The organism is Qipengyuania xiamenensis (assembly GCF_019711495.1).
GTDB classification, from domain to species: Bacteria; Pseudomonadota; Alphaproteobacteria; order Sphingomonadales; family Sphingomonadaceae; genus Qipengyuania; species Qipengyuania xiamenensis.
This window is the reverse complement of sequence record NZ_JAIGNM010000001.1, coordinates 1-54,742: the sequence shown is the minus strand read 5'-3', so window position 1 is coordinate 54,742 and position 54,742 is coordinate 1. Positions and strand designations below refer to the sequence as shown.

The 54,742-nt window shown below is 62.8% G+C and carries 60 protein-coding genes and 1 tRNA gene (1 of these 61 cut by a window edge); 31 read left to right on the top strand and 30 right to left on the bottom strand.

What is annotated here, in order from left to right:
• The 3 genes from rpsA to K3165_RS00295 all read left to right on the top strand — a co-directional run.
• A protein-coding gene (rpsA, locus tag K3165_RS00305) for a 30S ribosomal protein S1 (RefSeq protein WP_221430953.1) crosses the window boundary here: on the top strand, positions 1 to 1,189 show its 3' portion. It extends 515 nt beyond the left edge of the window; 1,189 of the gene's 1,704 nt are visible here — the last part of the coding sequence; the start codon falls outside the window, past its left edge; it ends in the stop codon at positions 1,187 to 1,189.
• Between the two features lie 133 nt (positions 1,190 to 1,322).
• Positions 1,323 to 2,078, top strand: a complete 756-nt coding sequence (gene gloB / locus K3165_RS00300; RefSeq protein ID WP_221546898.1) for a hydroxyacylglutathione hydrolase — start codon at positions 1,323 to 1,325, stop codon at positions 2,076 to 2,078.
• Between the two features lie 2 nt (positions 2,079 to 2,080).
• Positions 2,081 to 3,055, top strand: coding sequence for an NADPH:quinone oxidoreductase family protein (locus K3165_RS00295; RefSeq protein ID WP_221546897.1), 975 nt, complete (start codon positions 2,081 to 2,083; stop codon positions 3,053 to 3,055).
• Positions 3,056 to 3,121: 66 nt separating this feature from the next.
• Here K3165_RS00295 and K3165_RS00290 read toward each other — a convergent pair whose 3' ends face one another.
• From K3165_RS00290 to K3165_RS00255, 8 genes are all read right to left on the bottom strand, one after another.
• A complete protein-coding gene (locus K3165_RS00290; RefSeq protein WP_221546896.1) occupies positions 3,122 to 3,706 on the bottom strand; it encodes a F0F1 ATP synthase subunit B in 585 nt (194 codons plus the stop codon).
• Complete coding sequence (locus K3165_RS00285) at positions 3,699 to 4,193, bottom strand: F0F1 ATP synthase subunit B family protein (RefSeq protein WP_221546895.1); 495 nt, start codon at positions 4,191 to 4,193, stop codon at positions 3,699 to 3,701. Before K3165_RS00285 ends, K3165_RS00290 begins: the two co-directional genes overlap by 8 nt.
• 82 nt (positions 4,194 to 4,275) lie before the next feature.
• On the bottom strand, positions 4,276 to 4,503 hold the full coding sequence (locus tag K3165_RS00280; RefSeq protein ID WP_006832363.1) for a F0F1 ATP synthase subunit C: 228 nt from the start codon (positions 4,501 to 4,503) through the stop codon (positions 4,276 to 4,278).
• Positions 4,504 to 4,539: 36 nt separating this feature from the next.
• Complete coding sequence (locus K3165_RS00275; protein WP_345720120.1) at positions 4,540 to 5,328, bottom strand: F0F1 ATP synthase subunit A; 789 nt, start codon at positions 5,326 to 5,328, stop codon at positions 4,540 to 4,542.
• Between the two features lie 53 nt (positions 5,329 to 5,381).
• Positions 5,382 to 5,702, bottom strand: a complete 321-nt coding sequence (locus K3165_RS00270; RefSeq protein WP_221546894.1) for an AtpZ/AtpI family protein — start codon at positions 5,700 to 5,702, stop codon at positions 5,382 to 5,384.
• Positions 5,703 to 5,891: 189 nt separating this feature from the next.
• On the bottom strand, positions 5,892 to 6,284 hold the full coding sequence (locus K3165_RS00265; RefSeq protein ID WP_221546893.1) for a YdbL family probable chaperone protein: 393 nt from the start codon (positions 6,282 to 6,284) through the stop codon (positions 5,892 to 5,894).
• Between the two features lie 11 nt (positions 6,285 to 6,295).
• A complete protein-coding gene (locus K3165_RS00260; RefSeq protein WP_247713839.1) occupies positions 6,296 to 6,481 on the bottom strand; it encodes a YnbE family lipoprotein in 186 nt (61 codons plus the stop codon).
• A gap of 65 nt (positions 6,482 to 6,546) precedes the next feature.
• Positions 6,547 to 9,768 (bottom strand): intermembrane phospholipid transport protein YdbH family protein, encoded by a 3,222-nt coding sequence (locus K3165_RS00255; protein ID WP_221546891.1) that lies wholly within the window; start codon positions 9,766 to 9,768, stop codon positions 6,547 to 6,549.
• Positions 9,769 to 9,805: 37 nt separating this feature from the next.
• Between K3165_RS00255 and radC the strand changes: the two genes are divergently transcribed.
• Positions 9,806 to 10,540, top strand: a complete 735-nt coding sequence (radC, locus tag K3165_RS00250; protein WP_221546890.1) for a RadC family protein — start codon at positions 9,806 to 9,808, stop codon at positions 10,538 to 10,540.
• 12 nt (positions 10,541 to 10,552) lie between these two features.
• On the opposite strand, the gene K3165_RS00245 is transcribed toward radC, so the two are convergent.
• Positions 10,553 to 13,363, bottom strand: a complete 2,811-nt coding sequence (locus tag K3165_RS00245; protein WP_221546889.1) for a DUF3857 domain-containing protein — start codon at positions 13,361 to 13,363, stop codon at positions 10,553 to 10,555.
• Positions 13,364 to 13,408: 45 nt separating this feature from the next.
• Here K3165_RS00245 and K3165_RS00240 point away from each other — a divergent pair, with 45 nt between their 5' ends.
• The 6 genes from K3165_RS00240 to K3165_RS00215 all read left to right on the top strand — a co-directional run bounded on the left by K3165_RS00240 (position 13,409) and on the right by K3165_RS00215 (position 17,362).
• The gene (locus K3165_RS00240; protein ID WP_221546887.1) at positions 13,409 to 13,657 is read left to right on the top strand and encodes a hypothetical protein; all 249 of its coding nucleotides are present in this window, start codon (positions 13,409 to 13,411) and stop codon (positions 13,655 to 13,657) included.
• A 146-nt stretch (positions 13,658 to 13,803) separates the two neighbouring features.
• Complete coding sequence (purB, locus tag K3165_RS00235) at positions 13,804 to 15,114, top strand: adenylosuccinate lyase (protein WP_221546886.1); 1,311 nt, start codon at positions 13,804 to 13,806, stop codon at positions 15,112 to 15,114.
• Between the two features lie 58 nt (positions 15,115 to 15,172).
• On the top strand, positions 15,173 to 15,532 hold the full coding sequence (locus K3165_RS00230; RefSeq protein WP_221546885.1) for a hypothetical protein: 360 nt from the start codon (positions 15,173 to 15,175) through the stop codon (positions 15,530 to 15,532).
• The gene (gene pyrF, locus K3165_RS00225; protein ID WP_221546884.1) at positions 15,529 to 16,203 is read left to right on the top strand and encodes an orotidine-5'-phosphate decarboxylase; all 675 of its coding nucleotides are present in this window, start codon (positions 15,529 to 15,531) and stop codon (positions 16,201 to 16,203) included. The genes K3165_RS00230 and pyrF overlap by 4 nt, the downstream gene beginning before the upstream one ends.
• The gene (locus K3165_RS00220; RefSeq protein ID WP_247713837.1) at positions 16,200 to 16,709 is read left to right on the top strand and encodes a GNAT family N-acetyltransferase; all 510 of its coding nucleotides are present in this window, start codon (positions 16,200 to 16,202) and stop codon (positions 16,707 to 16,709) included. Before pyrF ends, K3165_RS00220 begins: the two co-directional genes overlap by 4 nt.
• An 11-nt stretch (positions 16,710 to 16,720) precedes the next feature.
• Positions 16,721 to 17,362, top strand: coding sequence for a phosphoribosylanthranilate isomerase (locus tag K3165_RS00215; RefSeq protein WP_221546882.1), 642 nt, complete (start codon positions 16,721 to 16,723; stop codon positions 17,360 to 17,362).
• 66 nt (positions 17,363 to 17,428) lie between these two features.
• On the opposite strand, the gene K3165_RS00210 is transcribed toward K3165_RS00215, so the two are convergent.
• Complete coding sequence (locus tag K3165_RS00210; protein ID WP_221546881.1) at positions 17,429 to 17,899, bottom strand: outer membrane protein; 471 nt, start codon at positions 17,897 to 17,899, stop codon at positions 17,429 to 17,431.
• Positions 17,900 to 18,271: 372 nt separating this feature from the next.
• On the opposite strand from K3165_RS00210, the gene rpsD reads away from it, so the two are divergent.
• Complete coding sequence (rpsD, locus tag K3165_RS00205; protein WP_221430937.1) at positions 18,272 to 18,886, top strand: 30S ribosomal protein S4; 615 nt, start codon at positions 18,272 to 18,274, stop codon at positions 18,884 to 18,886.
• 81 nt (positions 18,887 to 18,967) lie between these two features.
• Here the strand turns inward: rpsD and K3165_RS00200 are convergent, their stop codons facing one another.
• The 12 genes from K3165_RS00200 to K3165_RS00145 all read right to left on the bottom strand — a co-directional run bounded on the left by K3165_RS00200 (position 18,968) and on the right by K3165_RS00145 (position 29,821).
• Positions 18,968 to 19,720 (bottom strand): M50 family metallopeptidase, encoded by a 753-nt coding sequence (locus K3165_RS00200; protein ID WP_221546880.1) that lies wholly within the window; start codon positions 19,718 to 19,720, stop codon positions 18,968 to 18,970.
• Positions 19,721 to 19,746: 26 nt separating this feature from the next.
• Positions 19,747 to 21,723, bottom strand: coding sequence for an alpha/beta hydrolase family protein (locus K3165_RS00195; protein ID WP_221546877.1), 1,977 nt, complete (start codon positions 21,721 to 21,723; stop codon positions 19,747 to 19,749).
• A gap of 73 nt (positions 21,724 to 21,796) precedes the next feature.
• Complete coding sequence (locus K3165_RS00190) at positions 21,797 to 22,492, bottom strand: SDR family NAD(P)-dependent oxidoreductase (protein WP_221546876.1); 696 nt, start codon at positions 22,490 to 22,492, stop codon at positions 21,797 to 21,799.
• Positions 22,492 to 23,625 carry a tRNA guanosine(34) transglycosylase Tgt gene (tgt, locus tag K3165_RS00185; RefSeq protein WP_221546875.1) on the bottom strand — a complete coding sequence of 378 codons (1,134 nt, stop codon included), beginning with the start codon at positions 23,623 to 23,625 and terminating at the stop codon, positions 22,492 to 22,494. Before tgt ends, K3165_RS00190 begins: the two co-directional genes overlap by 1 nt.
• A gap of 5 nt (positions 23,626 to 23,630) precedes the next feature.
• Positions 23,631 to 24,584: a DUF481 domain-containing protein gene (locus tag K3165_RS00180; protein ID WP_221546873.1), complete on the bottom strand. Its 954-nt coding sequence runs from the start codon at positions 24,582 to 24,584 to the stop codon at positions 23,631 to 23,633.
• An 18-nt stretch (positions 24,585 to 24,602) separates the two neighbouring features.
• Positions 24,603 to 25,367, bottom strand: a complete 765-nt coding sequence (locus K3165_RS00175) for an ABC transporter permease (protein WP_221546872.1) — start codon at positions 25,365 to 25,367, stop codon at positions 24,603 to 24,605.
• Positions 25,364 to 26,305, bottom strand: coding sequence for an ABC transporter ATP-binding protein (locus tag K3165_RS00170; RefSeq protein ID WP_221546870.1), 942 nt, complete (start codon positions 26,303 to 26,305; stop codon positions 25,364 to 25,366). The genes K3165_RS00175 and K3165_RS00170 overlap by 4 nt, the downstream gene beginning before the upstream one ends.
• 9 nt (positions 26,306 to 26,314) lie before the next feature.
• Entirely contained in the window at positions 26,315 to 27,343 is a 1,029-nt protein-coding gene (gene queA, locus K3165_RS00165; RefSeq protein WP_221546869.1) for a tRNA preQ1(34) S-adenosylmethionine ribosyltransferase-isomerase QueA, read from the bottom strand.
• Between the two features lie 38 nt (positions 27,344 to 27,381).
• Entirely contained in the window at positions 27,382 to 28,056 is a 675-nt protein-coding gene (locus K3165_RS00160; RefSeq protein WP_221548269.1) for a peptidylprolyl isomerase, read from the bottom strand.
• Between the two features lie 86 nt (positions 28,057 to 28,142).
• Positions 28,143 to 28,655 carry a pantetheine-phosphate adenylyltransferase gene (coaD, locus tag K3165_RS00155; RefSeq protein ID WP_221546867.1) on the bottom strand — a complete coding sequence of 171 codons (513 nt, stop codon included), beginning with the start codon at positions 28,653 to 28,655 and terminating at the stop codon, positions 28,143 to 28,145.
• Complete coding sequence (locus K3165_RS00150) at positions 28,655 to 29,545, bottom strand: polyprenyl synthetase family protein (protein WP_221546865.1); 891 nt, start codon at positions 29,543 to 29,545, stop codon at positions 28,655 to 28,657. Before K3165_RS00150 ends, coaD begins: the two co-directional genes overlap by 1 nt.
• Positions 29,546 to 29,566: 21 nt before the next feature.
• The gene (locus tag K3165_RS00145) at positions 29,567 to 29,821 is read right to left on the bottom strand and encodes an exodeoxyribonuclease VII small subunit (protein WP_221546864.1); all 255 of its coding nucleotides are present in this window, start codon (positions 29,819 to 29,821) and stop codon (positions 29,567 to 29,569) included.
• A gap of 63 nt (positions 29,822 to 29,884) precedes the next feature.
• On the opposite strand from K3165_RS00145, the gene K3165_RS00140 reads away from it, so the two are divergent.
• The 5 genes from K3165_RS00140 to K3165_RS00120 are packed head-to-tail and all read left to right on the top strand — an operon-like array spanning position 29,885 to position 34,003.
• A complete protein-coding gene (locus tag K3165_RS00140; RefSeq protein WP_221546859.1) occupies positions 29,885 to 30,280 on the top strand; it encodes a DUF2177 family protein in 396 nt (131 codons plus the stop codon).
• 15 nt (positions 30,281 to 30,295) lie between these two features.
• On the top strand, positions 30,296 to 30,976 hold the full coding sequence (locus K3165_RS00135; protein WP_221546858.1) for a hypothetical protein: 681 nt from the start codon (positions 30,296 to 30,298) through the stop codon (positions 30,974 to 30,976).
• Between the two features lie 40 nt (positions 30,977 to 31,016).
• Complete coding sequence (gene purL / locus K3165_RS00130; RefSeq protein WP_221546856.1) at positions 31,017 to 33,251, top strand: phosphoribosylformylglycinamidine synthase subunit PurL; 2,235 nt, start codon at positions 31,017 to 31,019, stop codon at positions 33,249 to 33,251.
• Between the two features lie 10 nt (positions 33,252 to 33,261).
• A complete protein-coding gene (locus K3165_RS00125; RefSeq protein ID WP_221546855.1) occupies positions 33,262 to 33,591 on the top strand; it encodes a DUF6122 family protein in 330 nt (109 codons plus the stop codon).
• 4 nt (positions 33,592 to 33,595) lie between these two features.
• Entirely contained in the window at positions 33,596 to 34,003 is a 408-nt protein-coding gene (locus tag K3165_RS00120) for a DUF3052 family protein (RefSeq protein ID WP_221546854.1), read from the top strand.
• 4 nt (positions 34,004 to 34,007) lie between these two features.
• Here the strand turns inward: K3165_RS00120 and K3165_RS00115 are convergent, their stop codons facing one another.
• Positions 34,008 to 34,799 carry a Coq4 family protein gene (locus tag K3165_RS00115; protein ID WP_221546853.1) on the bottom strand — a complete coding sequence of 264 codons (792 nt, stop codon included), beginning with the start codon at positions 34,797 to 34,799 and terminating at the stop codon, positions 34,008 to 34,010.
• Between the two features lie 90 nt (positions 34,800 to 34,889).
• Between K3165_RS00115 and K3165_RS00110 the strand changes: the two genes are divergently transcribed.
• The gene (locus K3165_RS00110) at positions 34,890 to 35,561 is read left to right on the top strand and encodes a nitroreductase family protein (protein WP_221546852.1); all 672 of its coding nucleotides are present in this window, start codon (positions 34,890 to 34,892) and stop codon (positions 35,559 to 35,561) included.
• A 1-nt stretch (position 35,562) separates the two neighbouring features.
• Here the strand turns inward: K3165_RS00110 and K3165_RS00105 are convergent, their stop codons facing one another.
• Together K3165_RS00105 and serB are read right to left on the bottom strand one after the other, a co-directional pair.
• Positions 35,563 to 36,378, bottom strand: coding sequence for a ubiquinone biosynthesis protein COQ4 (locus K3165_RS00105; protein ID WP_221546851.1), 816 nt, complete (start codon positions 36,376 to 36,378; stop codon positions 35,563 to 35,565).
• 88 nt (positions 36,379 to 36,466) lie between these two features.
• Positions 36,467 to 37,351, bottom strand: a complete 885-nt coding sequence (gene serB / locus K3165_RS00100; RefSeq protein ID WP_221546850.1) for a phosphoserine phosphatase SerB — start codon at positions 37,349 to 37,351, stop codon at positions 36,467 to 36,469.
• Here serB and miaA point away from each other — a divergent pair.
• The 10 genes from miaA to K3165_RS00050 all read left to right on the top strand — a co-directional run bounded on the left by miaA (position 37,344) and on the right by K3165_RS00050 (position 47,248).
• Positions 37,344 to 38,297: a tRNA (adenosine(37)-N6)-dimethylallyltransferase MiaA gene (gene miaA / locus K3165_RS00095; RefSeq protein WP_221546849.1), complete on the top strand. Its 954-nt coding sequence runs from the start codon at positions 37,344 to 37,346 to the stop codon at positions 38,295 to 38,297. The genes serB and miaA overlap by 8 nt on opposite strands.
• A gap of 82 nt (positions 38,298 to 38,379) precedes the next feature.
• Positions 38,380 to 40,140: a biosynthetic-type acetolactate synthase large subunit gene (gene ilvB, locus K3165_RS00090; RefSeq protein WP_247713836.1), complete on the top strand. Its 1,761-nt coding sequence runs from the start codon at positions 38,380 to 38,382 to the stop codon at positions 40,138 to 40,140.
• A complete protein-coding gene (locus K3165_RS00085) occupies positions 40,140 to 40,436 on the top strand; it encodes a hypothetical protein (protein ID WP_221546848.1) in 297 nt (98 codons plus the stop codon). Before ilvB ends, K3165_RS00085 begins: the two co-directional genes overlap by 1 nt.
• On the top strand, positions 40,436 to 40,951 hold the full coding sequence (ilvN, locus tag K3165_RS00080; protein WP_221546847.1) for an acetolactate synthase small subunit: 516 nt from the start codon (positions 40,436 to 40,438) through the stop codon (positions 40,949 to 40,951). Before K3165_RS00085 ends, ilvN begins: the two co-directional genes overlap by 1 nt.
• A 12-nt stretch (positions 40,952 to 40,963) precedes the next feature.
• Complete coding sequence (gene ilvC / locus K3165_RS00075; RefSeq protein ID WP_221425311.1) at positions 40,964 to 41,998, top strand: ketol-acid reductoisomerase; 1,035 nt, start codon at positions 40,964 to 40,966, stop codon at positions 41,996 to 41,998.
• A gap of 29 nt (positions 41,999 to 42,027) precedes the next feature.
• Positions 42,028 to 42,630, top strand: a complete 603-nt coding sequence (locus tag K3165_RS00070) for a DUF6151 family protein (protein ID WP_221546846.1) — start codon at positions 42,028 to 42,030, stop codon at positions 42,628 to 42,630.
• Positions 42,631 to 42,679: 49 nt separating this feature from the next.
• Positions 42,680 to 43,288, top strand: a complete 609-nt coding sequence (locus K3165_RS00065; protein WP_221546845.1) for a DUF4329 domain-containing protein — start codon at positions 42,680 to 42,682, stop codon at positions 43,286 to 43,288.
• Entirely contained in the window at positions 43,285 to 44,433 is a 1,149-nt protein-coding gene (locus K3165_RS00060) for an alpha-hydroxy acid oxidase (RefSeq protein ID WP_221546844.1), read from the top strand. Before K3165_RS00065 ends, K3165_RS00060 begins: the two co-directional genes overlap by 4 nt.
• Positions 44,434 to 44,613: 180 nt before the next feature.
• Positions 44,614 to 46,290 carry a 2-isopropylmalate synthase gene (gene leuA, locus K3165_RS00055; RefSeq protein ID WP_221546843.1) on the top strand — a complete coding sequence of 559 codons (1,677 nt, stop codon included), beginning with the start codon at positions 44,614 to 44,616 and terminating at the stop codon, positions 46,288 to 46,290.
• A 142-nt stretch (positions 46,291 to 46,432) separates the two neighbouring features.
• Entirely contained in the window at positions 46,433 to 47,248 is an 816-nt protein-coding gene (locus K3165_RS00050) for a hypothetical protein (RefSeq protein ID WP_221546842.1), read from the top strand.
• On the opposite strand, the gene K3165_RS00045 is transcribed toward K3165_RS00050, so the two are convergent.
• Together K3165_RS00045 and K3165_RS00040 are read right to left on the bottom strand one after the other, a co-directional pair.
• Positions 47,237 to 47,617, bottom strand: a complete 381-nt coding sequence (locus tag K3165_RS00045; protein WP_221546841.1) for a hypothetical protein — start codon at positions 47,615 to 47,617, stop codon at positions 47,237 to 47,239. The two genes, K3165_RS00050 and K3165_RS00045, sit on opposite strands and share 12 nt — an antisense overlap.
• A complete protein-coding gene (locus K3165_RS00040) occupies positions 47,614 to 48,477 on the bottom strand; it encodes a M28 family metallopeptidase (RefSeq protein ID WP_221546840.1) in 864 nt (287 codons plus the stop codon). The genes K3165_RS00045 and K3165_RS00040 overlap by 4 nt, the downstream gene beginning before the upstream one ends.
• 196 nt (positions 48,478 to 48,673) lie before the next feature.
• On the opposite strand from K3165_RS00040, the gene K3165_RS00035 reads away from it, so the two are divergent.
• Complete coding sequence (locus tag K3165_RS00035; RefSeq protein ID WP_221546839.1) at positions 48,674 to 49,735, top strand: amidohydrolase family protein; 1,062 nt, start codon at positions 48,674 to 48,676, stop codon at positions 49,733 to 49,735.
• Positions 49,736 to 49,814: 79 nt separating this feature from the next.
• Positions 49,815 to 50,783 (top strand): NAD(P)H-dependent flavin oxidoreductase, encoded by a 969-nt coding sequence (locus K3165_RS00030; protein ID WP_221546838.1) that lies wholly within the window; start codon positions 49,815 to 49,817, stop codon positions 50,781 to 50,783.
• On the opposite strand, the gene K3165_RS00025 is transcribed toward K3165_RS00030, so the two are convergent.
• The 3 genes from K3165_RS00025 to K3165_RS00015 form a co-directional block, all read right to left on the bottom strand.
• Positions 50,780 to 51,250 (bottom strand): AHH domain-containing protein, encoded by a 471-nt coding sequence (locus K3165_RS00025; RefSeq protein ID WP_345720091.1) that lies wholly within the window; start codon positions 51,248 to 51,250, stop codon positions 50,780 to 50,782. The genes K3165_RS00030 and K3165_RS00025 overlap by 4 nt on opposite strands.
• Before the next feature lie 63 nt (positions 51,251 to 51,313).
• On the bottom strand, positions 51,314 to 52,135 hold the full coding sequence (locus K3165_RS00020; protein ID WP_221546837.1) for a hypothetical protein: 822 nt from the start codon (positions 52,133 to 52,135) through the stop codon (positions 51,314 to 51,316).
• 92 nt (positions 52,136 to 52,227) lie between these two features.
• Positions 52,228 to 52,713, bottom strand: a complete 486-nt coding sequence (locus K3165_RS00015; RefSeq protein WP_221546836.1) for a flavodoxin family protein — start codon at positions 52,711 to 52,713, stop codon at positions 52,228 to 52,230.
• Positions 52,714 to 52,797: 84 nt separating this feature from the next.
• On the opposite strand from K3165_RS00015, the gene recJ reads away from it, so the two are divergent.
• Together recJ and K3165_RS00005 are read left to right on the top strand one after the other, a co-directional pair.
• The gene (gene recJ, locus K3165_RS00010) at positions 52,798 to 54,582 is read left to right on the top strand and encodes a single-stranded-DNA-specific exonuclease RecJ (protein WP_221546835.1); all 1,785 of its coding nucleotides are present in this window, start codon (positions 52,798 to 52,800) and stop codon (positions 54,580 to 54,582) included.
• 85 nt (positions 54,583 to 54,667) lie between these two features.
• Positions 54,668 to 54,742 (top strand) — tRNA-Glu (locus tag K3165_RS00005).

The window sequence follows — 54,742 nt, the reverse complement described above, 5'->3', positions numbered from 1 at the left end:
CGGTAACATCGTCGTTTCGCGTCGCGCGGTCCTCGAAGAGACCCGTGCAGAACAGCGCAGCGAACTGATCGACAAGCTGGCCGAAGGCCAGGTGATCGACGGCGTCGTCAAGAACATCACCGACTACGGCGCATTCGTCGACCTCGGCGGTATCGACGGCCTGCTCCACGTCACCGACATGAGCTACAAGCGCGTCAACCACCCCAGCGAAATGATCGAGATCGGCCAGACCGTGACCGTCCAGATCATCCGCATCAACGAAGACACCCAGCGCATCAGCCTCGGCATGAAGCAGCTGGAATCGGATCCGTGGGATGGCGTTTCGGCCAAGTACCCGGTCGGCATGAAGCTGACGGGCACCGTCACCAACATCACCGAATACGGCGCATTCGTCGAAATCGAGCCGGGCATCGAAGGCCTGGTCCACGTTTCGGAAATGAGCTGGACCAAGAAGAACGTCCACCCGGGCAAGATCGTCTCGACCTCGCAGGAAGTCGAAGTCATGGTCCTCGAAGTGGACAGCGAGAAGCGCCGCATTTCGCTCGGCCTCAAGCAGGCCCAGCGCAATCCGTGGGAAGAGTTCGCCGAGAAGCATCCGGTGGGCACCAAGGTCGAAGGCGAAGTCAAGAACGCCACCGAATTCGGCCTCTTCATCGGCCTCGATGGCGACGTCGACGGCATGGTCCACATGTCGGACATCGCATGGGGCATCTCGGGTGAAGACGCCCTCGCACTGCACCGCAAGGGCGAGCAGGTCGAAGCCGTCGTTCTCGACGTCGATACCGACAAGGAGCGCATCAGCCTCGGCATGAAGCAGCTCGAAAAGGGTGCTCCGACCGAAGCCGGCGCACAGAGCGACCTGCGCAAGAACCAGGTTGTCACCGTCACCGTCCTCGAAGTCCGCGATGGCGGCCTCGAAGTTCAGGTTGGCGAAGATGGCGCAACCGGCTTCATCAAGCGTTCGGACCTCGGCCGTGACCGTGACGAGCAGCGCTCGGATCGTTTCCAGCCGGGTGCCAAGGTCGACGCCATGGTCACCGGTTTCGACCGTTCGAAGAAGCCCACCTTCTCGATCAAGGCGCGTCAGATCGCCGAAGAGAAGGAAGCAGTTGCACAGTTCGGTTCGTCGGACTCGGGTGCATCGCTCGGCGACATCCTCGGCGAAGCGCTGAAGAAGAAGGAAGACTAAGCTCTTCCACCCTTCTCAAGGGTAATCAGGAAGGCCCGCTTGCTCACAGGAGCAGGCGGGCCTTTCCCTTTGGCGCTGGCAGGACTAGCCTTGCCGTCCTCAAGTAGCGAAGCGGTAGGACAGACTAAAACCCATGCTAGAAGTTCACCAGTTCCCCTGCCTGTCCGACAATTACGGATTTCTCCTCCACGATCCCGACAGCGGAGAGACTGCCGCGATCGATACGCCCGACGGCGCGGAATACCTCCGCCAGGCGGAGGCCAAGGGCTGGACGATCACGCAAATCTGGAACACGCACTGGCATCCTGACCATGCGGGCGGGAATAAGGCCATTGTCGAGGCGACGGGGGCCAAGGTCATTGCCCCGCACGAGGTGGAAAAGATCAGCCCGATCGACCGCGTCGTCGGCAATGGCGACAAGGTCGAACTTGGCGACTGGACCGCGCGCGTGATCGACGTGTCGGGCCACACCAACGGCCACATCGCCTACCACATCTCAGAGGCCGACACGGCATTCGTGGGCGACAGTGTCTTCGCACTGGGTTGCGGCCGGATGTTCGAAGGCGAACCGGAGCAATTCTGGCACAGCCTCGAGCGTATCCGGCAAATGCCCGAGAACACGCAGCTCTACTGCGCGCACGAATATACGGAGGCCAACGCCAAATTCGCGCTGCACGCCGATCCCGACAATGCTGCGCTCCAGCTTTATGCGGCACGGGTCGAGGAAAAGCGGGCCAAGGGGCAGCCGACCGTCCCCACCCTGCTCTCCCGCGAGCTCGAGACGAACCCGTTCCTGCGCGCCGACAATGCCGATTTGCGGGATCGCTGGGGCGGCACCAATCCGGCAGAAACCTTCGCAGCGCTAAGAGCTGCAAAGGACAATTTCTGACGATGAAGGCGCTTCAGGTTCGGAGCCTTAGCCCAGATTTGTCGGGTACCGGACTGGTCGACATCCCCTGCCCTGCAAGGTGTACTGGCGAGGTCTTGGTCCGCGTGCGCGCCGCCTCGCTCAACTATCCCGACTTGCTGATGACGCGCGGGGACTACCAGTTTAAACCGGAGCTCCCCTTCATTTCCGGACTGGAAATGGCAGGCGAAGTGATTGCCGCCGATCCCGACAGCGGATTTGCCGAAGGCGACCGCGTGATGGGTGGAGCCAAGACGGGCGCTTTTGCCGAGCAGGTCGCGCTACCCGCCAAGTCGCTTCGCGCGATTCCCGAGGACCTGGGCTTTGCGCAGGCGGCCGCAATGGGCGCGGCCTATCACACGGCCTATGTCGCACTGGTGGAACTGGGAGGCTTGGTGCCGGGTCAGACCGTCCTCGTCCATGGCGCGAGTGGCGGCGTGGGGCTCGCCGCCTGCGATCTCGCCAAGGCTCTCGGTGCCACAGTCATTGCCGCGACGCACCGCGAGGACAAACTCGATCATTTGCGGGATATTGCCCGGCCCAGTGCCGCAATCCTCAACACCGGTCGTTTCCGAGAGGAGGTTTCCGACCTGACCCATGGCCGGCTGTGCGGTCTCGTCTTCGATCCAGTCGGCGGCGACGTCTTCGACGAGAGCACGCGCTGCGTGACCTTCGGCGGAAAGCTGCTCGTGGTGGGCTTTGTGGCTGGAAGAATTCCCGAGATCGCGGTCAACATCCCGCTCATCAAGGGTTTCTCTGTCGTCGGCGTACGCGCTGGCGAATATGCGAGGCGATTCCCCGACCGTGGGAGGCGTATTTCCGCTGCATTGGACAAGCTCGCCTGCGAGGGGAAGATTACCCCTCACATCGACCGTACCCTGCCCCTTGCCGACTGGCGCGAGGCTTTCGAGGCGATGGACCGGGGCGAGATCATCGGGAAGATCGTGCTCACGCCCTGAACTGGAAGGCGCAACGAAAAAGGGCGACCCGAAGGCCGCCCTTTCAAATTCGCTTGTGTCCGGAAATCAGATCCCGGCGATCAGCTTGTCGGCCAGTGCCTTGTCGGCTTCGGCATCGTGCTTCTCGGCGATCAGCTTGCGGCTTGCGCCGGTGGCAGCGGCGACCGCGCGGTTGCGCACGTCTTCGACGGCTTCGCGCTCTGCAGCAGCGATCTTGTCTTCGGCCATGCGCTTGCGGCGCTCGACCATTGCCTTGCTGTCGGCTTCTGCCTTCTCGAGGATCGCGTCAGCTTCGTGCTGAGCGTTTTCGAGCATCGCTTCGGCGTCCTTTTCGGCGCCGGCAATCTTGTCGGCATATTCCTTGCGCAGCACTTCGGCTTCAGCGCGAAGCTGCTTGGCTTCTTCGAGCTGTTCCTTGATCGCAGCGATCTTGCTGTCGAGGCCGCCGGCGATGGTCTTGTGGACCTTGGCGCCGAAGAAAGCGAACACCAGCAGGACCAGCATCGAGATCGAAACGATCTGGAACGGCGCGAGGCCGAACAGTTCGGGCTCGTTATGCGTCGGAGCGCCGCCGTGACCGACTTCGGTATTCACCTCGGCCGCATCGGTTGCGATCACTTCGGGCAGGTCGGAAGTGGTCTGATTAGCCATGAGCCATCTGCTCCTTCACTGCCTTGGTCGCCACAGGCTTCGTCACCTTCACGCCAGCCAGCGTCTTGACGATGTCCTGCGCCGCTTCGACCGCAACGCTTTCCACTTCGGCAAGTGCAGCCATACGGGCTTCCTCGATGCGTGCTTCGGCATCGGCAAGCTTCTTGTCGATGCGCGTCTGCGCGGCCTTGAGCTTCTTTTCGGACTTGGCAGCAGCCTCGTCCTTGGCCTTGGTAACGATCGCCTGCGCAGCAGCGCGGTTTTCGTTCTCACGGACCCGCCAGGCTTCTTCCTGATCGTCGGCAGCGTCGCGCGCAGCCTTGGCAGCGGCGAGGTCGGCAGCGATCTGGCCGTCACGCTGGGCAACGGTTTCCATCACCTTGGGCACCATGCCCTTGCCGATGACGAAGAAGGTAATGCCGAAGAAGACCAGCAGCCAGAAGACCTGGCTGGACCATGTATCGGCAAGCTGTGCTATCTGGGGCATTGCAGCTCTCGAAAAGCGGGTGGCAGAAAAATTGCGGGCCGGTCAGGCGAACCCGACCGGCTCCGGAACATGATTTCGTCGATTAGGCGACGAAGATCAGGATCATGGCAACGACGAACGCCAGCAGGCCGAGAAGTTCGGCAGCGGCGAAGCCGATGAACAGGCGACCCTGCTGGCCGTCAGCGGCACCCGGGTTGCGCAGAGCGCTTTCGAGGAACGAACCGAAGACGTTACCAACGCCGATCGCAGCCATACCGGCACCGATTGCAGCGAGACCAGCGCCGATGAGCTTTGCAGCTTCCATTTCCATGACAAACTCCTTTGGAAAAACTTTTGAATTGAAGACTTAGTGAAGGTTCTCGGCGTCGTTGATGTACAGCGACGTCAGAAGAGCGAAAACGTAGGCCTGGATGCCGGCCACCAGCAGCTCGAGAGCGCAGATGCCGATCATCAGGATGAAGCTGGGCAGACCGACCAGGAGGCCGAAACCGGCGCCAGCATTCGTACCGTCGATCACGAAGCTCGACAGGACTTCCAGCAGCACGTGCCCGGCCATCATGGCCACGAACAGTCGCAGGCCGAGGCTGAAGGGGCGCACCATGAAGGAGATGAATTCGATCGGCGCGATCACGGGCACCATCGGCAGCGGCGTGCCGTGCGGCACGAAGAGGCTGAAGAAGTGCAGGCCGTGGCGCCAGAAGCCGACGATCAGGACGATCGAGAAGCTGATGATCGCGAGCACACCGGTCACGGTGAAGTGGCTGGTGAAGGTGAACGGGTGAATCCCGGCGATACCCAGCGGCAGCAGGCCGAGGAGGTTCGCGAACAGGATGAACATGAAGAGGCTGAAGACATAGGGCACATACTTGCGCCCGGCCTTGCCGATGTTCGCTTCCAGCATGTTGTCGATGAAGCCGGTGAAGGTCTCCACCATCATCTGCCAGCGACCGGGCACCAGCTCACGCTTCATGCCACCAAGCACGAAGAGGAAGAGCACCACGGTGGTGATCAGCATCCACATCGCGGAATTGGTGAAGGCGATATTGTATCCGGCCAGTTCCCAATTATCCGAGCCGCCAAGGGCCTGGATGGTGAACTGGTACATCGGATCGACTTTGGCCTGTTCGGCTGCCACGTCTGGAATTCCCTAAATCCTGTAACGAAAGCCCTGCAATGCCCCCTAGGGGGTCACTCGCCGGGCTTCTGATTTGCCGCGCGGATAATGTTCCTGAAGGCCACGACTATTCCGAGGAACAGACCGACCAGCAGACCCCATGGGTTGGTATCGGTAAAGTAGCCGATGGCGTAACCGATGACCGTACCACCAAGAAGCCCCCCGAGCAGGTCAGCCAGAACACGGTTGCCGCTGCGATAGTTCGCATCGGCCCCGGAACCGGTCTTGCGGTTGCGTTGATCTTCGCGCTGCTGGGCGGCACTGAGCCGCTTCTCCAGCGCGTCAATCCGCGCATCCTCCTCGATGGGTTTCCGTGCGGGTTCGTCGTCGCTCATGCCTTACTCCTTAAAGGGGGTTGCGCGGCACGCGCAGGGACTTGCCCGCCAAGGGCGCCGCCCCCTTAGAAGGGGGGCATTGGGGAGTCAACATGGAGAGCCGCCCAAATACCCCTCTCCCGTTGCAAAAAAGCCTCCCCCCGGCTCGAAGCAGGGGAGAGGCTCCTAATTCGGTCGGTCCGGACCGCGTCAGGGACAGCGCGAATCGCGCATCGGCGGAGCGTCGGTGCGGGTCTGCCAGCTGCCGTCGGGGGCCTGGTATTTCTCGCCCGGTACGGTCTTTGCAATCGCGATGCATCCGGCGGTCAGCGCGTATTCCTCGAGCGTAGCGTTCGATTCCTGCGCCTTTTCCGAATAAACGGCCCGTCGCTTGATGTTGATGTCGTTTACTATCCGACGCAGTTCCGGCGTTTCCGCCACCACGATGCCGAGGTAGCCGTCCATCTTCTCGCCAACTTCGCCCGCTGCGCGTGCAGCGGCATAGGCAGGGTCGCGCTGGGCGTAAGCCGGTGCGGCGATACCGCCGAGCGCCGTCGCAATCGCGGCGCCTGTCAGGATAGCCTTGGTAACTCGCTTGGTCATAAAATCACCCATCAGAAAATATCCGCATTTTCCTCGATCGTATTGCCCGCATCTTCCGCGAGCCGGTAGATCACTTCCTGGCGAATGTTCACATTCAGCTCGATCACGATCGGCTTGTCCGGTGCTTCCACCGTGATGCAGCCCGCCAGCGTGAGCGAGGCCAATGCGGCCACCGCCATCTTCTTTATTCCGCGCATGCCCTGTTTTCCCTGCATTATGCCGGTTGTCGCAAGGCCTCCGCGGTCCGTCAATTCATCGCTTGTCATAGGCCTTGCTCGCTTTCCTCGTCCTGAATGGTGGGTTCATCCGGAATCACGTCTTCCGGATCGATATCGGGTTCCACTTCCTCGCCGGTGATCGATCGGCGCAGCAGCCGCTTGCCATCGTCGCTGAGCAGGCCCAGCTCGCGCGGATCGCGCACGGAGGCGGGGTCGTACATCGACTTGATGGACGTAAGCAGCTGGTAGAACTGCGCACGGATATTGATGCGGAACTGGATCGGCAGGTCCGCAATCTGGCGGGTTATGAAATTGGTTTCGGCATCTTCGCCCTGCCGCACGCCGTCGAAACGCACCTGCGTCACGATCTCGCCGGTGAGCGGTCCGTTCATGATCACGCGCATCTGCGAATAATCGAGGCTGCGCAGCGCATCGAAGGCGAAGTTGGCGATGGTGGACAAGTCTTCGTAAGTCAGCTCGCCGACATAGGAGATATTGCCCCCGGGCGGCCGCGAGATAAGGATGCTGTCCTCGATCCGGCCATTGCCGTCGGTGTCGAAGATGATCGGGACAGTGCCGTCGAAAATGCCGGTCGCCGAGATATTCTCGAGCTCCATCTGGGCGACGAATTGCGCCGCATCCAGCCCGACGATCTCAAAGATATAGGCCCGCTCCTCGCTGACACCAAGATTGAGGTCGACCTCGCGCAGGATCAACTGGCCGCCCATGAAGGGCCAGCTGCCGCCGCTCACGGCCAGCAATTCGCCATTTTCGAGGCGGAACTCCACCTCTCCGTCGAAAACCTCGATACCCGGATTGACCGAGCCGACGCGGATCTTCTGGTCTGGCGCAGTCGTGAGATTGAGCAGGTCGGTAAACTCAACCGTGCCGCTGGCTCCCTTCACCGGTCCGAAAGCCGCGGCGAAATCGAGATTGTCGGACGAGAAGGACCCGGTGCTGGTCACCTCGCCATCGGAAGCCCAGTAAATCCGGCCCTCCCCCGTAATCACGCCTTCCGCATTGGCGATGACGCCCAATGCAAGTTGGCTCAGGTCTTCGGGCTGCAACTGATCGTCGAACCGCAGGCCGTCGATGTCGAGTTCGGCATATCCGCTGCTGGTTGCGAGGTTGTGGCGGATATCGACATCGGTAACGACCCGGTCTGAGCCGGGATTGCGGAGGGTCGCTTCGGCATTGATGATATTGTCGAACAGCGTAAGCGACGCGCCCCTCGCGACCAGTGGCTCGAACCTCTCCTCTTCACTGCGGTCAATCAGACGGAAGCTGGCATCCGCGATCGCCAGCCTGCCATCGGTATAATCCCAATTACCTGCCGTGTTGACGAGGGTCATCGGTACCGCGGCAAGCGCGATTTCTGCATCTGCAAAAGTACCCGAGATGTTTTCACCGATCTCGGCGTCCAGATCGGAAATCACGAAACGGCTGGCGCTTTCCGCAGGGCCCAGAGAGATATCGAGACCACGCGCGCGGACCGTGCCGGGATAGGCGAATCCGACCGGCCCGCTCGCGATGCGGATCGGCGTATCGCCGAGGCTTCCGGCGAGTTCGAGCGACGGCGCTCCGGCGGCAAACGTCAGCCCGCCCGCACCATTGGTCACAATGGCTCCGCCAGTAGGCGGGCACAGTGTGAGACCCGGGCCTTCGATCGCGAGATCGGCAAGGGCCAGGCGGTCGAACGATACGCGGGTACACTCGCGCCACATGGCGAGCGTTCCATTCGGCTCCCACCGTCCCTTCACGGGAAGCGAAAGCCCTTCCACCGCGCCGCCGGGCAGCGGTCCGCTCGCCTCGACATTGCCTGCAAAGCCGAGTGCCCCGCTCGAAGATTGTGCAATGGTTATGCCGGGAATTGCAATGCGCGACGGTCCGGCCTCGTACGGGGCCATCGACAGGCGGAAAACCGCGTCGTCTGCACCTGTACGCTCCATCCGGCCAATGATGCGGGGAATGCCCGGACCGCCTGTGGCGATATTTCCGGAGAAGCGTGCAGCCTCGTCACCAGCCGCGCTCATTTCGAAGCGCGACAGGGACAGAATTCGGGCCCCGCTGCCGCCGGTCATATCGACCCGCGGAATCAGGAGAAGCGTATCGTCCGCGTCGGAACGGTATGTCACCTGACCCGAGAGCGAGCTTCCCCGGGCTTCGGCCTGCAACGCGGCGCCGATACGCCGCGCTATCGGCTCGAGCAGCGTCCCCTCACCCGAAGACGCAAGGGTCTGGATTGCGGACGCTGCATCGTTTCCGAGCCTGAGGCCGTTGCCCTCGATATCGCTTTCGATTTCCATGCGGGCGAAGTTCTCTCGCACACGCATGACGCCCTCGGCAGTGACGACGGCTGCGAGCACCTGCGGGCTTTCCGCACCGCGTAGCGCAAGCGTATATCGCGCATTGGCGTCCTCACCGCGCAGCTGGGCGCGGATGGTGCCTGTCAGCGATTGTGCTGAGAAATCGGCATAGCGCGCATCGCCCGCCTCGATCCGCGCCGTAAGCGAAGGATCGCTGAGTTCGGAATTCATCCCCACTTCGATATCGGCAACCATGTCGGCAAGGGCGAGCTCCATCCCCGGACAACTCGCGCCCGACGACCGCAGCGGTCCCGAGAAGGAAGGCTCGCCGGCGGAAGTTTCGAGCTGTCCGTAAATCGTCGTGCCTTCCGCTTCGCATCCCTCGAATGCCAGTTCGGGTGCCGTGGCCGCGAAGATGCCTGCAAACCCGTTGTATAGCCCGCCATTGCCTTCCAGCTTCAGCCCGACCGGACCGTAATCGGTCTCGATCAACCCGCGCCCGTCGACGATCTTCAGGTCTATCTGAGGCAGGCCCGGCGGCGCTTCGCTGTCCCCGAAGATAAGCGGATCGAGCGAACCGAAACTCAATTCGCCGTCGACATAGCGTCCGTAGAGCCGCGGGTTGAACAGCCTTACTTCGCCGATTTCGGGCAGGCCGATTTTGTGCTGGAGCCTTATGACGACACGTTCGGCCGTGAAATCCGGCTGGTCGGGATCGCCCAGCACAAGATTGGAGATGATCTGGGTCCGGCCTCCGACACGCGCGATATCGTAAGTTGCCGGAATATTGTTGGCTGCCAGCTGGTCGCGGATGAGATCATTAACGATCCGCTCACGGCTCGCCCAGGCCACCAGTGCGACGGCTATCAGGACGAGAATCGACAGGCCGGGAATGGCCCAGCGCTTCTTGCGCCAGCGCGGCCTTCCTGTTTTCAAATCAAGATCTTCGGACCCGTCCATTCAACCCCACACTTGCGCGCATCGCGGCAGGAAGGCAATGCAAGGCATTGAAACGCTTGGGGGGAGAAAAAGGTTGCCGGAAGCGGCGAATAACGCGTCGGCACATGCCGGCACCGGCCATCGCGAGCGTTTGCGGCAACGCCTTTTGAAGGGCGGCGCCGACGCATTGGCCGATTACGAGCTGCTGGAATTCCTCCTGTTCTCGGCCATTCGCCAAGGCGACACCAAGCCTCTGGCGAAGCGCCTCATCGAACGGTTCGGAAGTTTTGCGAGCGTGCTCGATGCCGACCCGGGCGCACTCGCGCAGGTCAAGGGCATGGGAACCGCCAGCGCCGCCGCCCTGCATGCCGTTTCCCTTGCCGCGCGGCGCAAGGCGCGCGGAACGGTCGAGCAGAAGCCGGTGCTCGGCAGCTGGCAGGCGCTGCTCGACTATCTCGCAATCGACATGGGCGACCTGAAGCACGAACGCGTGCGCGTCCTCTATCTCGATACCCGCAACCGCCTGATCGACGACCATCTCGCCGCCGAAGGATCAATTGACGAGGCGGCCATCCATCCGCGCGAGGTGATCCGCCGCGCGTTTGACAAGGGCGCTAGCGCGCTGATCCTTGTCCACAACCACCCCAGCGGCGATCCCGAACCGAGCCGAGCGGACATCAAGATCACCAGCCGCATCGCAGAGGCCGGACGCCTGCTGGGTATCACCGTCCACGATCACGTGATCGTAGGGCGCGGCACCCATGTATCGCTCAGGGCCAAGGGCCTGATCTAATCCAAGGCAGGTCTAGTCGACCTTGATCTGGTGCAGGTCGTACCGCGCCTTGAGTTCGGGCGAAATACGCAGGGCGATTTCGATATCTTCGCGGCCACCCTTGTCGCCCATCGCAAGGCGAACCGCTCCGCGAAGGTAATGCGATGCCGACAGGCCCGGGCTGAGTTCCAGCGCGCTGTCGAGATCGGCCAGCGCGGCATCGTAATTGCCCATGCGATAGTGGACCATCGCCCGGCTATCGAGCATCGGTGCGCTGTTGTTCGCCCGCTCGATCGCGCGGGTGCAGACGTCGAGTGCGCCTTCGAGCCCGGTATTGAAGAGCCCGCGGAACCAGCAGTCGGCATTGAGACCGTCTGCATTCTGGGGCTTGTCGGCGGTTTCCTCTGCCAGCGCGGCGAGCGCGGCGGCCTTATCGCCCTTCAGGCCCATGACGGTCGCATAGGTGCCGGCATATCCGGAACTGTCGTCATCGGAGATCGGCAGGCTTTCGAGCAGTTCGAGCGCGTCATCGTAGCGGCCTTCGTAAGCCATCATCTCGGCGAGCTGCATCGCGGTCCAGTTTTCCGGTTCGATGTCATAGGCGCTCTGGAGATCGGCAATCGCGTCTTCTGCGCGGCCCAGCGAATAGAGGATGCCCGCGCGCCACTGCAGCACGTTTGCGGAGGTGTTCTTCTCCACCAGCACGTCGACATCGGCCAGCGCGTCCTCGAACCGGTAGATATCGTTGAAGAAGCCTGCCCGCGCAGTGAGCGGGGTGTAATCGTCCTCTTCGGCGAACTCGATCGCCTTGCCGTATTCGGCTATGATCGGCGCGACACGCTTGTCGAGTTCCCTGCGGTCGAGTTCCCAGCGCCACACGACATCTTCGGGTGCGACCAGGCGGCTTTCCTCGCTGGCATAGCGCCGCACTGCCCGCTTCACTTCGGGAAGCTGATCCGGCGCAATCTCGCCGAGGTTCTGGATGATCTCCACCTCGCCAGAGAAACGGTTACCCTGGAGGCCAGAAAGCCCGGAAATTCGCGTATTGGCGTAGTTCGCCTCAAGCTTCTCGGTGCCTTCGTAAACGAAGCCGGTCATGTCATCCGGCAGGATCAGTTCGCCGATGATGCGATTGCGCATCGGCCCGTTCGTCGCGACGGGAATCTCCCGCCATTCCGGCTTGGCACGGTTCGCATTGAAGGCAGCGTTGGGTGCCATATCGGATTCGACGACAAGGCGGCCCTGCTTCCACTGGAATTCGGAATTCGCGATACCGGTGACGGTCAGCGTACCGACCGCCTGCTCGTCATCATATTCAAGCGCAACGGAACTCACCGCACCGCCGCCGTTGCTGTTTGCAAAGCTCTTCCCGACCTGACGCAGCGAGTCCTCGTCGGCTTCGTCCGCCATCTTGCGGAAGCCCGCGCCTTGCGCGCCGTAGAACTGCATTTCGAGCGTAAAGAGCGCCGGCAGGTCGATGCCCGCCGAATAATCCGACACGACCGACATCACCATGGTCGGAGAAGGCTGGTCGCGCTGCGTCATCTCCACCAGATCGTTGCCTTCGGCGGTCAGCGGCAGCGCGTAATAGAAAGGCGGAACAGCAGCCATGTTCGAAAGGCGGGTCGCTGCGCTCGTGCCGTCCAGCCAGTAGTCCTTGCCGTCGATCGTCGCGCGCACGATCATGTGGTCGAAATTTCCCGGCACCGGCAGCAGTTCGGGGATCGCGTCACCGCCGCGTGTTTTCACCAGCACGGTCTGCGACTGGATGCCCATTTCGCTGAGCAGCGCATGGAGCAGGACCGACTTTGCCTTGCAGTCACCATACCGCTTTTCCCACGTCAGATCGGCGTCCTGCGGCAGGTAGTTCCCGCCATCGAGGCCGTTGAGAAGGTAGCTGACCTCGTCCTGGACCAGCTGGGTAGCCAGCGCGGCGCGATGAAGCGAATCTTCGGTTTTGGCCATGATGGCGCGGGCCTGCGCAGCGATTTCGCTGCCGGGTTCGACCTGCGCGGCCTTGGTGAAGTGCGGCTCCATGGTGCGCGAGAGTTCCTGCCAATCGGCATAGGTGCCGACCCGCAGGACCGGAGCGCGCTTGAAACGCGACGGCGCATCGTAGGGCATCTCCGGCATTTCAGCGAGCGGAAGAGTGACCTCGATCCGCTTCTGGCCGTCCTTCGAAATCGGATCGCCCAATTCTGCGTGATCCTCGGCGCGCCAGTAGATCTGCTCGTCCTCGGGCCAGCTGACGATCGTGCGGGCGAAACCGACCTGCCACGGCTCGGTCCACAGATATTGGAGAACCTGCATCTCATCGCCCAGCGCCTGGTCATCGATCGTGACCGAATGCGTTACGCGCAGGATATCGCCAACCTGAAGGCCCGGCACCGCGAGCGTTGCGGTGAGCTGCCCGTCGAGCAAGCGCTGCTCGAGGCCCTGCTCGCGCCGGATGACATCGAATTCGGCGCCCTGCCCGATCACGTCGATGCTTTCACCGGCACGCTGGATTTCCACGCGGTGGATGGTCAAGTCGCCCTTGTCCGGCAGCCAGCTGAGCGAGATAGTGCCGTGCTCCATCAGCGCCTGCGGATTGTCGATCCGGGTCGCGGTATCGCTGTAGCTGGTGACGATGCCGTCTTCGAGGCGATGTTGCCAATCCATGATGAGCGCAGCCGGACCTTCCGACGCGGCCTCTGCCTCAAGCGAAGCGGGTTCGACCCATTCCGATGCCTCTCCGTAGAGGACCTCCTCACCAGCAAAGGCTGGCGCGGCAATGGCATAAAGACAGACACTGCTGGCCAGGGCAGCAAGGCGGAGTTTCGAAGCGCTCAATTTATCGATCATGAAGCACAGTCTACCGCAGACTGGAACAGGATCAACGGCAATCCGATGAAAAGCGACGAACCGTTTCAGTCGTTATGCACGCCCGAGTGCTCGATGTTCGCCTTTATCGCCAAATTGCGGGAGTGCATCTTGAATAATTCTTGTCATCTTTTGCCGGTCTGCAAAGCAAAAATGGCATATTTCAAGATCGGGTATTCGCGCATAGCCTGTTTGATAAGCAACATTGCGATGAAAAACATCGGTCGCGCACGAGCCATGATTGCGTCGGCTATCGCGCCACTCGATCCGGAATAGCAATTCGATGCGCCCCAGTCTTGAAGTGGTACGCGAATAGGGCTGTGAATTGGCTCAATTGCACCGGTTTGCGGGCTTGAATTTCCGGCCTTCCCGCTCTAGCCGCGCAGGCAAATCCCAGCTCTCTTCCCATCCCGGAGTCTCCCATGGTCCCCCGCTACGCCCGCCCCGCAATGACTGCCATCTGGGAGCCGGAGGCACGCTACCGCATCTGGTTCGAAATCGAGGCGCATGCGACCGAGAAGCTGGGCGAGCTGGGCGTGGTCCCCAAGAGCGCCGCCAAGGCACTGTGGGACTGGTGGGCCACCGACCCGGTCATCGACGTACCCGCTATCGATGCGATCGAGGCGGTCACCAAGCACGACGTCATCGCCTTCCTCACCTGGGTGGCGGAGAATGTCGGCGAGGAAGCGCGTTTCATGCACCAGGGCATGACCAGCTCCGACGTGCTCGACACGACGCTGGCCGTGCAGCTGGCGCGCTCGACCGACCTGCTGCTCGAAGACCTCGATGACCTGCTCGCTGCCATCAAGCGCCGCGCGGAAGAGCACAAGTACACGCCGACCATCGGCCGCAGCCACGGCATCCATGCAGAGCCGGTCACCTTTGGCCTCAAGCTCGCGCAGGCCTATGCCGAATTCGACCGCTGCAAGAAGCGCCTGATCGCCGCGCGCGAGGAAATCGCCACCTGCGCGATCTCCGGCGCGGTCGGCACCTTCGCCAATATCGATCCGAGCGTGGAAGCCTATGTCGCCGAGAAGATGGGCCTCACGGTCGAGCCTGTCTCCACGCAGGTCATTCCGCGCGACCGCCACGCCATGTATTTCGCGACGCTGGCCGTGATCGCGGGCAGCATCGAGCGCCTTGCCGTCGAAGTCCGCCACCTCCAGCGCACCGAAGTGCTGGAAGCGGAAGAGTTCTTCTCCAAAGGCCAGAAGGGCTCGAGCGCGATGCCGCACAAGCGCAACCCGATCCTGACCGAAAACCTCACCGGCCAGGCGCGCATGATCCGCGCCTACGCCCTGCCCGCGCTCGAAAACGTGGCGCTGTGGCACGAGCGCGATATCTCGCACTCCTCGGTCGAGCGTTTCATCGGCCCTGACGCGACCATCACGCTCGATTTCGCCCTCGCCCGCCTCACCGGCGTGGTCGACAAGCTGCTCGTCTACCCCGAGCGCATGCAGGCGAACATGGATCGGATGGGCGGACTCATCCACTCGCAGCGTGTCCTGCTCGCCCTCACCCAGAACGGCGTGAGCCGCGAAGATGCCTATCGCCTCGTCCAGCGCAACGCGATGAAGGTGTGGGAATCCGACGGCAAGCTGATGCTCCTCGACCTGCTCAAGGCCGACGAGGAAGTGACCGCTGCGCTGACCGAAGAGCAGCTCGAGGAACGCTTCGACCTCGACTACCACTTCAAACAGGTGGACACGATCTTCGACCGGGTCTTCGGCTAGACGCGCGCAGCTTGTCGGCCTAGCATCGCGCTACAAGACAACCGGGGAGGCACGCACAATGCAAATCGTAAGGACGATCCTGTGGATCCTGCTGCTGGTGGGCGTGATCGCCTTTTCCTTCGGCAACTGGGATCGCCAGATCGACGTGCGCATCTGGCCCGGCATCGTCTGGGACACGCGTGTTCCGGCATTGGTTATCGTGTCGTTCCTGCTCGGTCTGCTGCCGATGTGGATCTATCACCGCGGCGTGCGCTGGCGTCAGGGGCGCCGGATTACCGCGCTCGAAACCGCGACCCAGAAGATGGCTTCACCCAAGCCAGACGCCAATATCGAACCTGCACGTCCCTATCCCCCCAAGAAGGACGTGCCGCCCGAACCCGCCAATCCCGTCGATCCGGAACCCAGCGAGAATTCATGAGCAACCCCGTCTACCTTGCCCTCGACGTACCGCGCCTGCGCGATGCGGTCGCGCTTGCCGAGCAGGTCAAGGCGCATGTGGGCGGGATCAAGCTGGGGCTGGAATTCTTCTGCGCTCACGGCGCCCATGGCGTGCACATGATCGCGCAGTTGGGTCTGCCGATCTTCCTCGACCTGAAGCTTTACGACATTCCCAATACGGTCGCAGGCGCAATGCATGCGATCCACAATCTCGAACCTGCGATCATTACCATCCACGCAAGCGGCGGACGCGCAATGATGGAGGACGCCAAGGCAGCTGCAGGCGAGAATACCAAGGTTGTGGGCGTGACCATGCTCACCAGCATGGATGACCGCGACCTCGAGCGGACCGGGATCAAGGGCAATGCCCATGACCAGGTCATGCGTCTTGCCGACCTTGCGCAGGAAAGCGGCCTCGATGGCATCGTGTGTTCGGGCCACGAGGTGAAGTCGGTCCACGATCGCTGGAAAGATGGCTATTTCGTCGTCCCCGGCCTGCGTCCGGCGGGAAGCGCCGTTGGCGACCAGAAGCGCGTGGTTACTCCGCGTCAGGCGCGCGACGACGGTGCCAGCGTCCTCGTGATCGGGCGTCCGATCAGCCGCGCCGAAGATCCGGCAGAGGCCGCCCGCACGATCGAGGCGACGCTTTGACGGCAATCCGGGCGGCGTCGCAGGACGACGCCAGAGAGCTCAAGCAGCTGCTCGAAAGCGCCTATCGCGGCGACAGCGCACGCCAGGGCTGGAATCACGAGGCCGACCTGCTCGGCGACGAACGCGTGTCGCTCGAAGAGATCGAGCGGATACTTGCCGATCCCGATGTCGCCATGCTGGCCGCTCGCAATGATGCGGGCGAGATCATCGGCTGCGTCGCGGTGACACGGCGCGACGAGCGGCTCGGTTACCTCGGCATGCTGTGTGTGTCGCCCACCCTGCAATCCGGCGGAATGGGCGGCCAGCTGCTCGCTGCGGCGGAGCACCAGGCGCGAGAAACGGGCCTTGGCGCGATGGAGATGACCGTCATCTCGCAGCGCGACACGCTGATCGCCTGGTACGAGCGCCGCGGATACCTGCGAACTGGCGAAAGACGCCCCTTCCCCGTCCTGCGCGATCCGCCGCTCGAATTCGTCGTGCTGGAAAAGCCGCTCGGCGCTTCCTAGAAAGCATCACGATGGCAAGCCGGATCAAGATCTGCGGGATATCGACACCCGAAACTCTCGACGCGGTTCTTGCCGCGCGCGCCGAATATGTTGGCTTCAACTTCTTCCCGCCCAGCCCGCGTCATGTCTCGTTCGACCAGGTGGCAGCTCTTGCCTCGCGCGCGAGCGACCGGATCTCGAAGGTCGGCGTATTCGTCGATGCCGATGATGCCCTGATCGGCGCCGCCGTTGAAGCGGGCAGGCTCGATGTCATCCAGCTTCACGGAGAGGAAACGCCGAAGAGGGCCAGCGAACTGGGCGCGCGTTTCGGCAAGCCCGTCTGGAAGGTCATCCCGGTCTCTTCCGCCGCGGACATCGCGCGGGGTGGAGACTATCGCGGCGCAGCGGAATTCATCCTCTACGATGCGAAGACACCCAAGGACGCAGCCCTTCCGGGCGGGATGGGCCTGCGCTTCGATTGGTCGCTGCTGAAGCAGGAGAGAAGCGGGCTTCCCTGGGGGCTGGCCGGAGGTCTTTCGGCCTCGAACGTCGCCGATGCGATTGCGCAGACCGGCGCACCGATGGTCGATACCTCCTCGGGCGTCGAAACGGCCCCCGGCGCCAAGGACGCCGATGCAATAGCGGCCTTCTGTTCGGCCGTACGCAAAGCCTGACACGCAAAGAAAAAGGGGCGGAACCGCATCTGCGGCCCGCCCCTCGCAATCATCTTGCGGCAGACCTTAGAAGGTCAGGCCGACAACTGCGTTGACTGCGTCTGCATCGACGAAATCGTCGAAGTAGTGACGGTATTCAGCGCCGAGGTAGAGGCTGTCACCAAGCTTGTGGTGGTAGCCTGCGCCCAGGTGCCATGCGTCGCCGCCGTCGTCGGTCAGCGTGAAGTCGTAGCCGCCGGTTGCGAACAGCTTGCCTTCGTCACCGACCTTGAGGCCGAGGCGGGCGGTCGTGCCGACGAGGACTTCCGCGCCTTCGACGAGGATCTTGTCGCCCGACAGTTCGACGCCTGCGAAAGCGGTCTCGCCGAGGTCGAAATCGTAGCCGACAGCAGCGCCGAGGGTGGCTTCGCTGAAGTCTTCGACCCAGATCACGCCGCCGCGAACTTCGGCGCGGAATTCGCCGCTTTCGTCTTCGGCTGCTGCCGGGGTGGCAACAGCGGCTGCGGCCACTGCGGCGAGGAGTGCGAACTTACGCATGGTCAGTATTCCCTTTTTTGGTTTTATGATCCCGCATTGGCGGGGGGCGCGGCCTATTGCCGCCCGCACTGATTGGTTCAAGCAATAGTAACGACAGGTGAACCGGTTGAACTAACCTGTTGCCATTGCGCCACTTATTTCGCTTTGAGCATGTCATTTGTTATACGAGGTGGAAAGGAAACTTCTGCGCCCGCCGACCCCTTGCGCCGACTCCGCTTGACGCATGGCAATATCCTGCTATTCGCGCGCTTCGCTAATTGGCCCCGCACCCCGGTGAAGCGGTGGCCGCGTAGAAATCCTCGGATTTCTGCGGTGCGATGCCGGGTTGGATGGCTGCCGATGGGGTAGCTCAGCAAATTGAAGGAAAGACTTATGTCGAAGCGCAAGAGCGCCAAGTACAAACTCGACCGCCGGATGGGTGAAAACATCTGGGGTCGTCCGAATTCCCCGGTCAACAAGCGTTCGTATGGCCCCGGCCAGCACGGTCAGCGCCGCAAGGGCAAGATGTCCGACTTCGGCCTGCAGCTCCGCGCCAAGCAGAAGCTCAAGGGTTACTACGGCGACGTGACCGAGAAGCAGTTCAAGCGCACCTACAAGGAAGCGTCGGCCATGAAGGGCGACACCGGTCAGAACCTGATCGGCCTGCTCGAGCAGCGTCTCGACATGGTCGTGTACCGCGCCAAGTTCGCACCGACCATCTTCGCCGCCCGTCAGATCGTGAGCCACGGCCACATCTACCTCAACGGCGTGAAGACCAACATCGCATCGGCCCGCGTCAAGGTCGGCGACGTCGTCAGCCTCGGCAGCAAGGCCAAGGAAATGGCTCTCGTCATCGAAGCGCAGAGCCTGCCCGAGCGTGAAATCCCCGATTACGTCGCGCCCGATGGCAACGACAAGATCACCTTCACCCGCGTGCCGAAGCTCGACGAAGTGCCCTACCCGGTCACCATGGAACCGAACCTCGTGGTCGAGTTCTACTCGCGCTAAGAGTTCCGGTTACTCGGAAAACAGAAACGGGGCGGTCCTTCGGGGCCGCCCTTTTCTTTTGTACTCCAGCTACGCGCGCTGTCAGCGCCGGTGCGCGATCTTCAGCGAATAGAAGACCATTGCCAGGATTATCGCGGTGATGAGGCCGCCCCAGAACCAGTAGGGCAGCAGCAGGGCCTGCTCGATATGGCCGGTATCGGATACCTGCATCTGGCCGTCCATGTAGCCGCCTTCGCTAAACAGGTAGCCGAAGTCGCTATAGATCGAGATGCAGCCCTGCACGCCTAGGAACTGGACCGCGAACCGCCGGTGAGCTTCGCGGCCATAATAGGCGATGGCGAGGCTCGCAGCGCCGAGTGCGGGCAGCACCGCCCAGCCTGTCGTCGACCGGACCCAGATCAGAGTGGAGCCGACAAGCGCAATGCCGAGCAGGATCAGTGCAGTCTTGGTTGCCCGGTGGGTGCGCGAGGCAAGGATGAGAGTGCAGCCGGCAATGGTCGGGCCGAGCAGGCCGGCACCGGCAATGACCGCACGCGACACGCGTGAAGGCTGCCCTTCCGAGACATGCAGCGCGTAGCCGGACCCGTTGGGGAAGATCACCAGCCGTTCGAAATCGTGCCCGAAGGCGATCGCTGCCAGCCCGTGTCCCATCTCGTGGAACCAGGTGGCGAGGATGCTGAAAGGATAGAGCACGTATCCGCCATAGGGCGAATGCCACAGCAGGATCGAGATCACGCCGAGCAGGACGAGCAGCGTGATCTCGCGATTGTCAGCTTGCCTGCTGGGAGAAGCGGGCCGGTTACGCCATGCGCGGGTATTGTCCTTCCAGCCCACTGATGCTCCCTTACGTGCTCCGGCAGTTACTTCGCCAGCTCGGTATCGAGGAACTCGCCGATACGCTTGAGCATGATCCGGCGAGCCTGGCTGTGGTCGAGGTAGTGGTCGAGACCGTCGAATTCCAGAAGGTCGACCGATTTACCCGCACCCTGGAGCCGGTCGCGCATCAGCTTGGAATGCGCTTCGCTCACGTTCACGTCGCGCGATCCATGCACCAGCAATACAGGCGCCTTGAACTGGTCCGCGTGACGTGCGGGCGAACCGGCAGCCACGTGAGGCCCCTCGCCGATCTGGCGGCGACGCGCTTCGTATCCCGTGTAACCACGCGAATCCTCGAGCAGCAGGTTGAGGTCCGTCACCGGCGCGATCGCCACGACTGCGCCGAAGAGTTCGGGATCGACGACCTGCGAAAGCAGGGCCGCATAACCACCGTAGGACCAGCCGACGATGCCCATCTTCGACGGGTCGGCAATTCCTTCACTGACGAGCCAGCGACCTGCGTCGTTCACATCGCCCACGGCAACGTCCCATTGCTGGTAGCCATTGCGGCCGAACCACTGGTCACCATAGCCTGCCGAACCACGGAAGTTCGGCTGAAGCACGGCATAGCCGCGGGCAGCGAAGAACTGTGCGAGCCAGTCGAAACCCCATTCGTCGCGCGCAGCGGGGCCGCCGTGCGGCATGACGATCGTGGGCAGGTTCTTGCCGTCGCTCCCGACCGGAAGAGTCAGGTAGCCGGGGATCTGCGTTCCGTCAGCCGCCGAGTAGGTCACCGCCTTCATCTCGGCGAGCTGGTATCCTTCGAGCTGGTCACGGATCGGGAGCAGTTCGGAAAGCTGGCCGCTCGCCTTCTCATAGAGGTAGAGCATGCCCGGATTGTCGTCGCTCGACGCTTGGATCAGCAGCACGCTTTCATCGTCACTGGCATCGACGATGCGGATTTGCGGCGAGCCGGGCAGTGCCTTGTTCAGGCCCTTCGCGAGGCGATCGATCTCGGGATCGAAGTATTCGGCATAGCGCGCGTCGGTCACGTAGCTGACACCGATCACGCGGTTGCTGCGCCCGATACGGATGAGGCCGCTGACGTCCACGCCATCGACCTTCTTGAGCAGCGTCTTGCTGCCCGAACCGTCGAGCGGCATCGAATAGAGGTTGTAAAAGCCGTTCTGGCGCTCGAAGCCGTAAACCACGTTCTTTGCGCTATCGACAGCGGTCGGAACGAAACCGCCAAGGCGGCTGCCTTCCACTTCGACTTCCGACAGCGGCTGCCATTCGTCCGATCCCTGCGGACGGTAAAGATATCGGATATCCGAACCCTCGAACCCGCCGCTGCGGTCGCTGACCGACATGACGCGCACCCGGCCGTGTTCGTCGGCAATGTAGCGGTCCGCCATCTTGTTCGGCTTTTCGACCGCACGGCTTCGACCGCTTGCGACATCGACCAGGTCGACCCCCAGGCCTTCCTTGTTGTTGGCAAGGCGGGTGTTGGCCTTGTCTTCCTTCACATAGTCGCGGGTCATCAGGATGCGGCCGTCTTCACCCTCGATATCGAGCGCGAGCACCGTGCCGCCGTCCTGCATCAATCCCCGTGCATTATGGGTATCGGCAGACAGACGGGTCACATCGGTGCCGTCCGACTTCATGCCGATCACGCGGCTGAAGGGCAGGATGTAGGTGCCTACCTTCTGCATGCCGAAGATGTCGCACACGATGCGCTCTTCATTGGCCCACTGGCAGTCGGTGATGCGCGCCATCGCCTCGTTCGAGGTGGTGATCGGCTCTGGAGCAGCGCCGCCCGAAAGGTCGACCACGTAGATGGTCTGGTCCGCGCCGTCGCCCGGCGACACATAAAGAAGCTTCGTGCCCGAAGGCGAAAGCGCCGAAATCTCGACCGATTCCAGCGCGCCGAAGCGGGCGGCGGTTTCAGCCAGTTCCTCTGCAGAGAGCGCAACGGGAGAAAGCGCCGCGCACATGGCGGCGAGCGAAGTCAGAATACGCATTTGAGCAACCCCTCAAAATCCAAGAACCCAAGTCTAGAGTATTGATAAAGAGTAGCAAGGACAGTCTGTGCACTCAGGGAAGGATCTCTTCACCATCCCACGCGAATTGCCTGCCACTTTGTTCGGGGCCGAGATTTTCCAGAACTGCCAAGAGGCGCTCGGCAGAATACTCGGGGGTGAACAGTTTGCCTTCAGGGACATTGCGCTGGAAGGGCTTGCTGAGCGCCGTATCGACGGTGCCGGGATGAAGCGCCGCACAAAAGGCGTCGGGCTTCTTGCGAGCCAATTCGACCGACAATGTCCGGATCAGCATAACCAGCGCGGCCTTGCTCGCGCGGTAGGAATACCAGCCACCAAGGCGATTATCGCCGATGCTGCCCACCCGCGCGGCAAGTGCGGCAAAGCCCGCCCTTCCCTCGTCCGGAAGGAGCGGCAGGAAATGCTTGGCGACAAGTGCGGGCCCGGTGGCGTTGATCGCGAAGTTGCGGGCCAGCATTGCGGGATCGATCTGACGCCAGTCCTTCTCCGGACCGGATTTGCCTTCGTGCAGAAAACCGGTCGCAACGAGGACGAGGTCGACATCACCGGCCGCCCCGATCCTTGTCGCAGCGTCAGCAATGCTTTGCTCGTCTTCGAGATCGAGATGCGCCTCACCCAAGACACTGCGCGAGAGGCGGTGGACCTCCGCGCCGCCCTGTTCGAGCAGGTCGGCAAGCGTGGCACCGATACCTCCGGAGGCACCGACAACGACCGCTCGCCGCCAGCCCATCAGTCGCCCTGCCCGAGGTAATCGCGCCGGAAGTCGGCGGCGAAAGCGGCGAAACGGCCCTCGCCGATCGCATCGCGCATTGCCTGCATGAGCTGCTGGTAGAAGGCGATATTGTGCTCGGTCATCAGCATGGCGCCGAGGATTTCCTGCGACTTCACGAGATGGTGCAGATAGGCACGGCTGTAGGTGCCGCAGGTGTCGCATTTGCACCGGCTGTCGAGCGGCTCCTGATCTTCGGCAAAGCGCGCATTGCGCAGGTTGATCGGACCATTCCAGGTAAAGGCCTGCCCGTTGCGACCCGACCGGCTCGGCAGGACGCAGTCGAACATGTCGACCCCGCGTTCGACCGCGCCGACGAGATCGTCCGGCTTGCCGACGCCCATCAAGTAGCGCGGGCGATCCTCGGGCAATTGTCCCGGCGCGAAATCGAGGGTGGCGAACATCGCCTCCTGTCCCTCACCCACGGCCAGCCCGCCGATAGCATAACCGTCGAAACCGATGTCGGTGAGCTTATCGGCGCTGATCTTGCGCAGTTCCTCGTCGAGGGCACCCTGCTGGATACCGAACAGCGCGGACCGCTCAGCGTGCTCGCCGCCGGCATCGAAACCGTCGCGGCTGCGCTTGGCCCAGCGCATCGACATTTCCATGCTCGCGGCGATCTCGTCACGGGGACGGTCGGCGCGCGGGCATTCGTCGAAGGCCATCACGATATCGCTGCCGAGGAGGCGCTGGATCTCCATGCTGCGCTCGGGCGTGAGCATGTGCTTCGAGCCGTCGATATGGCTGCGGAACTCGACGCCTTTTTCGGTCAGCTTCCTGAGGTCGGACAGGCTCATCACCTGGTATCCGCCGCTGTCGGTCAGGATCGGGCGATGCCAGTTCATGAACTTGTGCAGCCCGCCCAGCTTCGCCACACGCTCCGCACCCGGGCGCAGCATCAGGTGGTAGGTATTGCCGAGGATGATGTCCGCGCCTGTCTTGCGCACGGTTTCCGGCTTCATTGCCTTGACCGTGGCAGCAGTGCCGACCGGCATGAAAGCCGGCGTGCGGATGTCCCCGCGCATCATCGAAATGGTGCCGGTGCGCGCAGCTCCGTCGCGGGCATGAATGTCGAAAGCGAAACGTGTCGTCATGTGTATTAGAAGCCGTAAATCACGGTGAAGCGGGTGAGCGTATCGGTCGATACTGCTCCAGCAGGCGGGTTGCTGTCATATTCGACAGCATAGGAGAGGCGCGACTTCAGCTTTTCGGAGATCGCGAAATCTAGACCGCTGACGAGGTTGAGGCTGGTATTGGAGCCATCGACGATGATCTGCACCTCGCCACCTGTTTCGGCCAGCGCATTGGCATCTTGCGTAAAGGTCAGCCCGTCGAAGATCTCCCAGTCGAAATCGGCGCCGAACAGCCCGGCGACGCGGCTGGCGCTGGTTCCGTCGGCGAATTCGGTGATCCGGTAGGCCGGACCGGCCTTCACGGACAGCTTGAGGCCTTCTCGGTCGAAGACCTTGTAGCCGAGACCGCCGGAAACCGAATACCGCGCATCGAAGCCCTGCAATTCGTCGCGCTCGAACTGGGCAAGGCCGTAGACGAAGAGGTTCTCGTCGAACTGCCAGCGCGGCTCGTAGGCGGCGAGGAACTGCTCACGGCTCGTCTCGCCGTTCTGGCGCTGGTAATCGACACGTCCGCGGATGAGGTGGGTCCAGTCGATGCCTTCACGCTTCAGCTTGATGCCCGCCGCGACACCGACGGAATCGGTGTTGCCGGAGGACTGGAAGGCGCCGATCTCGCCCTCGCCGCTCCACAATTCGAAGATACCCGCCTCGCGAATGGTCTGTTCTTTCGCGGCAGCGGCTTCGGCAGCGGCGGCGGTCTGGGCGGCAGTCCACTCAGCCTCGATGGCGTCTAGCGTTTCGACCTCGTCGGGATTGGTCGCGCGCGCGAGTTCGAGCACCGTGGCGACCTTCGTCGGATCGCCCGTGGCGATGGCGGCATCGATCATGTCCTGTATGCCTTCGGGCAGCTCTGCAGCTGCAGGCACGGCGCAAGTTAACGCCAGCGCGGGGACGAGCAAACGGATGGGGCGAATAGTCATGACGCGCCGCCTAGCGTGTCATGCGCGCAGTCGCCACCCTGTCTTGAAGATGTAGGCGATCACGCCGACACAAGCCGCGAGGAATGCGAGCGTGATTCCGAAGCTGATCCAGATGTTCACATCGCTCGAACCGTAGAAGGTCCAGCGCAATCCGCTGACTAGGTAGACGATGGGATTGGCCAGCGCGATCGTGTCCCAGGGCGCGGGCAGCATGTCGATCGAATAGAAGGTCCCGCCAAGGAAGGTCAGCGGAGTGAGGAACAGCATCGGGATGATCCCGAGTTTCTCGAAATTGTCCGCCCAGATGCCGAGGATGAAACCGAACAGGCTGAAAGCCGCCGCCACCAGCATGATGTAGAGCACCGCAAGCAGCGGATGCGCGATGGTGTAATCGACGAACAGTCGGGCGGTCAGCAGGATGATCGCGGCAAGGATGAGGCTCTTGGTCATCGCCGCGCCGACGAAGCCGATCAGCGTCTCGGCCACGCCCACCGGCGCGCTCAGCAATTCGTATATCGTGCCCGTGAAGCGCGGCATGTAGATGCCGAAACTCGAATTGCTGGTGGTCTCGCCCAGAAGCGTGAGCATCAGCAGGCCGGGAATGATGAAGGCACCGTAGTCGACGCCGCCAAGGTCGGGCATGCGCCCGCCGATCGCTGCTCCGAAGACGATGAAATAAAGCGAGGTCGTCAGCACGGGCGCGAGCACCGATTGGAAGGCCGTGCGCAGAAAACGCATCAGCTCGCGCGTGTAGATCGACCATGTGGAACGCCAGCCGATCATGCCGCCTGCTCCTCTCCGAGAAGCGACACGAAGATGTCTTCGAGGCTGCTCTCGCGCACGTCGATCCCGGTGTAGTCGATACCCGATGCCAGCAGCGCCTTGGTGATCTCCGCGACCTCTTCCTTGCCGCGCCCGGTGCCGTCGCCGCCGCGGTAGCAAAGCGATGTCCCGCCTTCCTCGATCTCGACCGGGAAGCGCGCAATGGACACGGGCAGCTCGGAGATCGGGTTTGCGAGTGCGATATGCGCCTCAGTCCGGCCCAGCCGCGCCATCATCGCCTCTTTCTCGTCGACCATCAGCAGCTTACCGCCATTTATGATGCCGACGCGGTCAGCCATCAGCTCGGCCTCTTCGATGTAGTGGGTCGTGAGGATGATCGTCACGCCGCGAGCCCGCATTTCGTCGACGATCGACCACATGCCCTTGCGCAGTTCGACGTCGACGCCCGCCGTCGGCTCGTCCAGGAACAGCAGGTCTGGTTCGTGCGCCAGCGCCTTGGCGATCAGCACGCGCCGTTTCATGCCGCCCGAAAGCGCCATGATACGCTCGTCTCGCTTGTCCCACAGGCTGAGCGAGCGCAGGATTTCCTCGATCCGCTTGGGGTCGGGAGCCAGCCCGAACAGGCCGCGCGAATAGGATACCCCGCGGTGCACCGGCTCGAACATGTCGGTGGAAAGCTCCTGCGGCACCAGCCCGATCCGCGCCCGTGCCTTGCGCCAATCGGTCGCAAGATCGTGCCCGAAGGCAGTGATCGTGCCGCTGCTGGGCCGCACGAGACCGCATACCGCACCGATCAGCGTGGTCTTGCCTGCCCCGTTCGGCCCCAGAAGCGCGAAAATCTCGCCCTTTCGGATCTTCAGGTCGACATTGTCGAGCGCCTTGAGCCCGCCGGGATAGACCTTGGTCAGGCCGTCAAGCTCGAGGATGGTTTCGCTCATTTCACCGGCCTAAGGCAGGAGCAGCGAGGAGTCACCATAGGAATAGAAGCGGTACTCATTCGCGATGGCATGCGCGTAGGCTTCCTGCATCCGCTCGCGCCCCATCAGCGCGCTCACCAGCATGAAGAGCGTCGACTTGGGCAGGTGGAAATTGGTCATCAACCCGTCGATCGCGCGGAAGGAATAGCCGGGGGTGATGAAGATGTCCGTATCGCCCGCGAAGGGCCGGATCACCTTGTCCTCGCCCGTTGCGCTTTCGAGCAAGCGCAGGCTCGTTGTGCCAACGGAGATGACGCGATTGCCGCGAGCGCGGGCCTCGTTGAGGCGGTCGGCAACGTCCTGTTCGATGCGCCCCCATTCGGAGTGCATCTTGTGGTTCTCAGTGTCCTCGGCCTTCACGGGAAGGAAGGTGCCGGCTCCGACATGCAGCGTGAGCGTTTCCGTCGCGATCCCACGCTCGGCAATTTTCGCCATCAGCCGGTCGGTAAAGTGGAGCGCGGCCGTGGGAGCGGCGACAGCGCCGTCCTCCCTCGCGAACATGGTCTGGTAGTCTTCGCGGTCCTGTTCGTCGGTCGCGCGCTTGCCCGCGATATATGGCGGAAGCGGCATCGTGCCCGCACGGTCGAGTAGCACCTCAACCGGTTCGTCGCCCTCAAAGAACAGGACGAAGCTGCCGTCTTCGAGCCGCTCTTCGGCGATCGCGGTAACGCCGCCACCGAAGGTCGCGACATCGCCGACGCGCAGGCGCTTGGCGTTGCGGATGAAGGCCTGCCAGCGGCGCAGGTCGACGCGCTTGTGCAGTGTCGCGCCGATCTTGGCCTCGCCGCGCCTGCCCTCCAGCTGGGCCGGGATGACCCGCGTATCGTTGAAGACCAGCACATCGCCCGGCTCGAGCAGGTCGGGCAGGTCCAGCACGGTCTTGTCGGCGAGTTCGTCCTGCCCGCGTACGAGCAGCATGCGCGCAGCATCGCGCGGGCGCGCCGGACGCAGGGCGATACGCTCGTTGGGAAGCTCGAAATCGAAAAGGTCTACACGCATGGCGGCGCCTTTAGACGCAGCGACGCCGCGTGGAAATCCTAGTTTTCGATCGGGGCGCTCAGCTCGTCGAGGCCGATGACAGGCTCTGCTTCGATGCGCGGCGCTGCGGGAACCGGCTTGTTATCCGCGGCGATCGATGCCTGCAGGATACGCGTCGGGTTCGCGGGCGGTTCGCCGCGATTGATCGCATCGACGGCAGCCATGTTCGAAATGACGCGACCGAAGTTGGTGTAGCGCTTGTCGAGGCTGAAACGCGGGTAGAACACGATGAAGAACTGGCTGTTCGCGCTGTCCTCGCTCTGCGCGCGGGCCATCGACACAGTGCCGCGAACGTGGGGCATCGGGTTGAACTCTTCCTCGAGGTCGGGAAGCGGAGAGCCGCCCTGCCCGGTACCCGTCGGGTCACCGGTCTGCGCCATGAAGCCGTCGATCACGCGGTGGAAAATGACACCATCGTAAAAGCCCTGGCGGGTCAGCGTCTTCACACGCTCCACGTGATCCGGCGCCCATTCGGGCATCATGCGGATCGAAACGCGTTCACCGTTCGACAGGTCGAGGACGAGGATGTTCTCGGGATCTTCGTTCGCATCGTAATTGATCGGCACGAAGGTGCGGCGCGGCTCTGCAGGAGCCTCTGCATCCTGCGCGCTGGCAGCAATCGGGGCAATCGCGATGAGGGCCGCGGCAGCAAGGGCAAGCGAAGACTTGAGCATCATATTTCCGTCGAATTGTCCTGTATCAGCCACGCCCTAGCGAGGCGGCGCTGTCGGTTCAATGAATGGTTCGATTTAGTCGACGGTTAGTAGTCGCCGAGGCGACCCTTATCTTCGACCCGCGCAATCACTTCCTCGCAGACTTCCTTGCTGACGAATGGCGAGATATCGCCGCCGAACAGGGCGATTTCCTTCACCAGACGCGACGCGATCGGCTGGAGCGAGACATCGGCCATGAGGAACACCGTTTCGATATCATCGTCGAGCTGCTGGTTCATGCCCGCCATCTGGTACTCGTATTCGAAGTCGGCCACGGCGCGCAGGCCGCGGATCAGCACCGAAGCACCCATCTTCTGCGCGAACTTCACCAGCAGGGCATTGAAGCCGACCACCTCGACATTTTCGAGCCCAATGGCCGCAATCTCGCGCTCGACCATGGCAAAACGCTCTTCGGTCGAGAACATGGGGTTCTTCGATGGATTGGTGGTCACGCCGATAATCAGCTTGTCGACCAGCTTGCTGCCTCGCCGGATGATATCGGCATGGCCCAGCGTGATGGGATCGAATGTCCCGGGGTAAATTCCGATGCGTTCAGCCATCAATGATCCCTCTTCACCACGAAATGCGCCAGTTCGACCAGAACCTGTGCGTCATTCCCGTAGCTGGCAAGGTGTTCTCCGGCCTGGTCGACCAGCATCTTTGCCTGCGCACGGGCCTTGTCGCGGCCCATCAGCGTGACGAAGGTCTGCTTTCCCTGCCCTTCGTCCTTGCGCAGCGCCTTGCCTGCCTTTGCCTCGTCGCCTTCCACGTCGAGCAGGTCGTCGGCGATCTGGAAGGCGAGGCCGATGTCGCGGGCATAGGCGCGCAGGTGGGTGCGACCTTCGGGCGGGACCTTGCCCAGAACCGCACCCATTTCGACACTGGCGGCCAGAAGCGCGCCGGTCTTGAGCTGCTGGAGGCGTGTCACCTGCCGCAGGTCGTATTCTTCTTCGTCCGAAACGATGTCCATCATCTGGCCGCCAGCCATGCCTTCGTGACCGCTGGCCTTGGCAAGCGTCGCCACGAGTTCGGCGCGCACGAAGGGATCGCTGCTGGTGCCGGGCATCGTCAGGATATCGAAGGCGAGCGCGTGGAGGCAGTCTCCCGCGAGCACGGCAGTCGCCTCGTCATACGCCTTGTGGAGCGTCGGCTTGCCGTGGCGCAGGTCGTCGTCGTCCATGCAGGGCAGGTCATCATGGATCAGCGAATAGGCATGGATAGCCTCGACCGCGCAACCAGCGGCAACGGCCGCATCGCGGTCCACCCCGAAGAGCTTCGCGGTCGCGCAGACCAGCAACGGTCGCACGCGCTTGCCGCCGCCGATGGCCGCATAGCGCATCGCCTCGACCAGCCGGGCGCGCGTATCTTGCGGAACGGGAAGATAGGCGTCGAAAGCAGCATCGACGTCGCGTTGGACCTGCTCGAAAGCGTCGGAGAGCAAATCGGGCATGCCGGTCATCGCGTTCACGCCTCAGCCCTGCGCATCGAAAGGCTCGGTGCCCTGCGGCTTGCCGTCGGCGCCCGACACGATCTTCTCGATCTTGGCCTGCGCCGCATCGAGACGCGCCTGGCACGCCTTGCGCAGCTCCTCGCCGCGTTCGTAAAGCGAAATGCTGTCGTCGAGCGGCACGTCGCCGCTTTCCAGACTGCGGACCACGCCTTCGAGCGCCCGCAGCGCCTCTTCGAAGCTCATGTCCGCGATCGGTTTGTCTTGACCCTCTGCCATGGCTCCGAGCATTGACGGGGCGCGGGCGCGCGGTCAAGAAGGTCAAAACAGTGGGGAGCTGATATGACGTGGATTGTCGCCTTTATCGCGGCTGCTCTGGCCTTCGGCCTGCTCGATGCGATGTGGCTCGGTTGGGCCGGAGAGAATTTCTACCGCCCTCGCCTTGGTGACATGCTCGCCGACAGCTTCCGCATGGGTCCCGCCCTCGTTTTCTACGCGGCTTATATCGCCGCGATCGTCTGGTTCGCGGTTCGCCCGGGCCTTGCCGGCGGGCTTGGTGCTGCCGCGCTCAACGGCGCGCTCCTCGGGGCCATCTGTTATGCCACATACGACCTGACCAACCAGGCGACGCTCAAGCAATGGTCCACCACAGTGACCGTCACGGACATCTGCTGGGGTGCTTTCGCAACGGCGGTTGCCGCCACTGTCGCGACCTTCGCTGCCAGCAAACTCGCCTGACGGGGAGCTACTGACATGTTTATCGGGCACTTCGCGCCAGCCTTTGCTGCGGGCGCCGTAACGCAGGAAGCACCCAAGCTCGGCTTGCTTTTCGTCGCGGCACAGCTGGTGGACTGGGCGTTCTTCGCCTTCGCGCTGGTCGGTATCGAGAACCTTCGGCTCGTGCCCGGCATCACCGCGATGAACCCGCTCGATTTCTACGACTACCCGATAACCCACAGCCTGGTCGGCACCGCGGCCTTTGCCGTGGGCTTCGGAATCCTTGTCGCGATGATTACGCGCAATGCGGTCGCGGTCGTCTGGGCCGCGCTGGTCGTCGCATCGCACTGGGTGCTCGACTGGATATCGCATCGCCCCGACCTCACCATTGCCGGCGGGGAGCACAAGATAGGCCTCGGCCTGTGGAACTATCCGCTCGCCGCAATCGCGGTAGAACTCGCTCTCGTCGGACTTGCCGTGTGGTGGTACCTGAGGCGGACGAAGGGACCTGTCGGCCCGATCGCCATCCTCGTCACCGTGATGCTCGCATGCCAGGCTATCAACTGGCTCGGCCCCGAGCCGAAGGATGTGGGCGCGCCGTTCCTCCTGCTAGGCCTGTTCGCTTTCGGTGTCCTCACTGCCATCGCTTTCTGGGTCGGACGCACTCGCTGGCACCGCAATGAAATCGGTTTAGGAGTGGCCAGCCCGCCGCTCTAGATATTGCGCCCGCGCGCGCCTGCCGATAAGGGCGCGGGCCATGAGCGAAATCACTCCCGACATCGTCGCCCAGCACGGCCTCTCCGAAGAAGAATACGACCGCGTACTGCACGCACTCGGTCGCGAGCCCAACCTCGTGGAGCTGGGCATTTTCTCGGTCATGTGGAGCGAGCACTGCTCGTACAAGTCGAGCCGCCTTCACCTGAAGAAGCTGCCGACCGAAGCGCCGTGGGTGATTTGCGGTCCGGGCGAGAACGCGGGCGTCATCGATATCGGTGACGGTCAGGCCGCCATCTTCAAGATGGAGAGCCACAACCACCCCAGCTACATCGAACCCTACCAGGGTGCGGCGACCGGCGTCGGCGGCATCCTGCGCGACGTCTTCACCATGGGGGCGCGCCCGGTGGCGAATGCCAATGCGCTGCGGTTCGGCCGTCCCGAGCATCCGAAAATGAAGCACCTCGTGCAGGGCGTGGTCGCTGGCATCGGCGGATACGGCAACTGCGTCGGGGTGCCGACGGTGTGCGGCGAGACCAATTTCAACCCGGCCTATGACGGCAACATCCTCGTCAACGCGATGACGGTGGGCGTCGCCGATGCCGACAAGATCTTCTATTCGGCCGCGACCGGCGTCGGGAACCCCATCGTCTATGTCGGCTCGAAGACCGGCCGCGACGGAATCCACGGCGCGACCATGGCCTCGGCAGATTTCGAGGAAGATGCGGATGCGAAGCGCCCCACGGTGCAGGTCGGCGACCCCTTCACCGAAAAGCTGCTCATCGAAGCCTGCCTCGAACTGATGGCAACCGACGCGATCGTCGCGATCCAGGACATGGGCGCAGCCGGCCTCACCTCTTCCAGCGTCGAAATGGCGACCAACGGCAAGGCCGGCATCCGCCTCGACATGGACAAGGTTCCGTGCCGCGAAGAAGGCATGACGCCCTACGAAATGATGCTGAGTGAAAGCCAGGAGCGCATGCTCATGGTTCTGAAGCCCGGCAAGGAAGAGATGGCTGCGGCCATTTTCGAGAAGTGGGAGCTCGATTTCGCAGTCATTGGCGAAGTCACCGATACGCAGCACATGGTGCTCGAATTCGGCGGCGAAGTCGTGTGCGACATTCCGCTCGGCCCGCTTGCGGCGGATGCGCCGGAATACGACCGCCCCTACCTCTCGAAGGAAGATTACACGGCCTGGGCCGGCATCAAGCCGATGACCAATCGCCCTGACACCGACGATGTCGGCGGCGATTTGATGAAGCTGCTTGCCTCGCCCAACCTGTCCTCGCGCAAGTGGATTAGCGAGCAGTACGATAGCCAGGTCGGCGCGGACACGCTCCAGACCGGCGGCGATGCCGGCGTGGTACGCGTGCACGGCACCAAGAAGGCGCTGGCGATCAGCACCGACTGCACCCCACGCTATGTCCATGCCGATCCCTATGAAGGCGGCAAGCAGGCGATTGCGGAAGCCTATCGCAACCTGTGCGCAGTAGGCGCGCGTCCGCTGGCGGTGACCAACTGCCTCAACTTCGCCAACCCGCAGCGTCCCGAAATCATGAGCCAGTTCGTCCATGCGCTCGAAGGCATGGGCCGCGCCTGCCGCGTGCTCGACTTCCCGATCGTGAGCGGCAACGTCAGCCTCTATAACGAAAGCAAGGCGACTGGCGGTGGCTCTGCCATCCTGCCCACCCCTGCCATCGGCGGCGTCGGCTTGATCGACGATTACGATCACATGATGACGATGCCGTTCAAGGCCGAGGGCGAGGCGATCTACCTCATCCATGCCGAGGAATGGGCGACCGCCGATCCGGAGCGTTCGCATCTCGGCAAGTCGCTGTGGCTCTCGGAAATCCACGGCCGCGACGAAGGCCGCACCCCGCCGACCGACCTCACGGTCGAGAAGAACGCGGGCAAGATCATCCTCCAGCTGATCGCAGACGGTCTCGTCAGCGCGGTCCATGACGTATCGGACGGCGGCCTCGCCATTGCCCTTGCCGAAATGGCCATGGCCGGCGGCATCGGCGCCGATGTCGAGTGGAACGAGGAATATTCCAAGGCAGCATGGTGGTTCGGTGAGGACCAGGGCCGCTATGTCGTGACCGTCCCCGACACGCAGGCGCTCAACGAAGCGCTCGCCAAGGGCACCGAAAACGACGAGACCGCCTCGATCGGCTTCCGCCGCATCGGCAAGACCGGCGGCAATACGCTGTTCGGCAAGTCGATCAACGAGATGCGCAACGCACACCGCAGCTTCTTCGACGAGTGGATGGAGAGCTGAGGCATAACTGATGGCGATGCTCCAGTTCGCGCTGCACTATGGCGCGCACTGGCTCGCCCCCTTCCTCGTCGCGCGGCTGCTGTGGGCGGAGAACTGGCTTCGCGCCAGTCTCGTGATGTTGACCGCGAACCTGATCGATCTCGACCACCTCTTGGCCGATCCTGTCTTCGACCCCAACCGCTGCAGCATCGGGTTTCACCCGCTCCACGACTGGATTGCGGCGCTCGCATACGCCGCCATGCTGCTCGTCCCGCGCTGGTGGGTTCGCGCCTTCGGGCTTGGTGCGCTATGGCATCTCGCTGTCGATTGGGGCGATTGCATGATGCAGGGCTGGATTTGAGATCATGAGCACAGGCTACTCGGGCACACCGCTCGCCAAGAAATTGAACCTTCGCGACGGGCAGCGGGTGTGGTTCGACGGTATGCCCGAAGACGTGATCGACGAGATCGACGAATATGCGCTGGAGCTGACCTTCGTCGGCGGGCCGGAAGACAATCCCGATGCGAGCCACATTTTCGTGACCGAACGCGCGCCGCTCGAAGAGAAGCTGGCTGCGCTACGCGGCACGATGGCGAAGGACGGTCACGTCTGGGTGAGCTGGCCCAAGAAGGCTTCGGGCATGCCGAGCGAAATCACCGAGGATACGATCCGCCAAGTCGCGCTGCCCATGGGGCTGGTCGATACCAAGGTATGCGCGGTGGACGAGACCTGGTCGGGCCTCAAGCTGGTGATCCGCAAGGAACTGCGCTGAAGCGTCAGGCGGCCTGCGCTTCGGGCGGCATGAAGTCGTCCTCGGAAAGGCCTTCGCTCTTCATGATTTCGAGGCACTGGAAGTAAGTCGTCGGGCGACCCACGCCCAAGCGTTCGCGTGCCGCTGTCAAGTCTTCGCGCATGACTTTCTCGACATCCATGTGAGCCAGCTTCTTCGCTGCCTTGCCCAGCCTGCGCCCTTCGTTGATCGCGGCAAAGATCGGCGCAGACGTGCCGGTTTCCTTCTTGATCTGGCGCGCGCCAGCATAGGCGATAAAGAGGATACCGGGATTGCTGTTTTGCTCGTAGCTGAAGCCCAGTAGTGAAGCCTCGCCCAGCGCATCGCGGCCATAGCCGGTCAGGATGTGGAACAGGTCGTGCGTGTCGCGCAGGCGGTTGAAGTACCACTCGGTCAGGTCTTCGTGGCGCTTCTCGAGCGGAAGGAACTTGTAGCTTTCCGCGACCAGTCCCGCAGCCGACAGACCTTCGCGCTTCATGAAGGACATGTAGGTTGCCGCGACAGTTTCGGGGCCGCAATCAGCCCAGCGATTATGATCGTCGAGCATGGCCGGGATATCGGTGCCGTCCGCCAGGAATGCCTGCCCCTGCTCCGAGCGGATGAACTCCCACGCCTGCTGGTGGCTGCGCTTGCCCTTCATCGATTCTATGATGTGAAAGACCTGTGCGGTGTCCTCCTTGTCGGCGACCAGCTTGCGGAAATGTTTCCACGCCTTGATCGGACGCATGCGGCTGGTCTTGCGGGCGGGATGCACGAGCGGGAGATCGGTTTGGGACATGACGTAGCTCCGTAGTTCATCGCAACTTACATAAATGTAAATTGCCTGTCCATCTTGCGGTTCCGCTCCCGCAGTCTAGGAGGTCGAACCATGAGAGAGCACGACACAGTTCCCTATAGCCTTGAACGCCTGCCAGACGGCGAATCCATCAAGCGCGCACAGTCGATGCGGGACCGCCTGAAAGAGCGCCGCACCTGCCGCTATTTCTCCGACGAGCCCGTCCCGCGCGAAGTAATCGAAGCCGCGATCGAGGCGGCCGGAACCGCGCCCAACGGTGCGAACCATCAGCCGTGGCACTTCGCCGTCGTATCTTCACCGGACAAGAAGAAGGCGATCCGCGAGGCAGCCGAAGCCGAAGAACGCAACTTCTACGCGGGCAAGGCGAGCGACGAATGGCTCGAAGCCCTCGCTCCGCTCGGCACCGATGACGAGAAGCCCTTCCTTGAGACCGCGCCGTGGCTGATCGTCGTGTTCGCCCAGCGCAAGGGCGGCATCGAGGAAGACGGCAAGACGCAGAACTATTACGTCAACGAAAGCGTCGGCATCGCCTGCGGCATGTTGATCTCGACCTTGCACGAGGCCCGTCTCGCGACGCTGACGCATACGCCCTCACCGATGGGATTCCTGCGCGAACTTTGCGGCAGGCCCGAATACGAAAAGCCGCTTATGGTGGTCGTGGTCGGCCATCCTGCCGAAGATGCGACAGTGCCGGTCCACGCTCTCGAGAAGAAACCGCTGGAAAAGATTTCCAGCTGGCTGTGACCTAGGACCTTGGTGCCAAGAGGTCGTAAGGGTCGATGCCCTCGGTCCGCCAGATGCTGTGGCAGCGCTCGTAGAAGCGCGGCCGCGCGATACCCAGGGCTTCGCGTGCATCCTCTAGATTGAGTTCCAGCAGTTCGCGGATCGACAGCTGCACCAGCGGCGGGCAATTGCGACCGAGGATCTGCGCTTCACGCACTGCCCGCATGACAGGCGCCTTGCTCCTGACCTGCTTCTTCATGTTGACCGCGCCGGCATAGCCGAGCAGCAGGTGCCCGTGGCTCGGGCTCTGGCCGTGCGTGAACAGGAGCACGCATTGCTCGCCCAGCGCATCGCGGCCGTAGCCGGTCAGGACATGCATCAGGTCATGCGTGTCGCGCTGGCGGAAACCGAACCATTCGATCAAGTCGCCATATTTCGGGCGCCCCATCTTGTCCGCCTCGGCAACCAGACCGGCCGCCGTGAGTCCCTCACTCTCCATGAAGTCGCAATAGGCATGTGCGACCGAACCCTTAGGAGTCTTGCGCAGCGTATCATGATCGTCGAGCAGGTCGGGCAGATAGCCCTCGTCCATGCGGAGGCGTTCACCGCGTTCGCTCAAAGTCAGCGAGCGGGCGCGCGGGATGAAGCTTTTCGATGGAAGCGCGTCGTAGATATGGAAGACCTGTTCGGTATCTTCCTTGTCCTTGATCAGTTCGCGGAAGTGCCGAAGCGCGCGGCGGACACTGCGCTTGGGCTGGGGACGAGCGGGGTCGCGAAACAGTGTTCCGTCGCGGGCGCATTCCACGCCATCCTCGATCCTGATCGAATTGCCCTGCATCGTCGTCTGTGCCTTTTGTTAAACACAGACTACGCATTTCTAATCGAAACCGATTGTAAGCAGCCGTCAAAAAGCGGGCAATTAGGGACTAACCCTCGACCCAGTCGCTACGCGGAATTCCGAGGAGTGACAGGATGACGGTCAGGTCCTCGCTGGCGATGCGACCGCTGGCCGCATCACGCGCCTTGGGCTTGGCGCGATAGGCGATGCCATAGTCCGCTGCTTCGATCATCGGGATGTCGTTCGCGCCATCACCCGTGGCGAGCACACGGGCTCCCTCGCCCAGATTGTCTCGCTCCTCGACCAGCGTCGCGAGCTTTGTTGATGCATCGCTGACAGGGCCTGCAAGCTGGCCCGTCAATTGCCCGTTGGCCACCGCCAGGCGATTGCCGACTACGCGCTCGAAACCGAGCTGCTCGGCAACACGGTCGGCGAAATGATGGAAGCCCCCGGTTACGAGGACGGTGCGACAGCCCTTCGTCTTCAGCGTCTGCACAAGCGTACGCGCACCGGGGACCGGAGCGATGCGTTCGGCCAGACAATTGTCGATGGCCCGTTCGCCGAGCCCCTCGAGCAGCCCGACGCGTTCGCGAAGGGCGCTTTCGAATTCCAGTTCGCCGCGCATCGCGCGTTCGGTGATCTCGGCCACCTTTTCCTTTAGACCGGCGAAATCGGCGAGTTCGTCGATGCATTCCTGCCCGATCATGGTGGAGTCCATGTCGGACACAAAGAGGCGCGGGATTTCTATGTCGTGATCGGCCACAAGCATGTCGATATCGCCGAAGTGCCCGGCCAGGATCGCCGCGGCCTGTTTGCGATCGCCATGCGGCATCGATATCTGCAGCACGTCGCCACAAAAATCGAGCATCGTTGCCGATGCAACCGGCATGCCTGCCGCATCGAGCGCCTTGCTGGCCGCATCGAGGCGGGTTTCCAGACCGGTCGCCTCTGCTATCAGCCGGGCGATGAGCATTGATAATTCCCCTGAATTGCCACCACTGGCGCTCATTGCAGGGCCGACCGCGAGCGGCAAGAGCGATCTCGCGGTGCGGCTGGCACAACGCCTCGAGGAACAGGGCAGGCGGGCGGTCGTGATCAATGCCGACAGCGCGCAGGTCTATGCCGACCTGCGGATGCTGTCCGCACGCCCGAGCGAGGAAGAAATGGGCGGCATCGAACACCGCCTCTTCGGGGACTGGGACGGCGCGACCGCATGCTCTGCGGCTGACTGGGCCGCAGCGGCGAAGCGCGAGATCGCGCAGTTGCATGAGGATGGCGCGGTTCCGATCCTGTGCGGCGGGACCGGCCTCTATATGCGCACGCTGCTCGAGGGGATTGCGCCGGTACCGCAAATCGATCCGGCGGTCCGCGAAGAAGTGCGCGCACTGTCGCAGGGCGAAGCCCGCGCTGCGCTGGAAGCAGAGGATCGGGAAGCTGCCAGCCGCCTCGCCCCTGCCGACACGTCGCGTACGTCGCGCGCATTGGAGGTCGTGCGCTCGACGGGGCGGACGCTGAAAGAGTGGCAGGCGCACAAGACAGGCGGCATCGGCGATGCGGTATCGCTCCATCCGCTGGTGCTGCTGCCCGAGCGAGAATGGCTCTACGAGCGGTGCGACCGTCGTTTCGTGATGATGCTGGAAGGCGGCGCGATCGAGGAAGTCGAGGCTCTCCTCGCCCGCAATCTCGACCCCAGCCTGCCGGTCATGCGCGCCATCGGTGTTCCGGAGATATCCGCCCTCCTCCAAGGCGAACTATCGCGTGATCAAGCCATCGTCGCTGGCCAGACGGCCACACGGCGCTACGCCAAGCGGCAATACACCTGGTTCAGGCACCAGCCGCCGGGTTCGTGGCCGCGTGACGATAACAAAACTATCGATGAATACGATATTTTTGTTTCTTTATTGCGCAAAGCTGGTTGACAGGACACATTTCGTTTCTCATACGGAAGGTCCAGTCGGCCCGGCGCTACGACCCCAGCGCCGGGCCGATTTGTGCCTATGGATGGAGGAAACAGTGTCGGAAGAGCGCAGCGGAGCTGCCATATTGATCGAATGCCTCAAGCGGCAGGGAGTCGAATTCGTCTTCGGCTATCCCGGCGGCGCGGTGCTGCCGATCTATGACGAACTCTTTGCAGACGACGATATCCGCCACATCCTCGTGCGCCACGAAGCAGGCGCTGCGCATGCGGCGGAAGGCTATGCCCGCTCGACCGGAAAGCCCGGCGTGGTGCTTGTTACCAGCGGACCCGGTGCGACCAATGCGGTGACCGGCATCGCCGACGCCTACATGGACTCGATCCCCATGGTGGTAATCACCGGGCAGGTTCCCACGGGCCTGATCGGTACAGACGCCTTTCAGGAAGCCGATACGGTCGGCCTCACCCGCCACTGCTCGAAGCACAACTATCTTGTGAAGGACCCCGAGCGGCTGCGCGCCACGATCGAGGAAGCCTTCCGCATCGCCACGACCGGTCGCCCCGGCCCTGTGGTCGTCGACATTCCCAAGGACGTGCAGATCGCTCTCGCCGAATGGAGCGAGCAGGATGAAGCGCCCCTCCCCTCGCACCGCTACCAGCCGCGCATGGTCGGCGCGGCGGACGAGATTGCCGAAGCGGTCCAGATGCTCGCTGAAGCAGAGCGCCCCGTCTTCTACACCGGCGGCGGCGTGATCAATGCAGGGCCGCACGCAAGCGAACTCCTGCGCAAGCTCCAGCATGCGACTGGCGCCCCGGTGACCAGCACGCTGATGGGCCTCGGCGCCTTTCCTGCCGACCATCCCGACTGGCTTGGTATGCTGGGCATGCACGGCACCTACGAAGCAAATATGGCGATGAACCGCGCCGATTTGATCGTCGCCATCGGCGCGCGCTTCGATGACCGCGTGACCGGCCGCCTCGACGCCTTTGCGCCGGAAGCCAAGAAGATCCACATCGATATCGACCGCGCGCAGATCAACAAGATCGTGCCCGTCGATCTCGGCATCGTGGGCGATTGCGGCCACGTGCTCGAACAGCTTCTCGATGGCTGGGGCAACCGCAAGGGTCGCGACCTCTCCGAATGGAAAGCCCGCATCCTCGGCTGGAAGGCGCGCGATTGCCTCGCCTATCCCGAACGCAGCGACCTGATCATGCCGCAGAAGAGCATCGAACGCCTCTTCGCACTCACCAAGGACCGCGATCCGATCATCACCACCGAGGTCGGCCAGCACCAGATGTGGGCGGCGCAGTATTTCGGCTTCATGGGGCCGAACAAGTGGCTCACGAGTGGCGGTCTCGGCACGATGGGCTACGGCCTGCCCGCAGCGATCGGCGCGCAGCTGGGCAATCCGGACAGCCTCGTCATCGACATTGCGGGCGAAGCCAGCATCCAGATGAACATCCAGGAGCTCGGCACGGCGAGCCAGTTCCGCCTGCCGGTGAAGGTCTTCATCCTCAACAACGAATACATGGGCATGGTCCGCCAGTGGCAGGAGCTGACCTATGAAAGCCGCTATTCGAACTCCTATTCGGACAGCCTGCCCGACTTCGTGAAACTGGCCGAAGCATACGGCTGGAAGGGCATCCGCATCAAGGACGAAAGCCAGCTCGACGCTGGCATCGAAGCGATGCTCGCGCACGACGGCCCGGTGATGGTCGATTGTCAGGTGGCGAAGGAAGCCAACTGCTTCCCGATGATCCCCAGCGGCGCGGCGCATACCGACATGCTGCTCTACGGCGACCAGGTCGGCGGCACGATGGACGACGAAGCAAAGGCACTGGTTTGATGGTCATCTCGAAAGAACTTCCCGCAGATCTCGCCGCCAAGGCAGAGCGTCGCAGCTGGTACCGGCGCAGCGACGCCGACCGCGTGCTCGACTGGATCGAGGAAAGCGGCCAGCGCTTCCTTGGCGTGGACGTCGCCCAGAAACAGGCCGACGGCACGTGGATCCTGATCGACGAAGGTCTCGACCTCCATCGCCAGACGGAGAATTTCGAAGCCGTGCGTCGCGGCCGCCAGTTCGTCGACGAATATGACGGCAACGGGCGCATGTTCGCGCCAGTGTGGCAGGATCGCGGCTAGTGAAGATCGCCCAGCAATCCAGCGAGCGACACGTCCTCAACGTGATCGTCGACAACGAGGCGGGTATCCTTGCGAAGATATCCGGCCTCTTCACCGCGCGCGGCTACAATATCGACAGCCTGACCGTGGCCGACATTTCCGAAGACCACGCGATCAGCCGCATCACGATCGTGACCAAGGGTCCGGAGCCGGTGATCGACCAGATCCGCGCCCAGCTCGAACGGTTGGTGCCAGTACACCGCGTGATCGACCTCACCGAAAGCGGCGCGCATGTCGAGCGCGAGCTGGCGCTGGTGAAGGTCGCTGGAAAGGGAGACGCGCGCGTCGAGGCGCTGCGCATCGCAGAACTCTTCCGCGCCAATGTCGTCGATACCACCACCGAAAGCTTCGTGTTCGAGCTGACCGGCTCGCCCGACAAGGTGGACAGTTTCATCGCCCTGATGCGCGAACTCGGCCTCGTCGAGGTCGGCCGCTCGGGGATCGTGGGTATGATGCGCGGGCCTTCCGCGGAGTAAGTGAGGAATTCAATGCAAGTCTATTACGATGCCGATTGCGACCAGCAGCTGATCAAGGACAAGAAGGTCGCCATCGTCGGCTACGGCAGCCAGGGCCATGCCCATGCCCAGAACCTGCGCGACAGCGGGGTGGGCGAGGTCGTTATCGCTCTGCGCGAAGGCTCGGCCACGGCGAAGAAGGCCGAAGGTGCGGGCTTCACCGTGAAAACCGTCTCGGAAGCCGCCGAGTGGGCAGACGTGCTGATGATCCTCGCGCCCGACGAGCATCAGGCAGCTATCTACGCCAATGAAGTCGCGGGCAAGATGCGCCCTGGCACCGCCCTCGCCTTCGCGCATGGCCTCAACATCCACTTCGGCCTGATCGACCCGCCCGCCGATGTCGATGTCATCATGATTGCACCCAAGGGTCCCGGCCACACGGTGCGCGGGGAATATATCAAGGGCGGCGGCGTGCCCTGCCTCATCGCGGTCCATCAGGAGAGCAACCAGTCGGGTGGCAACGGCTTCGCCAAGCAGCTCGCACTTTCCTATGCCAGCGCGGTCGGCGGCGGCCGCTCGGGCATCATAGAAACCGATTTCAAGGAAGAGTGCGAAACCGACCTCTTCGGCGAACAGGCCGTGTTGTGCGGCGGTATCACCCATCTCATCCAGGCCGGATTCGAGACGCTGGTCGAGGCCGGATACGCGCCCGAGATGGCCTATTTCGAGTGCCTCCACGAAACCAAGCTCATCGTCGACCTGCTCTATGAAGGCGGCATCGCCAACATGCGCTACTCGATCTCGAACACCGCCGAGTACGGCGACATCAAGACTGGCCCGCGCATCATCACCGAAGAGACGAAAGCCGAAATGGGCCGCGTCCTCAAGGACATCCAGTCGGGCCGCTTCGTGAAGGACTTCGTGCTCGACAACCAGGCCGGCCAGCCCGAACTCAAGGCCAGCCGCAAGGCCGCCGCTGCGCACCCGATCGAGAAGACCGGCGCTCAACTTCGCGCCATGATGCCCTGGATCGGCGCCAACAAGCTGGTCGACAAGGACAAGAACTGAGCTAGGGTCGCGCTCATGGAGGAGAGACCATGGGCGCACCCGACCAACTGAAATTCCAGTGCAAATGCGGTTCGGTGCGCGGTGTCGTGGATCGCGCGACGCCCGACGAAGGCGATTTCGTTTTCTGCCACTGCAGCGATTGCCAGGCGCTTCCTGCTTTCCTCGGGGCGACGGACCGGATCCTCGATGAACATGGCGGAACCGCGCTCTACCAGTCGCGATGCGCGCGACTGGAAATCCGGGAAGGTAAGGAAAATCTCGCGGGCCTCCACCTGACCGAGAAACCGACCTTGCGCTGGTACGCATCGTGCTGTGACACCCCGATGTTCAACACCTATGCGAGCGGGCGCATCCCCTACGTGACGACGCTTCTCGCCAATTGCGAAGCTCCCGGCCGCGAGCATCTTGGCAAGCCGCTCGGCCACCTTTTCCTCGGTGATGCGACGGGCGAAACGTCAGGCCTGGAGCCGCTTTCGATGGGCAGGCTCATGCGGCGTTTCTTCAAGCGCATGGTGAAGGATTACTTCTCCGGCGACCGGAGGCGCAATCCGCTGTTCGATAGCGAAACTCTCGAGCCGATCAGCCCGCCGCGCAGGCTCTCTCCGCAGGAACGCGAAAGCATCACCAGATGAAACGAAAAGGCTGTCGACAAGCCTGCAATCGCGCTGCATGTCTTCGCGCATGACGGGGGAAATGGATCGGAGCAAGCTGCTGTACGTCCTGTGCGGCGCCGCATTCCTGGTGGTGATGTTCAACCTGCTCACGCAGGGTCGAGCCCCCGCCCGCGAGCGCGTGGCGAGCATGACCGAGCTGACAGCTTACGCGAAACAGACCCTGTCGGACATCCAGGGCCAGTCACTGGCCAACAGCCAGGAGTATTGCGGCGTTATCTTCGAGGACGAGGAAGGCAATCTCCAGACCTCCACCATCTATCCCGGTGAGCGCGCGGAGTGTGCTTTCGACTGGGGCGTGCCGCTGGGGTTTCATGTCGTCGCCAGCTTCCACTCGCATGGCGGATTCGACACGCAATATGCGTCGGAAATCCCGTCCAGCGTCGATCTTGCGACCGACATCGATGCGCGTATCGACGGTTTCGTCGGCACGCCGGGCGGTCGGATATGGCATAACCAGTGGGAGAAGGAGGCAACCGAGATGCTGTGCGGCGAAGGCTGTCTCGAAGTCGACCCCCGCTATACGCAGTTCAAGCAGCAGACGGGTGCGCGCAGCAATATCGCGCGAAGATATTCGATGGATGAGCTCAATGCGATATTCGGTACTACGGGCCCATGAAACTATCGGACTGCCATAATATCGATGATTTCCGCCGCCTCGCGAAGGCGCGGCTGCCGTGGCCGGTGTTCGACTATATCGACGGCGCGGCCGATGACGAACTGACCAAGGCGCGCAACACCTCGGCCTTCGACGATGTCGACCTCGTGCCCGACGTGCTGGCAGGCGTCGAAACCATCGACACGAGCTGCACGATCATGGGTTGCCGCAGTGAATTGCCTCTGATGCTCAGCCCCACCGCCCTCCAGCGCGCCTTCCATCGCGACGGGGAGCGTGCCGTGGCGAAGGCGGCCGAGAAATTCGGTGTCTGGTTCGGTATCTCGAGCCTCGCCACCCATTCGATCGAGGAAATCGCAGCGCTGACGAGCGCGCCCAAGCTGTTCCAGCTCTATGTCCACAAGGACAAGGGGCTGAATGCCAGCATGATCGAACGCTGCAAGGCGGCCGATTTCGATGCGCTGGCGCTGACCGTAGATACCATCGTTTCGGGCAAGCGCGAGCGATGCCTGCGATCGGGCTTCACCACTCCGCCGCGTTTCTCAGCCAGTTCGCTGTGGAGCTACGCAACCCGGCCGCGCTGGACGCTGGACTATGTCTTCGGACCGAAGTTCCGCCTGCCCAATCTCGACAGCTACGTGGCCGAAGGCTCGGGCAAGGCGGTGAGCATCCAGGAGTATTTCAACACCATGCTCGACACCGGCATGGACTGGGATACCGCGGCCCGGATCCGGCAGGACTGGGGCGGCACATTCGCCCTCAAGGGCGTGATGAGCGTCGCCGACGCGCGGCGGGCCGTCGATATCGGTGCCGATGCCATCTGGATTTCGAACCATGGCGGCAGGCAGCTGGACGGCAGCCGCGCGCCCTTCGACCAGCTTAGGGAGATCGTCGACGAGGTCGGCGGAGAGATCGAGATCATACTCGACGGCGGTGTGCGGCGCGGGACGCATGTGATGAAAAGTCTCGCCATGGGCGCAACGGCAGCTTCGGGCGGACGGCTCTATCTCTACGCACTGGCCGCTGCAGGGCAGGAAGGGGTCGAGCGTGCACTAACCATCCTCAAGGAAGAGATCGAGCGGGCAATGCGCCTGATGGGCGTCTCCAACGTGCAACAATTGAACCGCGAGCGGCTGCGCTTTCGGTAATTATGCAAACTCGCGCTTGAACTGGCGGCAATATTGCGCAATGCAGCATGGCATGACCCGCATCGGACTAATTCTGCGACTTACCCGCCCTTGGGCGTGACCTTGGCGTGCCAATAAGGTGCGCCGCGCACCCAAGGGCCGACCGACCTGAGAGCAGCCACCGATACGAGTACTCCCGAAATGCCCATGCTCACCAACCCGAGCTCCAAATATTCGCCCTTCCCGCAGGTCCCGCTGACCGACCGGCAATGGCCTTCGCGCACGATAACCGCCCCGCCCCGCTGGCTCTCCACCGACCTGCGCGACGGCAACCAGGCGATCGTCGACCCGATGGACGCGCACAAGAAGAACCGCTTCTTCGACCTGCTCGTCGAGGTCGGCGTGAAGGAGATCGAGGTCGGCTTCCCCAGCGCGGGTGCGACCGAATTCGACTTCATCTCGGGCCTCGTACAGTCGGGCCGCATACCCGATGACGTGATGGTTCAGGTCCTCACGCAGAGCCGCGAGGACCTGATCCGCACAAGCTTCAAGAGCCTGACCGGTGCACGCGCGGCCATCGTCCATCTCTACAACGCAGTCAGCCCTGCATGGCGCGAGGTCGTGTTCGGCATGACGAAGGACCAAGTGCGCGACATCGCGGTCCACGGCGCCAAGGTCATGCGGGATGAAGCGGCCAAACAGCCCGATACCGACTGGCATTTCGAATATTCGCCCGAGACCTTCTCCACCGCCGAGCTCGATTTCAGCCTCGAGGTCTGCGAGGCAGTGATGGAGGTGCTGGCTCCAACGCCCGAACACCCGATCATCTTCAACCTGCCGGCGACGGTCGAGGCGGCGACGCCCAATATCTACGCCGACCAGGTCGAATATTTCATCCGCAACCTGCCAAACCGCGAGAGCGCGGTGATCAGCCTTCACACCCATAACGACCGCGGCACGGGCGTTGCGGCGGCGGAACTGGCGCTGATGGCGGGCGCGGACCGTGTGGAAGGCTGCCTGTTCGGCAATGGAGAGCGCACGGGCAATTGCTGCCTCGTGACCTTGGCCTTGAACATGTACACGCAAGGCGTCGATCCGAAGCTGGACTTCTCCGACATCGACCGCGTCATCGAGACTGTCGAATATTGCAACGAGCTGCCCGTCCACCAGCGTCACCCCTATGGCGGCGAACTGGTCTACACGGCGTTTTCGGGCAGCCATCAGGACGCAATCAAGAAGGGCTTTGCTGCGCACGAGGTTCAGAACGATCCGCACTGGCGCGTCCCCTATCTGCCGATCGATCCCGCCGATCTCGGTCGCAGCTACGAGGCGGTCATCCGCGTCAATTCGCAGTCCGGCAAGGGCGGCTTCGCATGGGTGCTCGAACAGGATCAAGGCCTCAAGCTGCCCAAGAAGATGCAGGCCGACTTCAGCCCGCATGTGCAGCGGATGGCGGACGAGCTCGGCCGCGAACTGGGCGCTGCGGACATCTGGGACGCGTTCAAGTCAGCCTACCATGTCCAGACCGAGCAGAAGCACTTCCAGCTGGTCGATTACGAGGAACGCCGCGCTACCGACGGTACACGCCTGTTTAGCGGCACGATTGCCGTCAAGGGCCAGGAGCAGAGCGTCTCGGGACGCGGCAACGGCCTTATCTCGAGCGTGCTGTCCACGATCGAGGAAAGCTTCGGCCTCGCGCTGGAAATCGTCGACTACACCGAACACGCGCTGACCACCGGCCGAGATAGCCGGGCAGCCGCCTATCTCGAGTGCCGGACACCTGACGGAAAGACCATCTGGGGCGTGGGAATCGACGAGGACGTTGCCACGGCCAGCGTCCGCGCCGTGCTGAGCGCAGCAAATTCGGCTGTCGCCTGAGTACAAGTTTGGAGAGGCGCTATTCGTGCCGCAGTGCCGACCAACTTTAAAGAAACGCCAGAAACAGGGCCTTTCCGTAGCGACAAGGGAAGTGAACTAATCAGTTTTTGTCAATTAGTTGCTTTTGCGGTAACCTTACGCAATGGGCGAAGCAGGGGAAATTACGCACGGCTACGTCGTCAAGGCAGAAGAGCTTCCGGCTCTTTACTACCTCGACGACGCCCATCCGCGCCCGACTTCGCTCGAATGGATAAATCGCGGGACCGACCAGGCGCTTCGGCGCACCACGGTAGAAATGCTGCTGAGGACGCTGTTCGGGCCGGTCAAGACGCCAAGCGTAAAGAAGCTCCACCGCTCTGCCGGTCTTCGCGCCACCTTCCGCAGCGAACGTGAACGCTCCCGCTTTGCGCAGACATTCCAGCAAGCCGTAGACGAGATGAACCGTTCGCGCGAACATGTCGCAACGGCCGTGTTCGAGAAGCAGGAAACCGCTCGCAAGGCTGTCGGAAGGCTGACCATCGAGGGCGTGCCCGAAGAGGCGATCTCGATGGTCTGGCGCGCCAGCGAATACCTCGCCGAGAAATACGAACCGATCGAAGGCCACGGGGCCGGCGATATTGCCGGCGCAGTTGCCGGGGCAGGTCTTGCCGGCGCGGTGCTGGGTGTCGCCATCCTCGCCATTCCCGGTATCGGACCCGTCGCCGTAGCGGGAGCCATGGCTGCGCAGGCAATTCCCTCGGTCGCCGCGGTCAGCAGCGTAATCGGCGCAACCGGCGGCGCGATCGCAAAGATGCTGACGGATGCCGACGTGGATGGCGTTTCGGCAACGCTCTACGAACGTGAGATTGCTCGCGGGCGCATCTTCCTGTCGGTCAATACGGAGGGGCTGGAAATCCCGCTCGAACGGATCGAGAAAATCCTCAGCGCAGGTGGCGGCAAGAGCTCGTCAGACGACTGACGCAGCGTCCGCCGGATCGGCCAGCACGGGCGGCCGGATCATCAGCCACACACCGCCCAGCAAGTAGAATGCACTCGCAGCGAAGTACGGAAGCGTGAGCGATTCGATACCGTGCTGCGAGACCGGCGGACCCCAATGGAGGGCGATCGCGAGCGCGAACCCTGCGAGACCGATCAATCCGATGAGGAGGCCCCAGAGCCTCATCGCCCTGCGCCACGTGTTGCCCCTCCTGACCACGCCCCATCCCATCAACGCCATGCCGACAGCCAGGAAAGCAGCCGGGGCGAACCGGTCGAGAAGAGCGAATTCGGCCGCGCGCCGCACCCACAGCAGCAGGCTGAGGGCAAGAATTCCCCACGCGGCCTTCACTTTTCGAGAAGGCGCCTCGTGACTGCAGCGACAAGGTCGATGCCGCTTTGCATGTATTCACGGTCGATCGTCTTGTCGCCGCCGCGATGGTAAGTCGGATTGATGTCCTTGTTGGAGAAATCTTCCGACAGGCACACGGCGCGAAACCCGACCTTGCGGAAGCTCGCATGGTCCGAGCTGTTGAAGGTATCGCGGGCGATCGGAATGCCGAGAGCCTCTGCTTCCCGGAGATATATCTCGGCAAGCTCACCATCGGGCACGTCGAGGTCGAAGCGACCGTCGCCATTCCCGTCGAAGCCAATCATGTCGATATTGTGCATCGAGTGCAGCGGCAGCCCGCTCGCCTTCCAGTTTGCAGCGAAGATCTTGCTGCCGACCAGTCCCACTTCTTCCTGATCGAACCAGACGAAGACCACGTTCATGCGCCTCACGGGCAGCTCTGACACGCGCTTTGCCAGCTCGATCACGGCATAGGTGCCGCTCGCGTTGTCGTCGGCCCCCGGACTGCCTTTGACGCTGTCGTAATGGGCACCGATGACGATGGTCTGCTCGCTCGGCTCGGTCGAAGGAATTTCGACCGCGACATTGGCCCCGGAAACAGGCGGCAAGACGAGATCGAGCGCCCAGTTCGTATTGCCGGTATCATAGGGCTGAAGCTTGGCATCGATCCCGGCTTCGGCCAGTTCCGACATGATCCGGACAGCCGCAGTCCGGCGCTGTTCGGTCGTGACCCGTTCGCCGACGAAAGCTTCGATACCTGTCGCATATTCGGTCGCGCGCAACGCTTGCGTGTGACCCGCAACCATCAAGAATCCCGCAAGACCTGCGGCGGCAATCCCGAGCTTACCCCTCAATCCCATTTCCTACCTCCCCGGCGGCACAGTAATGCCAAGCCATGACCGCGCAAGCATTCCCGATCGCCCTTTCCCGTTCTTGCGGCACCCAGAGGACAACGCGTTTTCCTTGCATGGACCGTGTTCCATGTGTTCCAAGCTGTATGGAGATTGCAGGGGCGGCCCCAACCGCGAGCTGCGCCGATAGAGGGGAGACGAGAAGATGAGCGAAACGATACTCGAGCCCGACCTGCCGATCATCGATCCGCATCACCACCTGTGGGACTTGCGTCCGCTGGTCCCTGCCTTCCCCGAGCCGCGTCACGACTTCATCGAAGCGATCGCGGGCGCGGCCTATTACACCTTCGACGAGCTGCAACAGGATACGCGCGGCGGACTGGAGGGCGGCCACAACATCGTGGGCACGGTCTTCATGGAATGCGGCGCCTTCTACGACGCCAGCCGCGGCGACGAGATGAAGAGCGTGGGCGAAGTCGAATTCGTGAACGGTGTCGCAGCACAGGGGGCGAGCGGGCTCTACGGAGACTATCGTCCCTGCGCAGGAATCGTGGGCCATGCGGACCTCACGCTGGGCGACAAGGTCAATCCGGTGATCGAGGCGCTGGTTGCCGCAGGTAACGGCCGTTTTCGCGGTATCCGCCACGCCGCCGCGTGGGACGCCGATCCCGAAGTGCTCGGCCCTCCGTTCCATGCGCCCGAAGGCCTGTACCTTTCCGATGCATTCCGCGAAGGCTTTGCCGCCTATGCCAAGCATGGCCTGACGTTCGATGCATGGCTGCTCGAGCCGCAGCTTGGCGACGTGCTCGACCTCGCCCGTGCCTTTCCCGACCAGACTATCGTGCTCGATCACTGCGGAACGCCCCTGAATATCGCCTGTTATCGCGGCAAGCTGCATGAGAACTTCGATCGCTGGCGCCGCTCCATCCATGCGCTGGCAGAGTGCGATAACGTGCACGTGAAGCTGGGCGGATTGGCGATGGCATTCTGCGGCCTGCCCGAAGACGGTCCGATGACGGGCCATTCCTCGGAACATCTGGCTGGCCTCTGGCGCCCCTATATCGAAACCTGCATCGAAAGCTTCGGTGCGGATCGCGCGATGTTCGAATCGAATTACCCGGTCGACCGCTGGGGCGCGAGCTACGAAGTCCTCTGGAACGCCTTCAAGCGCTTGGCGCAGAGCCATTCGACAGACGAGAAGCACGCCCTCTTCGCCGGCACCGCGGCGCGGGTCTACGGTATTGAACACGTGCTCCCCGCCGGCTGACGTTTACGTAACGTCACTCTCGACAATACCGCTTGCGCGCCATACGCACCCGCCAACAATTGAGAGGAGCCGCCTGCCCATGACCCTGCCCGCCCCCTTCGACAAGCTGCGCATTCCGGTTATCGGATCGCCCCTTTTCATCGTTTCGGGACCGGAACTGGTCATCGCGCAGTGCAAGGCCGGCATCGTCGGCAGTTTCCCTGCCCTCAACGCTCGTCCGCAAAGTGAGCTGGACGAATGGCTCCACCGGATCACCGAGGAACTGGCAGCGCACAATCGCGACAATCCCGACAATCCGGCTGCGCCCTTCGCGGTCAACCAGATCGTCCACCGTTCGAACGACCGGATCGAAGCCGACATGGCGACCTGCGCGAAATGGCAGGTTCCGCTGGTGATCACCTCGCTCGGCGCACGTGAGGAGATCTTCAACGCGGTACGCGGCTGGGGCGGCATCACCATGCATGACGTGATCAACAACCGCTTTGCGCACAAGGCGATCGAAAAGGGTGCCGACGGTCTCATCCCCGTTGCTGCGGGCGCCGGCGGCCATGCCGGTACTCTCAGCCCCTTCGCGCTTATGCAGGAAATCCGCGAATGGTTCGACGGGCTGGTCGCGCTATCAGGTTCGATTGCGCATGGCCGCTCGATCCTCGCTGCACAGGCGCTTGGTGCGGACTTCGCCTATATCGGATCGCCGTGGATCGCGACCGAGGAGGCCAATGCGGTCGAAGGCTACAAGCAGGGTATCGTCGAGGGCAGTGCCGACGGCATCGTCTATTCGAACCTCTTCACCGGCGTGCACGGCAACTACCTGCGCTCAAGCATCGAGAACGCCGGCCTCGACCCGGAAAACCTGCCGGAAAGCGATCCGAGCAAGATGAACTTCGGCAGCGGCGGCAACACCAAGGCCAAGGCGTGGAAGGACATCTGGGGTTCGGGCCAGGGCATCGGCACGGTCAAGAGCGTCGGCCCGGTCGCGGACATGGTCGCGCGTCTCGAAAGCGAATACATCGCCGCCAAGGAAGCGCTGGCGAAGGCTACCGCCTAGGTCGCATGCCATAACTGTTCTGCAAGCGCGTCTAGCTCGGTGAAATCGGGCTTGCTCGCGCTCGGATCGCGCCGATTGAGCAGGAAGGGCCTCGCCCCGTCGAGCAACCGCTTGCGCAGGGCAGCCTGCAATAGGCCGAGCCGCATCAGGGCATCTTCCTTCGCCGTTTCCGGATCGCTGATGCGCTTGCGCGACCAGCAGCATTCGATGTGCCCGACGCGTTCTATGACCATGCCGTTATAGTCGCGGTGCGGCCCGCGGTGCATCGGCAAGGCCATACGCAAGGCGGTCTCTTCCTGTGCGGGGAGCAGCATGCCGTTGGCGCGAAAGTCGTCGAAGCCGACGTGAGCTCGCCCGATCGCCTCGAACATCTTCCCGAAGCAGCGCTGGGCGAGCAGCTGGCGCGGCAAAAGATGGTGGCGTTGGAGGCCCGGAACATGACCGGGCGCGCCGCGGCGATTGACCACGCGAAAATCCAGCCTCGTCCGGCCGTATCCGTTACATGTGCGCCCGTCCAACCCAGTGTCCGCCTACATCGGCGAGACCTCCACGGTTACGCCGTCGTCCAGCGGACTGAGCATGAGCGAGATGCCGGTATCGGTGATGAAACTTCGCGCCTCCTCAACCCGTCCGGTGCCCACGATTTCATGAACCAGCCGCGCGCCTAATTGCGTCGCGGCGACCGGATTGGCGGCGAGCTCGGGTGTCAGGGACAATTCCTGCCCGACAAAATAGGACAGGCCTTCGCTGACCAGCCTGCCACCTTGCTGCTGCGCGAAGCCGGCGAGGCCGAGCGCAGGAAACGGTCCGCCCGATAGCCAAGCGGCCACGGTGCGGGAAAACAGCGGTGCCCCGATGGCACTGCGGGCAGGCGACCAGCAAACCGCCTCTACCTGCGGCAATGTCTGGGCGAGGTGCGACGCCAGGTCGAGCATGGCCCGAACGATCGGCAGACTGTTGGCCCCGTCGATAAGATGCGGCCCGGGCACGAGCGCCATTGCGCCCGTGTGACTATCGGGGACATTCACCGCGCAGCCGAAACGATACCCTATATCGGGCAACCTGACGCCCGGTCCGGGGGCGATGCCGAGCAGGTCGAACGTCATGCCCCACTGCAGGATTTCGACCCAGTCTCCCGCATGCGCAGTCGCGCCGCGACCTCCCTCGGCTTCACGGTCGAGAGGAATCATCGAGGGGTCGTGCGAAATCGACGCCGATTGAGAATCCTCAATGGCGTTCATGACATCGAGCCGCTTGGGCCGTTTGTCCGACGCGAAGAGCAGGAAGATGCCCGGAGGCAAATCCTGCGAAGCGCGCCCTTCTGCAAAATCAGACGGTACGTCCCTACCCATCCAAGCCGTCCCCTTCCCGGCCATGCTTGACGAGTTGCGACCAGTTCGTCGAGTCTGCTTCACGGCTATTGAACCGTTTCGGACCAAAAAACCTAGAAAATTCCGGCATAAAGCCCTTGTGCAAGGCCCTCTCCCATCTCCCTTGCGAGCTGCAGTTCGCGGTCGGACACGGTCTTCGGCGCGAGGATTTCCTCCGGCGTTTGCGCATCGGTGTTCACGATCACCGGGTCAGCCACACGTTTCAGTCGCCATCCGGTTGCAATCCGATCGAGCTGGCGCTGAGCCCCCTCCCCGTCCGAACCGGCTGCGATGATCGTCGCATAGGCCCTGCCCTCGATCTTCCCAAGCACGGGGTAATAGAGCCGGTCGAACATCTCTTTCATCATCCCGCTCATAGTGGCGAGGTTTTCGGGGCAGACGAACAGATAGCCACGAGCAGCAAGTACGTGCTCCTCCCGGACCTCGCTTGCCTCGATCATCTCCGCGAGGTCACCCGCTCCCTCCAGAGCGGCCTTGGCGAGCGCCTCGCTCGTTCCGGTGCGGCTGTGCCAGGCAATCAGGAGTGGGCTCTCGGTCATCACCCGACACTCATCGCAAGCGCCTGTCGATTGTCAACGCCGCCGCGCTTGTCGCACCACCCTTGGGCGCTGTAGACGGAATGCATGGCCACAACTGCACTTCCCCACGTCAATGGCGTATCGCAGTCGCTTACCGGACGCGCATGGCGCTGGCGGGGCGGCAACATGGACCTTGGACAGGGTCACATGGGTGACGATGAGGCCATCGTACGCCAGTTGCTGTTGGCGCGCGGAGTCGCTGCCGAGGATGTGCCGCGCCACCTTACCCCGACCTTGCGCGAGTTCTTGCCCGACCCGTCCGAGTTCAACGACATGGAAACCGCGGCAGATCGCATCGCGCAGGCTATCCTGAGCCGCGAAAAGATCACGATCTACGGCGACTACGACGTGGATGGAGCCACCAGTTCTGCTCTCCTGATCCGCCTTTTGCGTGATCTGGGCGTGGATGCCGACTACTACATTCCCGACCGCCTGCTCGAGGGTTACGGGCCGTCGGGAGAGGCACTCGTAAAGCTGGGCGAGAGCGGATCGAGCCTGATCGTCACCGTGGATTGCGGCGCGATGGCGCACGAGGCGCTGGCGATGGCGAGCGATGCCGGGATAGACGTAATCGTAGTCGATCACCACAAGTGCTCTCCGGAGCTTCCGAGGGCGGCGGCACTGGTCAATCCCAACCGCCTCGACGAGAACGACCTTGCTGCGGCGCACGGTCACCTTGCGGCTGTAGGCGTCGCTTTCCTCCTCGCGATTGCACTTGTCCGCAAATTACGTGCGCGCGGCTTCTTCGAGGATCGCAAGGAGCCCGACCTGTTTGCCCTACTGGACATCGTTGCCTTGGGCACTGTGGCGGATGTCGCCGCCCTGCATGGTCTCAATCGCGCGTTCGTGGCGCAGGGGCTCAAGGTCATGGGTCGGCGCGACAATATCGGCATGTCCGCCCTGATCGATGCGAGCCGCCTGAAGCGCGCGCCGATCTGCTCGGATCTCGGCTTTGCACTTGGCCCGCGGATCAATGCCGGGGGCCGCGTTGGCGAATCGACCCTGGGTGTCCGCCTGCTGACCACCGAAGATGCAGAGGAAGCACGCGAGATCGCAGCGCAATTGTCTGCCCTCAACGAGGAACGCCGCGCCATCGAGGCCGAGGTGCAGCAAGCGGCAGAAGAGCAGCTGGCCGCCCAGCACAACCGCGCAGTCCATGTCGTGGCGGCGCGCGGATGGCATCCGGGCGTGATCGGCATCGTCGCAGGACGGATCAAGGAGAAGACCGGCAAGCCCTCGCTCGTCATCGCGCTAGATGAGACTGGTGAAGGAAAAGGCTCGGGCCGCTCGATTGCAGGTGTCGACCTGGGTGCTGCCATCATCCGCGCTCGCGAGGAAGGCCTGCTCGTCAAAGGGGGCGGTCACGCGATGGCGGCAGGCCTGACGGTCGAGGAATCGCGTCTCGAGGAATTTGCCGACTGGCTGGATGCGCATCTCGAAGCTGCGGTGTCCCGTGCCGATGCCAATCGCGAGATGCTGCTAGACCTAGCAGTAGCGCCCGGCGGGCTTACCCCTGCGCTGGTCGACGCGCTCGAAAAGGGCGGCCCCTATGGCATGGGCTGGCCGGGACCGCGCGTTGCAGTCGGTCCCGTCAGGCTGGTAAAGTGCGATATCGTCGGCACCGACCACGTCCGGCTGATTGCCAGCGGGGACGATGGCAAGAGCTTCAAGGGAATCGCTTTCCGCGCTGCCGACAGCGACATGGGGCAGGCGTTGCTCCATGGATCGCGCGGGCGCAGGCTGTGGCTGGCAGGGCGTGTGAAGATCGACGATTGGGGCAGCCGTCCGCAGGCCGAACTGCACCTTGAAGACGCTGCTTTTGCAGATTGATCGCAAACTTGCCGAATTGAGGGTTGACGCTTTCGGCGACCACGCCTAATTGCGCCGCCACGCCACCGAGCCCCCAAGGGCCCGTGGCCCGTTCGTCTAGCGGTTAGGACGCGGCCCTTTCACGGCTGAAACACGGGTTCGATTCCCGTACGGGTCACCA

Coding starts and splice junctions, on each gene's coding strand:
- gloB (WP_221546898.1), top strand. CDS start 1,323: ATGCTAGAAGTTCACCAGTTCCCCTGCCTGTCCGACAATTACGGATTT.
- K3165_RS00295 (WP_221546897.1), top strand. CDS start 2,081: ATGAAGGCGCTTCAGGTTCGGAGCCTTAGCCCAGATTTGTCGGGTACC.
- K3165_RS00290 (WP_221546896.1), bottom strand. CDS start 3,706: ATGGCTAATCAGACCACTTCCGACCTGCCCGAAGTGATCGCAACCGAT.
- K3165_RS00285 (WP_221546895.1), bottom strand. CDS start 4,193: ATGCCCCAGATAGCACAGCTTGCCGATACATGGTCCAGCCAGGTCTTC.
- K3165_RS00280 (WP_006832363.1), bottom strand. CDS start 4,503: ATGGAAATGGAAGCTGCAAAGCTCATCGGCGCTGGTCTCGCTGCAATC.
- K3165_RS00270 (WP_221546894.1), bottom strand. CDS start 5,702: ATGAGCGACGACGAACCCGCACGGAAACCCATCGAGGAGGATGCGCGG.
- K3165_RS00265 (WP_221546893.1), bottom strand. CDS start 6,284: ATGACCAAGCGAGTTACCAAGGCTATCCTGACAGGCGCCGCGATTGCG.
- K3165_RS00260 (WP_247713839.1), bottom strand. CDS start 6,481: ATGCGCGGAATAAAGAAGATGGCGGTGGCCGCATTGGCCTCGCTCACG.
- K3165_RS00255 (WP_221546891.1), bottom strand. CDS start 9,768: ATGGACGGGTCCGAAGATCTTGATTTGAAAACAGGAAGGCCGCGCTGG.
- radC (WP_221546890.1), top strand. CDS start 9,806: ATGCAAGGCATTGAAACGCTTGGGGGGAGAAAAAGGTTGCCGGAAGCG.
- K3165_RS00245 (WP_221546889.1), bottom strand. CDS start 13,363: ATGATCGATAAATTGAGCGCTTCGAAACTCCGCCTTGCTGCCCTGGCC.
- K3165_RS00240 (WP_221546887.1), top strand. CDS start 13,409: ATGAAAAGCGACGAACCGTTTCAGTCGTTATGCACGCCCGAGTGCTCG.
- purB (WP_221546886.1), top strand. CDS start 13,804: ATGGTCCCCCGCTACGCCCGCCCCGCAATGACTGCCATCTGGGAGCCG.
- K3165_RS00230 (WP_221546885.1), top strand. CDS start 15,173: ATGCAAATCGTAAGGACGATCCTGTGGATCCTGCTGCTGGTGGGCGTG.
- pyrF (WP_221546884.1), top strand. CDS start 15,529: ATGAGCAACCCCGTCTACCTTGCCCTCGACGTACCGCGCCTGCGCGAT.
- K3165_RS00215 (WP_221546882.1), top strand. CDS start 16,721: ATGGCAAGCCGGATCAAGATCTGCGGGATATCGACACCCGAAACTCTC.
- K3165_RS00210 (WP_221546881.1), bottom strand. CDS start 17,899: ATGCGTAAGTTCGCACTCCTCGCCGCAGTGGCCGCAGCCGCTGTTGCC.
- rpsD (WP_221430937.1), top strand. CDS start 18,272: ATGTCGAAGCGCAAGAGCGCCAAGTACAAACTCGACCGCCGGATGGGT.
- K3165_RS00195 (WP_221546877.1), bottom strand. CDS start 21,723: ATGCGTATTCTGACTTCGCTCGCCGCCATGTGCGCGGCGCTTTCTCCC.
- K3165_RS00190 (WP_221546876.1), bottom strand. CDS start 22,492: ATGGGCTGGCGGCGAGCGGTCGTTGTCGGTGCCTCCGGAGGTATCGGT.
- tgt (WP_221546875.1), bottom strand. CDS start 23,625: ATGACGACACGTTTCGCTTTCGACATTCATGCCCGCGACGGAGCTGCG.
- K3165_RS00180 (WP_221546873.1), bottom strand. CDS start 24,584: ATGACTATTCGCCCCATCCGTTTGCTCGTCCCCGCGCTGGCGTTAACT.
- K3165_RS00175 (WP_221546872.1), bottom strand. CDS start 25,367: ATGATCGGCTGGCGTTCCACATGGTCGATCTACACGCGCGAGCTGATG.
- K3165_RS00170 (WP_221546870.1), bottom strand. CDS start 26,305: ATGAGCGAAACCATCCTCGAGCTTGACGGCCTGACCAAGGTCTATCCC.
- queA (WP_221546869.1), bottom strand. CDS start 27,343: ATGCGTGTAGACCTTTTCGATTTCGAGCTTCCCAACGAGCGTATCGCC.
- K3165_RS00160 (WP_221548269.1), bottom strand. CDS start 28,056: ATGCTCAAGTCTTCGCTTGCCCTTGCTGCCGCGGCCCTCATCGCGATT.
- coaD (WP_221546867.1), bottom strand. CDS start 28,655: ATGGCTGAACGCATCGGAATTTACCCCGGGACATTCGATCCCATCACG.
- K3165_RS00150 (WP_221546865.1), bottom strand. CDS start 29,545: ATGCCCGATTTGCTCTCCGACGCTTTCGAGCAGGTCCAACGCGACGTC.
- K3165_RS00145 (WP_221546864.1), bottom strand. CDS start 29,821: ATGGCAGAGGGTCAAGACAAACCGATCGCGGACATGAGCTTCGAAGAG.
- K3165_RS00140 (WP_221546859.1), top strand. CDS start 29,885: ATGACGTGGATTGTCGCCTTTATCGCGGCTGCTCTGGCCTTCGGCCTG.
- K3165_RS00135 (WP_221546858.1), top strand. CDS start 30,296: ATGTTTATCGGGCACTTCGCGCCAGCCTTTGCTGCGGGCGCCGTAACG.
- purL (WP_221546856.1), top strand. CDS start 31,017: ATGAGCGAAATCACTCCCGACATCGTCGCCCAGCACGGCCTCTCCGAA.
- K3165_RS00125 (WP_221546855.1), top strand. CDS start 33,262: ATGGCGATGCTCCAGTTCGCGCTGCACTATGGCGCGCACTGGCTCGCC.
- K3165_RS00120 (WP_221546854.1), top strand. CDS start 33,596: ATGAGCACAGGCTACTCGGGCACACCGCTCGCCAAGAAATTGAACCTT.
- K3165_RS00115 (WP_221546853.1), bottom strand. CDS start 34,799: ATGTCCCAAACCGATCTCCCGCTCGTGCATCCCGCCCGCAAGACCAGC.
- K3165_RS00110 (WP_221546852.1), top strand. CDS start 34,890: ATGAGAGAGCACGACACAGTTCCCTATAGCCTTGAACGCCTGCCAGAC.
- K3165_RS00105 (WP_221546851.1), bottom strand. CDS start 36,378: ATGCAGGGCAATTCGATCAGGATCGAGGATGGCGTGGAATGCGCCCGC.
- miaA (WP_221546849.1), top strand. CDS start 37,344: ATGAGCATTGATAATTCCCCTGAATTGCCACCACTGGCGCTCATTGCA.
- serB (WP_221546850.1), bottom strand. CDS start 37,351: ATGCTCATCGCCCGGCTGATAGCAGAGGCGACCGGTCTGGAAACCCGC.
- ilvB (WP_247713836.1), top strand. CDS start 38,380: ATGGAGGAAACAGTGTCGGAAGAGCGCAGCGGAGCTGCCATATTGATC.
- K3165_RS00085 (WP_221546848.1), top strand. CDS start 40,140: ATGGTCATCTCGAAAGAACTTCCCGCAGATCTCGCCGCCAAGGCAGAG.
- ilvC (WP_221425311.1), top strand. CDS start 40,964: ATGCAAGTCTATTACGATGCCGATTGCGACCAGCAGCTGATCAAGGAC.
- K3165_RS00070 (WP_221546846.1), top strand. CDS start 42,028: ATGGGCGCACCCGACCAACTGAAATTCCAGTGCAAATGCGGTTCGGTG.
- K3165_RS00065 (WP_221546845.1), top strand. CDS start 42,680: ATGACGGGGGAAATGGATCGGAGCAAGCTGCTGTACGTCCTGTGCGGC.
- K3165_RS00060 (WP_221546844.1), top strand. CDS start 43,285: ATGAAACTATCGGACTGCCATAATATCGATGATTTCCGCCGCCTCGCG.
- leuA (WP_221546843.1), top strand. CDS start 44,614: ATGCCCATGCTCACCAACCCGAGCTCCAAATATTCGCCCTTCCCGCAG.
- K3165_RS00050 (WP_221546842.1), top strand. CDS start 46,433: ATGGGCGAAGCAGGGGAAATTACGCACGGCTACGTCGTCAAGGCAGAA.
- K3165_RS00040 (WP_221546840.1), bottom strand. CDS start 48,477: ATGGGATTGAGGGGTAAGCTCGGGATTGCCGCCGCAGGTCTTGCGGGA.
- K3165_RS00035 (WP_221546839.1), top strand. CDS start 48,674: ATGAGCGAAACGATACTCGAGCCCGACCTGCCGATCATCGATCCGCAT.
- K3165_RS00030 (WP_221546838.1), top strand. CDS start 49,815: ATGACCCTGCCCGCCCCCTTCGACAAGCTGCGCATTCCGGTTATCGGA.
- K3165_RS00020 (WP_221546837.1), bottom strand. CDS start 52,135: ATGGGTAGGGACGTACCGTCTGATTTTGCAGAAGGGCGCGCTTCGCAG.
- K3165_RS00015 (WP_221546836.1), bottom strand. CDS start 52,713: ATGACCGAGAGCCCACTCCTGATTGCCTGGCACAGCCGCACCGGAACG.
- recJ (WP_221546835.1), top strand. CDS start 52,798: ATGGCCACAACTGCACTTCCCCACGTCAATGGCGTATCGCAGTCGCTT.